Source organism: Pseudomonas sp. MDV22-iso1 (assembly GCF_058145095.1).
In genome coordinates this window covers 275,112-331,923 of sequence record NZ_JBYVMF010000002.1, presented here as the reverse complement: position 1 = coordinate 331,923, position 56,812 = coordinate 275,112, and the positions used below count along the sequence as shown (strand labels likewise).

Annotated in this window: 50 protein-coding genes and 2 pseudogenes (1 of these 52 running past the window's edge); 15 read left to right on the top strand and 37 right to left on the bottom strand. The window is 58.4% G+C overall.

Annotated features, from left to right (window positions below; genetic code table 11):
• From AC3ZVB_RS03870 to AC3ZVB_RS03860, 3 genes are all read right to left on the bottom strand, one after another.
• A protein-coding gene (locus tag AC3ZVB_RS03870; protein ID WP_490145807.1) for a putative 2-aminoethylphosphonate ABC transporter ATP-binding protein crosses the window boundary here: on the bottom strand, positions 1-706 show its 5' portion. It extends 371 nt beyond the left edge of the window; the window shows 706 of its 1,077 coding nt (coding positions 1-706); it begins with the start codon at positions 704-706; its stop codon lies beyond the left edge, outside the window.
• A gap of 244 nt (positions 707-950) precedes the next feature.
• Positions 951-1,814, bottom strand: coding sequence for a LysR family transcriptional regulator (locus AC3ZVB_RS03865; protein WP_490145806.1), 864 nt, complete (start codon positions 1,812-1,814; stop codon positions 951-953).
• 16 nt (positions 1,815-1,830) lie between these two features.
• A complete protein-coding gene (locus AC3ZVB_RS03860; RefSeq protein WP_490145805.1) occupies positions 1,831-4,098 on the bottom strand; it encodes a heavy metal translocating P-type ATPase in 2,268 nt (755 codons plus the stop codon).
• 85 nt (positions 4,099-4,183) lie between these two features.
• Between AC3ZVB_RS03860 and cadR the strand changes: the two genes are divergently transcribed.
• Complete coding sequence (cadR, locus tag AC3ZVB_RS03855; RefSeq protein WP_162438373.1) at positions 4,184-4,633, top strand: Cd(II)/Pb(II)-responsive transcriptional regulator; 450 nt, start codon at positions 4,184-4,186, stop codon at positions 4,631-4,633.
• 126 nt (positions 4,634-4,759) lie between these two features.
• Here cadR and AC3ZVB_RS03850 read toward each other — a convergent pair whose 3' ends face one another.
• The 3 genes from AC3ZVB_RS03850 to AC3ZVB_RS03840 all read right to left on the bottom strand — a co-directional run bounded on the left by AC3ZVB_RS03850 (position 4,760) and on the right by AC3ZVB_RS03840 (position 7,452).
• Complete coding sequence (locus AC3ZVB_RS03850; RefSeq protein ID WP_490145804.1) at positions 4,760-5,731, bottom strand: thymidylate synthase; 972 nt, start codon at positions 5,729-5,731, stop codon at positions 4,760-4,762.
• A gap of 48 nt (positions 5,732-5,779) precedes the next feature.
• Positions 5,780-6,586, bottom strand: a complete 807-nt coding sequence (lgt, locus tag AC3ZVB_RS03845) for a prolipoprotein diacylglyceryl transferase (RefSeq protein WP_162438375.1) — start codon at positions 6,584-6,586, stop codon at positions 5,780-5,782.
• Positions 6,587-6,669: 83 nt separating this feature from the next.
• The gene (locus AC3ZVB_RS03840) at positions 6,670-7,452 is read right to left on the bottom strand and encodes a sulfite exporter TauE/SafE family protein (protein ID WP_162438376.1); all 783 of its coding nucleotides are present in this window, start codon (positions 7,450-7,452) and stop codon (positions 6,670-6,672) included.
• Positions 7,453-7,586: 134 nt separating this feature from the next.
• Here AC3ZVB_RS03840 and AC3ZVB_RS03835 point away from each other — a divergent pair, with 134 nt between their 5' ends.
• Complete coding sequence (locus AC3ZVB_RS03835) at positions 7,587-8,333, top strand: NRDE family protein (protein WP_490145803.1); 747 nt, start codon at positions 7,587-7,589, stop codon at positions 8,331-8,333.
• 133 nt (positions 8,334-8,466) lie between these two features.
• On the opposite strand, the gene ptsP is transcribed toward AC3ZVB_RS03835, so the two are convergent.
• Together ptsP and AC3ZVB_RS03825 are read right to left on the bottom strand one after the other, a co-directional pair.
• A complete protein-coding gene (gene ptsP, locus AC3ZVB_RS03830; RefSeq protein ID WP_162438378.1) occupies positions 8,467-10,746 on the bottom strand; it encodes a phosphoenolpyruvate--protein phosphotransferase in 2,280 nt (759 codons plus the stop codon).
• A 22-nt stretch (positions 10,747-10,768) separates the two neighbouring features.
• A complete protein-coding gene (locus tag AC3ZVB_RS03825) occupies positions 10,769-11,248 on the bottom strand; it encodes an RNA pyrophosphohydrolase (RefSeq protein WP_007945562.1) in 480 nt (159 codons plus the stop codon).
• 143 nt (positions 11,249-11,391) lie between these two features.
• On the opposite strand from AC3ZVB_RS03825, the gene AC3ZVB_RS03820 reads away from it, so the two are divergent.
• Positions 11,392-12,048, top strand: a complete 657-nt coding sequence (locus AC3ZVB_RS03820) for a histidinol-phosphatase (RefSeq protein WP_162438379.1) — start codon at positions 11,392-11,394, stop codon at positions 12,046-12,048.
• A gap of 118 nt (positions 12,049-12,166) precedes the next feature.
• Here AC3ZVB_RS03820 and AC3ZVB_RS03815 read toward each other — a convergent pair whose 3' ends face one another.
• Together AC3ZVB_RS03815 and ilvA are read right to left on the bottom strand one after the other, a co-directional pair.
• Positions 12,167-12,592: a DUF2269 domain-containing protein gene (locus tag AC3ZVB_RS03815; RefSeq protein ID WP_194691001.1), complete on the bottom strand. Its 426-nt coding sequence runs from the start codon at positions 12,590-12,592 to the stop codon at positions 12,167-12,169.
• Positions 12,593-12,631: 39 nt separating this feature from the next.
• Entirely contained in the window at positions 12,632-14,146 is a 1,515-nt protein-coding gene (ilvA, locus tag AC3ZVB_RS03810) for a threonine ammonia-lyase, biosynthetic (RefSeq protein WP_490145802.1), read from the bottom strand.
• A 326-nt stretch (positions 14,147-14,472) separates the two neighbouring features.
• Between ilvA and rpiA the strand changes: the two genes are divergently transcribed.
• On the top strand, positions 14,473-15,147 hold the full coding sequence (gene rpiA, locus AC3ZVB_RS03805; RefSeq protein ID WP_162438382.1) for a ribose-5-phosphate isomerase RpiA: 675 nt from the start codon (positions 14,473-14,475) through the stop codon (positions 15,145-15,147).
• Between the two features lie 211 nt (positions 15,148-15,358).
• On the opposite strand, the gene AC3ZVB_RS03800 is transcribed toward rpiA, so the two are convergent.
• The 4 genes from AC3ZVB_RS03800 to AC3ZVB_RS03785 all read right to left on the bottom strand — a co-directional run bounded on the left by AC3ZVB_RS03800 (position 15,359) and on the right by AC3ZVB_RS03785 (position 19,553).
• Positions 15,359-16,276 (bottom strand): SdiA-regulated domain-containing protein, encoded by a 918-nt coding sequence (locus tag AC3ZVB_RS03800; RefSeq protein WP_490145801.1) that lies wholly within the window; start codon positions 16,274-16,276, stop codon positions 15,359-15,361.
• Between the two features lie 117 nt (positions 16,277-16,393).
• Complete coding sequence (locus AC3ZVB_RS03795; RefSeq protein ID WP_490145800.1) at positions 16,394-17,326, bottom strand: SdiA-regulated domain-containing protein; 933 nt, start codon at positions 17,324-17,326, stop codon at positions 16,394-16,396.
• A gap of 129 nt (positions 17,327-17,455) precedes the next feature.
• On the bottom strand, positions 17,456-18,121 hold the full coding sequence (locus AC3ZVB_RS03790; RefSeq protein ID WP_490145799.1) for a fumarylacetoacetate hydrolase family protein: 666 nt from the start codon (positions 18,119-18,121) through the stop codon (positions 17,456-17,458).
• Positions 18,122-18,158: 37 nt separating this feature from the next.
• Entirely contained in the window at positions 18,159-19,553 is a 1,395-nt protein-coding gene (locus AC3ZVB_RS03785; protein WP_490145798.1) for an FAD-binding oxidoreductase, read from the bottom strand.
• Between the two features lie 363 nt (positions 19,554-19,916).
• Between AC3ZVB_RS03785 and serA the strand changes: the two genes are divergently transcribed.
• Positions 19,917-21,146, top strand: a complete 1,230-nt coding sequence (gene serA, locus AC3ZVB_RS03780; protein ID WP_162438387.1) for a phosphoglycerate dehydrogenase — start codon at positions 19,917-19,919, stop codon at positions 21,144-21,146.
• Between the two features lie 63 nt (positions 21,147-21,209).
• Here serA and AC3ZVB_RS03775 read toward each other — a convergent pair whose 3' ends face one another.
• Entirely contained in the window at positions 21,210-21,635 is a 426-nt protein-coding gene (locus AC3ZVB_RS03775; RefSeq protein ID WP_162438388.1) for a DUF4399 domain-containing protein, read from the bottom strand.
• A gap of 133 nt (positions 21,636-21,768) precedes the next feature.
• Here AC3ZVB_RS03775 and AC3ZVB_RS03770 point away from each other — a divergent pair, with 133 nt between their 5' ends.
• A complete protein-coding gene (locus AC3ZVB_RS03770) occupies positions 21,769-22,356 on the top strand; it encodes a transporter substrate-binding domain-containing protein (RefSeq protein ID WP_194690998.1) in 588 nt (195 codons plus the stop codon).
• A gap of 129 nt (positions 22,357-22,485) precedes the next feature.
• Here AC3ZVB_RS03770 and AC3ZVB_RS03765 read toward each other — a convergent pair whose 3' ends face one another.
• Positions 22,486-22,971: a 2-thiouracil desulfurase family protein gene (locus AC3ZVB_RS03765; protein WP_490145797.1), complete on the bottom strand. Its 486-nt coding sequence runs from the start codon at positions 22,969-22,971 to the stop codon at positions 22,486-22,488.
• Positions 22,972-22,973: 2 nt separating this feature from the next.
• A complete protein-coding gene (locus tag AC3ZVB_RS03760; protein WP_490145796.1) occupies positions 22,974-23,606 on the bottom strand; it encodes a 2OG-Fe(II) oxygenase in 633 nt (210 codons plus the stop codon).
• A 108-nt stretch (positions 23,607-23,714) separates the two neighbouring features.
• On the opposite strand from AC3ZVB_RS03760, the gene AC3ZVB_RS03755 reads away from it, so the two are divergent.
• On the top strand, positions 23,715-24,452 hold the full coding sequence (locus AC3ZVB_RS03755; RefSeq protein WP_162438392.1) for a DUF2059 domain-containing protein: 738 nt from the start codon (positions 23,715-23,717) through the stop codon (positions 24,450-24,452).
• An 11-nt stretch (positions 24,453-24,463) separates the two neighbouring features.
• On the opposite strand, the gene bipL is transcribed toward AC3ZVB_RS03755, so the two are convergent.
• Positions 24,464-25,411, bottom strand: a complete 948-nt coding sequence (bipL, locus tag AC3ZVB_RS03750) for a phospholipase BipL (protein ID WP_490145795.1) — start codon at positions 25,409-25,411, stop codon at positions 24,464-24,466.
• A gap of 96 nt (positions 25,412-25,507) precedes the next feature.
• On the opposite strand from bipL, the gene AC3ZVB_RS03745 reads away from it, so the two are divergent.
• Both AC3ZVB_RS03745 and AC3ZVB_RS03740 read left to right on the top strand, forming a co-directional pair.
• Entirely contained in the window at positions 25,508-26,089 is a 582-nt protein-coding gene (locus tag AC3ZVB_RS03745) for a DUF6436 domain-containing protein (protein WP_162438394.1), read from the top strand.
• Between the two features lie 114 nt (positions 26,090-26,203).
• Positions 26,204-28,615, top strand: a complete 2,412-nt coding sequence (locus AC3ZVB_RS03740) for a penicillin acylase family protein (RefSeq protein WP_490145794.1) — start codon at positions 26,204-26,206, stop codon at positions 28,613-28,615.
• 126 nt (positions 28,616-28,741) lie between these two features.
• Here the strand turns inward: AC3ZVB_RS03740 and AC3ZVB_RS03735 are convergent, their stop codons facing one another.
• Positions 28,742-29,707 carry a GlxA family transcriptional regulator gene (locus AC3ZVB_RS03735; protein ID WP_490145793.1) on the bottom strand — a complete coding sequence of 322 codons (966 nt, stop codon included), beginning with the start codon at positions 29,705-29,707 and terminating at the stop codon, positions 28,742-28,744.
• Positions 29,708-30,028: 321 nt separating this feature from the next.
• Here AC3ZVB_RS03735 and AC3ZVB_RS03730 point away from each other — a divergent pair, with 321 nt between their 5' ends.
• Entirely contained in the window at positions 30,029-30,670 is a 642-nt protein-coding gene (locus AC3ZVB_RS03730) for an HD domain-containing protein (RefSeq protein ID WP_490145792.1), read from the top strand.
• A gap of 125 nt (positions 30,671-30,795) precedes the next feature.
• On the opposite strand, the gene AC3ZVB_RS03725 is transcribed toward AC3ZVB_RS03730, so the two are convergent.
• The 8 genes and pseudogenes from AC3ZVB_RS03725 to AC3ZVB_RS03690 all read right to left on the bottom strand — a co-directional run.
• Entirely contained in the window at positions 30,796-31,686 is an 891-nt protein-coding gene (locus AC3ZVB_RS03725) for an ABC transporter permease subunit (RefSeq protein WP_194690991.1), read from the bottom strand.
• Complete coding sequence (locus tag AC3ZVB_RS03720; protein WP_178114308.1) at positions 31,683-32,564, bottom strand: ABC transporter permease subunit; 882 nt, start codon at positions 32,562-32,564, stop codon at positions 31,683-31,685. Before AC3ZVB_RS03720 ends, AC3ZVB_RS03725 begins: the two co-directional genes overlap by 4 nt.
• A gap of 35 nt (positions 32,565-32,599) precedes the next feature.
• Positions 32,600-33,742: an ABC transporter ATP-binding protein gene (locus AC3ZVB_RS03715; protein WP_162438400.1), complete on the bottom strand. Its 1,143-nt coding sequence runs from the start codon at positions 33,740-33,742 to the stop codon at positions 32,600-32,602.
• A gap of 73 nt (positions 33,743-33,815) precedes the next feature.
• On the bottom strand, positions 33,816-34,913 hold the full coding sequence (locus tag AC3ZVB_RS03710; protein WP_162438401.1) for a polyamine ABC transporter substrate-binding protein: 1,098 nt from the start codon (positions 34,911-34,913) through the stop codon (positions 33,816-33,818).
• A 254-nt stretch (positions 34,914-35,167) separates the two neighbouring features.
• On the bottom strand, positions 35,168-36,265 hold the full coding sequence (locus AC3ZVB_RS03705; RefSeq protein ID WP_490145865.1) for a polyamine ABC transporter substrate-binding protein: 1,098 nt from the start codon (positions 36,263-36,265) through the stop codon (positions 35,168-35,170).
• A 196-nt stretch (positions 36,266-36,461) separates the two neighbouring features.
• A complete protein-coding gene (locus AC3ZVB_RS03700) occupies positions 36,462-37,826 on the bottom strand; it encodes an aspartate aminotransferase family protein (RefSeq protein ID WP_490145791.1) in 1,365 nt (454 codons plus the stop codon).
• A gap of 58 nt (positions 37,827-37,884) precedes the next feature.
• Entirely contained in the window at positions 37,885-39,243 is a 1,359-nt protein-coding gene (locus AC3ZVB_RS03695; RefSeq protein ID WP_162438403.1) for a glutamine synthetase family protein, read from the bottom strand.
• A gap of 127 nt (positions 39,244-39,370) precedes the next feature.
• Positions 39,371-39,643: pseudogene (locus AC3ZVB_RS03690) on the bottom strand (gamma-glutamyl-gamma-aminobutyrate hydrolase family protein); the annotation flags it as partial.
• Positions 39,644-39,921: 278 nt separating this feature from the next.
• Here AC3ZVB_RS03690 and AC3ZVB_RS03685 point away from each other — a divergent pair.
• From AC3ZVB_RS03685 to AC3ZVB_RS03670, 4 genes and pseudogenes are all read left to right on the top strand, one after another.
• Positions 39,922-41,298, top strand: a complete 1,377-nt coding sequence (locus AC3ZVB_RS03685; protein ID WP_010466681.1) for a glutamine synthetase family protein — start codon at positions 39,922-39,924, stop codon at positions 41,296-41,298.
• 577 nt (positions 41,299-41,875) lie between these two features.
• Positions 41,876-43,357, top strand: coding sequence for a hypothetical protein (locus AC3ZVB_RS03680; RefSeq protein ID WP_490145790.1), 1,482 nt, complete (start codon positions 41,876-41,878; stop codon positions 43,355-43,357).
• A gap of 181 nt (positions 43,358-43,538) precedes the next feature.
• Positions 43,539-43,688, top strand: a pseudogene (locus tag AC3ZVB_RS03675) (glutamine synthetase); the annotation flags it as partial.
• Positions 43,689-43,923: 235 nt separating this feature from the next.
• Positions 43,924-44,562 carry a TetR/AcrR family transcriptional regulator gene (locus AC3ZVB_RS03670; protein ID WP_162438404.1) on the top strand — a complete coding sequence of 213 codons (639 nt, stop codon included), beginning with the start codon at positions 43,924-43,926 and terminating at the stop codon, positions 44,560-44,562.
• Positions 44,563-44,712: 150 nt separating this feature from the next.
• On the opposite strand, the gene AC3ZVB_RS03665 is transcribed toward AC3ZVB_RS03670, so the two are convergent.
• The 9 genes from AC3ZVB_RS03665 to AC3ZVB_RS03625 all read right to left on the bottom strand — a co-directional run bounded on the left by AC3ZVB_RS03665 (position 44,713) and on the right by AC3ZVB_RS03625 (position 53,762).
• Complete coding sequence (locus AC3ZVB_RS03665) at positions 44,713-44,928, bottom strand: TOBE domain-containing protein (RefSeq protein WP_003229256.1); 216 nt, start codon at positions 44,926-44,928, stop codon at positions 44,713-44,715.
• Positions 44,929-44,963: 35 nt separating this feature from the next.
• Complete coding sequence (gene ssuB / locus AC3ZVB_RS03660) at positions 44,964-45,770, bottom strand: aliphatic sulfonates ABC transporter ATP-binding protein (RefSeq protein ID WP_490145789.1); 807 nt, start codon at positions 45,768-45,770, stop codon at positions 44,964-44,966.
• Positions 45,767-46,549: an aliphatic sulfonate ABC transporter permease SsuC gene (gene ssuC, locus AC3ZVB_RS03655; protein ID WP_194690984.1), complete on the bottom strand. Its 783-nt coding sequence runs from the start codon at positions 46,547-46,549 to the stop codon at positions 45,767-45,769. The genes ssuB and ssuC overlap by 4 nt, the downstream gene beginning before the upstream one ends.
• 8 nt (positions 46,550-46,557) lie before the next feature.
• Entirely contained in the window at positions 46,558-47,706 is a 1,149-nt protein-coding gene (gene ssuD / locus AC3ZVB_RS03650; protein WP_194690983.1) for an FMNH2-dependent alkanesulfonate monooxygenase, read from the bottom strand.
• A 44-nt stretch (positions 47,707-47,750) separates the two neighbouring features.
• Complete coding sequence (locus tag AC3ZVB_RS03645; RefSeq protein WP_194690982.1) at positions 47,751-48,716, bottom strand: sulfonate ABC transporter substrate-binding protein; 966 nt, start codon at positions 48,714-48,716, stop codon at positions 47,751-47,753.
• A gap of 215 nt (positions 48,717-48,931) precedes the next feature.
• Entirely contained in the window at positions 48,932-49,525 is a 594-nt protein-coding gene (gene ssuE, locus AC3ZVB_RS03640; protein ID WP_490145788.1) for an NADPH-dependent FMN reductase, read from the bottom strand.
• A gap of 351 nt (positions 49,526-49,876) precedes the next feature.
• Positions 49,877-50,515: a peroxiredoxin gene (locus AC3ZVB_RS03635; protein ID WP_162438410.1), complete on the bottom strand. Its 639-nt coding sequence runs from the start codon at positions 50,513-50,515 to the stop codon at positions 49,877-49,879.
• 184 nt (positions 50,516-50,699) lie between these two features.
• Entirely contained in the window at positions 50,700-52,061 is a 1,362-nt protein-coding gene (locus tag AC3ZVB_RS03630; protein ID WP_194690980.1) for an OprD family porin, read from the bottom strand.
• A 372-nt stretch (positions 52,062-52,433) separates the two neighbouring features.
• On the bottom strand, positions 52,434-53,762 hold the full coding sequence (locus AC3ZVB_RS03625; RefSeq protein WP_194690979.1) for an OprD family porin: 1,329 nt from the start codon (positions 53,760-53,762) through the stop codon (positions 52,434-52,436).
• A 351-nt stretch (positions 53,763-54,113) separates the two neighbouring features.
• Here AC3ZVB_RS03625 and tauA point away from each other — a divergent pair, with 351 nt between their 5' ends.
• Entirely contained in the window at positions 54,114-55,103 is a 990-nt protein-coding gene (gene tauA / locus AC3ZVB_RS03620; protein WP_162438413.1) for a taurine ABC transporter substrate-binding protein, read from the top strand.
• Between the two features lie 101 nt (positions 55,104-55,204).
• Here the strand turns inward: tauA and argA are convergent, their stop codons facing one another.
• Positions 55,205-56,503 carry an amino-acid N-acetyltransferase gene (argA, locus tag AC3ZVB_RS03615; protein ID WP_162438414.1) on the bottom strand — a complete coding sequence of 433 codons (1,299 nt, stop codon included), beginning with the start codon at positions 56,501-56,503 and terminating at the stop codon, positions 55,205-55,207.
• Between the last annotated feature and the right edge of the window lie 309 nt (positions 56,504-56,812).

Here is a 56,812-nt window from a genome sequence, read left to right as displayed (position 1 = left end):
CCGGGCGATCGTAGATTTCCTGCGGCGTGGCGTACTGCTCGACCTTGCCGTTGTTCATCACAGCGATGCGATCGGCCATCAGCATGGCCTCGTCCTGATTGTGCGTGACCATCAAGGTGGTGACGCCGAGGTTGCGTTGCAGCTGGCGCAGCTCGGTGCACAGGTGCTCGCGAACCCGGGCGTCGAGGGCCGACATCGGCTCATCCAGCAGCAGCAACGTAGGTGCCGGTGCCAGGGCTCGGGCCAGGGCGACACGTTGCTGTTGGCCGCCGGACAATTGGCCGGGGTATTTTTTCTCACTGCCGAGCAGGCCGACCAGTTCCAGCATCTGACCGACGCGCTTGCGCACTTCGTCGCGACCACTGCCCGCAAGGCCGTAGGCAATGTTCGCTTCGACGGTGAGATTGGGGAACAACGCGTAGGACTGAAACAGAATGCCGTAGTCACGAGCTTGCGGTGCCAGGTGGGACACGTCGCGATCACCGAGGTACAACTCACCGCTGTCCTGTTTTTCAAGGCCGGCGATGCAACGCAGCAAGGTGGTTTTGCCACAGCCCGACGGGCCGAGCAGGCAGACCAATTCACCCGCAGCGACGTCGAGGGAAACGTTATCCAGTGCAGTGAAAGCGCCGAAGCGTTTCTGCACGCCGCGCACTTTCATCGGGGCGCCGGGGTTGGTCAGGGCAGTTGCGATCGCGTTGTTCATGGACAGACCTCATCAAGCAGATGAGGGCCATCCTAGGGATGTAATGCGTCCGTCATGTGGCAGTGAGGCAAAAACGGCTGATAGTGGTATTCAGGGATTTTGGTTGGATGGAACGGGAGATGATTACTAGTGGCGAGGGGATTTATCCTCGTTGGGCAGCGCAGCGGCCCTTAAATCTGCGACTGCTTCGCAGCCGAACGGGGTGGTGCGGCATTCCGATAAATCCCCTCACCACAGGGATCTGCTACGCGGGGGCCATTTCCTGCGCCAACCCCAGAAACGCCGCCGGCAACCGCGCGCCTTTGCGTTCTTTGAGGCAATACAAATACTCGGAAATCTGCGGTGCGTTCTCGATGGTCAACACGCGCAATTGTGGATCATGGGGCACTTCCTGGCGGGCAATGATGCTGATGCCGATGTTGCGCAGTACCGCCTCACGGATTGATTCCCGGCTGCCAATCTCCAGCAACGGTCCGAAGCTCACCCCGGCGCTGGACAGCAGTTCTTCGGTCAATCGCCGAGTGGTCGACCCGGACTCGCGCATCAGCAAGGTGTGCCCGGCCAGCGCACTCAGCGGCACATGGTCATGCACGGCCAGCGGATGATTGCGATGCACCGCCAGCACCAGCGGGTCGCTACCGAGCACCCGGCGAATCAGCCGCGCATCATTGAGCAACTGCGATGACGCTGCGACATCCACCCGATACTCTTCCAGCGCTTCAAGCACCTGCTGGGAGTTGCCGATCTCTACCGACACCTCCACCTGGGGCAAGCGCGCACGGAAGGTTTTCACCAGATCGAGAATGTAATACGGCGCGGTAGCCGCGATGCGCAACGTGCCCTGCACCTGACCGCTGTTGCGCAGGAAGAACTCGATGTCAGCCTCTTGCTGCATGAGCGCCTTGACCATGGGCAGCAGCCGCGCACCTTCCTCGCTGACGCTGAGGCGGCGACCGCCACGGTAAAACAGCTCAACCGAGTATTGGCTTTCCAGATGCCGAATCTGGGTCGTCACCGTTGGCTGACTCAGGCCGAGCTTTTTCGCCGCCAGGGTAATACTGCCCAGACGGGCCACCATGTAAAACGCCTTCAGCTCGGCACTCAGCACACCCTTTCCTCATCGCTTACTTGCGCAACAGGCGCAAACCGTTGAATACCACCAACAGGCTGACGCCCATGTCGGCGAACACCGCCATCCACATGGTGGCGATCCCGGCGAAGGTTACCCCAAGAAAGATCGCTTTGATGACCAATGCCAACGCGATGTTTTGTTTAAGGATGGTCGACGTCTGCCGCGACAGGCTGATGAACGCCGGGATCTTGCGCAGATCGTCGTCCATCAGGGCTACATCAGCGGTTTCAATGGCTGTATCGGTGCCAGCAGCCGCCATGGCAAAACCGATCTCGGCCCGCGCCAGGGCCGGCGCATCGTTGATACCGTCACCTACCATGCCGACTCGATGCCCCTGCGCATAAAGCGCTTCGATAGCTTGCAGTTTGTGGGTCGGCAGCAGATCGCCCTGGGCTTGATCGATGCCCACCTGAGTGGCAATCGCTTGCGCGGTGTGGACGTTATCCCCGGTCAGCATCACGGTTTTGATGCCCAGGTCGTGCAGTTGCTGAATAGCTTCGCGACTGGACTCCTTGACCGTATCCGCTACGGCAAACAACGCCAGTGGCCCGGACTTGTCGAGCAACAGCACCACGGACTTGCCCTGCTTTTCCAGCGCGAACAGCTTCTCTTCCAGTTCGGGCGAGCACAGGCCCAACTCTTCCACCAGGCGATGGTTGCCCAAGTGGTACGTCTGACCGTCGATCTCACCGCGTACACCGCGACCGGCCAACGCTTCGAAGTTATCCACAGTCAGCGCTGCAAATTGTTTATCCACAGCAGCGTTGGCAATCGCCAGCGAGACCGGGTGGTCCGAACGACCGGCCAATGCGGCCGCAATCGCCGGGGCGGTGCGATCGGCAGTGGGATCAAGCGAGAGGTAATCGGTCTGCACCGGCTTGCCGTGGGTGATGGTGCCGGTCTTGTCCAGCGCCAGGTAATCGAGCTTGTAACCGCCCTCGAGGTAAACGCCGCCCTTGACCAGAATGCCTTTGCGCGCCGCCGCCGCAAGGCCGCTGACGATGGTCACCGGTGTAGAAATCACCAGTGCACACGGACAGGCGACGACCAGCAGCACCAATGCCCGGTAGATCCAGTCGAACCACAGCGCCCCCATGAACAGCGGCGGAATGACCGCGACCGCCAGGGCGAAGATGAACACAGCCGGGGTGTAGATTTTGGAGAACTGGTCGACAAACCGCTGGGTCGGCGCCCGCGAGCCCTGGGCCTGTTCGACGGCATGAATGATTCGCGCCAGGGTCGAGTTGTTGGCGGCGGCGGTCACGGCATACTCGAGAGAGCCTGCCTGATTGATCGTGCCGGCAAACACCTTATCGCCGACAGTCTTCTCCACCGGCAGACTTTCGCCGGTGATCGGCGCCTGATCAATGGTAGAGCTGCCGGAAACCACTTCACCGTCCAGCCCGATTCGCTCGCCGGGACGCACCCGTACTCGCGCACCCAGTTCGATGGCTTTGACGTCCTGCTCCATCCAGCTACCGTCCGCCTGTTGCACCGTGGCCTTTTCAGGCGTCATCTGCATCAAGCCGCCGATGGCGTTACGCGCCCGGTCGAGAGATTTGGCCTCGATCAATTCGGCCACGGTAAACAGGAACATCACCATGGCCGCTTCCGGCCACTGGCCGATCAGGATCGCACCCGTTACCGCGATGCTCATCAGCGCGTTGATGTTCAGGTTGAGGTTCTTGAGGGCGATCCAGCCTTTCTTGTAAGTGGTCAGGCCGCCGCTGAGGATCGAAATCAGCGCGATGACCGCCACGACCCAGTCCGGTGCAGCACTAGTGAAGTGGATGACTTCTGCCGCCAGGGCGGCAACGCCGGACAGGGCCAGCGGCCACCAGTGTTTTTTCACGGCGATGGGAGCTGGCGCTTCGGTGCCTTGCTCCAGCGGTTCGGCCACCATGCCCAGCGACTTGATCGCGTCGATGATTGGCGCGGTGCTCGGCAGGTCGTGCGTCACGCCCAACACCCGGTTGATCAGGTTGAATTCCAGCTGCTGGACGCCAGCGAGCTTGCCCAGCTTGTTCTGGATCAGCGTCTGCTCGGTCGGGCAGTCCATTGCGTCGATGCGGAAATTGCTGAGCCGTGCGCCGTCGGTCGGTGTTTCGCTCAATTTGATCAGCGACGGGGGGGCCACTTTCGAGGAGCAGCAGGAATCGCCGTGGCCGCCGTGGCCATGCTTCTGTGCAGACTGCAGCTTGTGGCTGTGATCGTGATCGTGATCAGTCTTGTGTTTGTGGGTGTGAAGGGAATCGCTCATCGGGTCGCGTCCATGAAGGTGCCTGTTGCCAAGTAAAGACCCTGTAGCCACTATAGGGTCAAGCACCCTTTTGGAGATTGCCATCATGAAGATCGGAGAACTGGCCAGACTCACTGACTGCGCCGTAGAGACCATCCGCTACTACGAGCGCGAACACCTGCTGCCAGAGCCGGCCCGCAGCGATGGCAATTATCGCGTTTACACCCAGGCCCACGCCGAGCGACTGACCTTTATCCGCAATTGCCGCACCCTCGACATGACCCTCGAAGAGATCCGCAGCCTGCTCGCCTTGCGCGACAGTCCGCAGGACCAGTGCCAAAGCGTGAATGCGCTGGTCGATGAACACATTCATCACGTCAAGGCGCGGATCGACGGGCTGATGGCGTTACAGGCACAACTGATCGACCTGCGCCAACGCTGTGGCGAGGGGCCGGACAGTGAACAGTGCGGGATTTTGCAGCGGCTGGAAGTGAGTGGCGGAGTTGTGGCCACGGAAGTTGAGCATTCGCATGTGGGCCGCAGTCACGGCCACTGAATACTCCACAGTTCCCAGTGTGGGAGCTAGCCTGCTAGCGATAGCGGTTTTTCAGTCACATCAGTGTTGGATGTACCGGCGCTATCGCTAGCAGGCTAGCTCCCACAGGGGACTGCGTGCAGATTGTCAGACCGCCATCGGCGCGGTCATCGGCGGGTGATGCTCGTAGCCTTCCAGCGAGAAATCACTCGGTTCGATCTGCTCCAGCCACTCCGGCTGATAAACACCCGTTTTGGCGAACTCCGGCACACGATCACTGATGACCAGCTTCGGCATCGGGAACGGCTCGCGCTTGAGCTGTTCGTTCAGCATGTCCAGGTGGTTTTCGTAGACGTGGGCGTCGCCGATGAAATAGGTGAACCAGCGCGGTGTGTAACCGGTCAGGCGACCGATCAGGCTCAGCAGCGCGGCGCCTTCAGTGAGGTTGAACGGCGTGCCAAGGCCCAGGTCGTTCGAGCGGATGTAGAGGGTCAGAGAGATCTCTTTGGTCTCGACATTCGGGTGGAACTGATACAGCAGGTGGCACGGCGGCAGGGCCATTTCATCGAGTTGGGCGACGTTCCAGCCATGGAACAGGATACGACGGCTACCCGGGTCCTTGATGATGGTGTCGACGCACTGGCGAATCTGGTCGATCGCCTTGTACAGCACCACGTAGGCCTGTCCGTCTTCTTCACCTTCGGCGATTTGGCGATAGCCCTGGTTCAGGGTCTGCTCGATAGCGGCCTGGTTGCTGACCGGGATCTGCTTGTACGCTGGCCATTTGCGCCATTGCACGCCGTAGATCTCGCCGAGGTCGTCTTCGCCCTGACGGAACGGGTTAGCCAGCCATTGGGCGTTTTCGTTGGCGTTCTGATCCCAGACCTTGCAGCCCAATGCACGGAATTCGGCGGCGTTGTTCACGCCACGCAGAAAACCGCACATTTCACCGATAGCCGATTTGAACGCCATCTTGCGGGTGGTGATCGCCGGGAAACCTTCCTTCAGGTCGTAACGCAGCATCGCGCCAGGAAAGCTGATGGTGTTCACGCCAGTGCGGTTGGCCTGCTTGGTGCCGTTCTTGATGACGTGGGCGACCAGTTCGAGATATTGCTTCATGAATTACCTGTGTCCTTGAACCCGGAGCCGTCGCCCCGGGGTTCGAATTTATACGGCCGCCGCTGGCGTTGCCGGAGCGCGGTGATACGCCAGCCAGATCAGGAACAACCCGGCGAGGATCATCGGTACGCACAGTACCTGGCCCATGGTCAGCCAGTTCCAGGCCAGATAGCCCAGTTGAGCGTCCGGAACGCGGACGAATTCGACGATGAAACGGAAGATGCCATAGAACAGTGCGAACATGCCGGACACCGCCATGGTCGGCCGAGGCTTGCGCGAGTACAGCCACAAGATCAGGAACAGCGCCACACCTTCGAGCGCGAACTGATACAGCTGCGACGGGTGGCGCGCCAGTTGTGCCGGATCGGTCGGGAAGACCATTGCCCATGGCACGTCGGTTGCCTTGCCCCACAGTTCGGCATTGATGAAGTTGCCGATGCGCCCGGCGCCGAGACCAATCGGCACCATCGGCGCGACGAAGTCCATCAGCTGGAAGAACGACTTGCCGTTCTTTTTACCGAACCACAATGCCGCCAGCATCACGCCGATGAACCCGCCGTGGAACGACATGCCACCCTTCCACACTTCAAAAATCAGTGTCGGATTGGCCAGATAAGCACTCAGATCGTAGAAGAGCACATAGCCCAGACGGCCACCGACGATGACACCCATCGACATCCAGAAGACCATGTCGGAGAGTTTCTCCTTGGTCCAGGTCGGGTCGAACCGGTTCAGGCGACGGGACGCCAGCAGCCAGGCGCCGCCAATGCCGATCAGGTACATCAAGCCGTACCAGTGGATTTTCAGCGGACCGATGGCCAGGGCCACCGGATCGATCTGCGGGTAAGGCAGCATTGCGACTCCTCGTTAGAGTTGAAACGTTCGAAATTCCCGGGCGACGCTGTCACGCCAGGATTAAGCCAGTATTGCGGAATGCGTCAGAGCAGAAAGCTCAAACCGACGCAGAACAGCAAAGCGGCAAACAGTCTTTTCAGCAACTTCGGCGAAAGCTTGTGTGCCAGTCGAGCGCCGACGCGGGCGAAAAACATGCTGGTCAGGGCAATCCCGAGCAGCGCCGGCAAATAAATAAAACCGAGACTATGGGCCGGCAGCAACGGATCGTGCCAGCCCAGAATCATGAAACTTAACGCACTGGCCAACGCAATCGGCAGACCGCATGCAGACGATGTCGCCACCGCCTGCTGCATCGGCACGCTGCGCCAGGTCAAAAACGGCACCGTGAGCGAACCGCCACCAATGCCAAAAATCGCCGAGGCCCAGCCGATGACGCTACCGGCTACGGTCAGACCGACTTTGCCGGGCACCGTTCGGCTGGCCTTGGGTTTGACGTCCAGGGCGAGCTGCACGGCGATGATCAGCGCGAACACGCCAATGATCTTCTGCAGGTTCGGGCCGGAAATCGCTTCGGCCGTCAGCGCGCCGAAACCGGCGCCGATGAGAATACCGAGGGTCATCCACGCAAAGATCGGCCAGCGCACCGCCCCGCGACGGTGATGCTCACGTATCGCATTGACCGAGGTGAAAATAATGGTCGCCAGCGATGTGCCGACGGCGAGATGGGTCAGGATCGACGTATCGAAGCCCTGCAAGGTAAAGCTGAACACCAGCACCGGGACAATAATGATCCCGCCACCGACCCCGAACAGCCCGGCCAGCACACCTGCGCAGGCGCCCAGCGCCAGGTAGAGCAGAAATTCCATGGCCGTTTCCCGCACATCCCGAAAATAGGAGCGGCATGGTAACGGATGGATGCCCTTGGGCTCCACTGTGCAAGGCGATGGATCGACAGACGATGACTGCGTAGAGTGGGCAAAAAACACACAAGGACCACCTTATGTGCCTGATTGTTTTCGCCTGGCGCCCAGGTCACGCCCAGCCGTTGATCGTGGCGGCCAACCGCGACGAATTCTATGCCCGTCCCAGCCTGCCCCTGGCCCAATGGCCGGAATCACCGCACGTGCATGCCGGGCGCGATCTAGAGGCCGGGGGCACCTGGCTTGGCGTCGGTGCCAACGGCCGATTCGCCGCGCTGACGAACATTCGCGATCCTCATCAACCGCCAGCACGCAAATCCCGCGGTGAACTGGTAGCGCGCTTTATCAATGGCGACATGCCAATTGATGACTATTTAACCGACGTTGTAGGACGTTCGGTCGAATATGCCGGGTTTAACCTGCTCGTTGGCAATAATCACGAGCTCTGGCATTTCAACTCGCGGGAAACTGAAGCGGTGATGCTGCAGCCGGGTGTCTACGGGTTGTCGAACGCTGGTTTGGATACGCCCTGGCCCAAGTTGCTGAAGGCGCGGGCGGCGCTGGAGGACGCGCTGAATGATCCGCAGCCAAAGGCATTACTGGCGCTGCTGAACGATTCGCAGACGGCGGCGTTCGCCGAATTGCCGGACACAGGGGTCGGGCTTGCCACCGAAACGTTGCTGTCGAGCGTATTTATTGCCAGCCCGACTTACGGAACGCGGGCAAGTACGGCGTTGATTGTTCAGGCGGACGGGACGCGGGTGATGGTCGAAAGGAGTTTCGGGCCGTACGGCGGGCATCTTGGGGAAGTGGAGGTCAACGTTTAAAGGGGCGTTGTCAGGTCTGGCCTCATCGCGAGCCAGCTCGGCTCCAACAGTTGATCTTCAGTGAACACGCCTTTGTGTACGCCGGAGCACAATTGTAGGAGCCGAGCTGGCTCGCGATGGGGCCATCAGCGTTTCAGAGGGTTTTCGCCGAAGCCGGATTGATCATCTTCGCCAACCCAAGATTTTTCAGCGCCAACTGCAGCGAGCTGTGGATAACTTGCGGGTTGTCGATGGTCATCAACTCGGCCAACAACTCCTTGGCCTTGCTCAGGTTGATCTGACGCAACATCCACTTCACTTTCGGCAAGTTGGTGGCGTTCATCGACAGGCTGTCGAAACCCATCGCCATCAGCAGCACCGCCGCGGCCGGATCACCGGCCATTTCACCGCAGATACTCACCGGCTTGCCTTCGGCATGGGCATCACGGACCACGTTCTGCAATGCCTGAAGCACGGCCGGGTGCAGATAGTCGTACAGGTCGGCGACCCGGGGGTTGTTACGGTCGACGGCCAACAGGTACTGGGTCAGGTCGTTGGAGCCGACCGACAGGAAATCCACTTGCCGCGCCAGTTCCTTGGTCTGATACACCGCTGCCGGGATCTCGATCATCACGCCAATCGGCGGCATCGGCACGTCGGTACCTTCGTCGCGGACCTCACCCCAGGCCCGGTGGATCAGGTGCAGGGCTTCTTCGAGTTCGTGGGTGCCGGAGATCATCGGCAGCAGAATCCGCAAGTTGTTCAGGCCTTCGCTGGCCTTGAGCATTGCACGGGTCTGCACCAGGAAGATTTCCGGGTGGTCGAGGGTGACGCGGATGCCGCGCCAGCCGAGGAACGGGTTGTCTTCCTTGATCGGGAAGTACGACAGCGACTTGTCACCGCCGATGTCCAGGCTGCGCATGGTCACCGGTTGCGGATGGAACGCGGCGAGCTGTTCGCGGTAAATCGCCAACTGCTCTTTTTCGCTCGGGAAGCGCTGGTTGATCATGAACGGCACTTCGGTGCGGTACAGACCGACGCCTTCGGCACCCCGCTTCTGCGCCCGCGCCACGTCCGCCAGCAGGCCGGTGTTGACCCACAGCGGCATGCGGTGGCCATCGAGCGTTACGCACGGCAGGTCGCGCAGGGTGTCGAGGCCCAGAGCCAGTTGTTTCTCTTCTTCGACGACTTCGGCGAACTGCTTGCGCAGCACTTCGCTCGGGTTGGTGTAGACCTCGCCACGTGTGCCGTCGACGATCATCTCGATGCCGTCGACCTTGGCGTACGGCAGGTCGACCAGACCCATCACCGTCGGAATGCCCATGGCCCGGGCGAGGATCGCGACGTGGGAGTTACCTGAACCGAGTACCGAAACCAGACCGACCAGCGTGCCTTCCGGCACCTCGCCGAGCATGGCCGGCGTCAGTTCTTCGCTGACCAGAATGGTCTTTTCCGGGTAGACCAGGTTCTGCTGGCGCTCTTCCTGCAAGTAGGCGAGCAGGCGGCGGCCAAGGTCTTTGACGTCCGAGGCGCGCTCACGCAGGTAGGCGTCGTCCATCAGCTCGAAACGGTTGACGTGTTCGGTGACCACCTGGCGCAGCGCACCCTGGGCCCACTGGCCGGTCTTGATCACGGTGGTGATTTCGCTGCCCAGCGAGGCATCGTCGAGCATCATCAGGTAGACATCGAACAGCGCACGCTCTTCAGGGCGCAGCTGCGTCGCAAGCTTGGCGGACAAGGTGCGCATGTCGGCGCGAACGCCTTCGATGGCGGTCTTGAACAGGCCCAGTTCGGCGTTGATGTCGGTGATGGTCTTGTCTGGCACCACGTCCAGATCCGCCGGAGGCAACATGACCACCGCGGTACCGACCGCCGCACCCGGCGAACCCGGTACGCCGACAAACTTCGCTTCCTGGATACCCTTGCCCTGACGGCCAAGTCCACGGATCGAACCGGTGGCTTCGGCGTGGGCGATAACGCCGGCGAGCTGCGCGCTCATGGTCACGAGGAAGGCTTCTTCACCCTCATCGAACTGACGACGTTCTTTCTGTTGAATGACCAACACGCCGACAACGCGGCGGTGGTGAATGATCGGCGCACCGAGGAACGAGGCGTAACGCTCTTCCCCGGTCTCGGCAAAGTAGCGATAGCGCGGGTGATCCGCTGCATTTTCGAGGTTCAGGGGTTCTTCACGCGTGCCGACCAGGCCAACCAGACCTTCGTTCGGCGCCATGCTGACCTTGCCGATCGAGCGCTTGTTCAAGCCCTCGGTGGCCATCAGCACAAAGCGGTTGCTCTCGGGATCAAGCAGATAGACCGAACAGACCTGGCTGCCCATGGCCTCTTTGACGCGCAACACAATAATCCCCAACGCCGACTTGAGATCCTTGGCGGAGTTAACTTCCTGGACGATCTTGCGCAGCGTATTGAGCATGGCTCGGGGTCGAACTCCGTCGTCAGTCGCGCGTTAAAAGGCGCGGGGCAAGCTCTTTGAGAGCGCGTCGATACACCTCGCGCTTGAATGTCACCACCTGGCCCAACGGATACCAATAACTGACCCAGCGCCAGCCATCGAATTCCGGTTTACCGGTCAAATCCATCCGCACCCGCTGCTCGTTGGAGATCAGGCGCAGGAGAAACCATTTCTGTTTCTGGCCGATGCACAGCGGTTGGCTGTGAGTCCTAACCAGACGTTGCGGCAAACGATAGCGCAACCAGCCCCGGGTGCAGGCGAGAATTTCAACATCTTCGCGCTCCAGGCCCACTTCTTCGTTCAGCTCGCGATACAAGGCGTCTTCCGGCGTCTCCTGGGGGTTGATCCCTCCCTGTGGAAACTGCCAGGCATCTTGATTGATACGGCGAGCCCATAGCACCTGTCCGGCATCATTCGTGAGAATGATCCCGACATTGGGGCGGAAACCATCGGGGTCGATCACGGCAACAACCTCGCAAACGCATGTCGCCGCATTGTTCCACAAAGGTTGTGAAGGCAGCAACGAGCCGGCCTACCTTATGTGCACTCTTGTGAAAAGTCCGTATTCTGGACGCCTTTCTACAGACTTTTCAGCGAGTAACTGCAATGCGGCTGGCTTTATTCGACTTGGACAACACCCTTCTGGGCGGCGACAGCGACCACGCCTGGGGCGATTACCTGTGCGAACGCGGTTTCCTCGATGCCGTTGCCTACAAGGCGCGCAACGATGAGTTTTATCAGGATTACCTGGCGGGCAAGCTGGATAACGACGCCTACCTGAACTTTTGCCTGGAAATCCTCGGCCGCACCGAGATGGCCACGCTGGACCAATGGCATCTCGATTACATGCGCGATTGCATCGAACCCATCGTGCTGCCCCAGGCCATCGAGTTGCTGGCCAAGCACCGCGACGCTGGCGACAAACTGGTGATCATCACCGCGACCAACCGCTTTGTGACCGCACCGATTGCCCAGCGCCTGGGCGTTGAAACCCTGATCGCAACCGAATGCGAAATGGCGGACGGCCGATATACCGGACGCAGCACCGACGTGCCGTGCTTCCGTGACGGCAAGGTGACGAGGCTGAATCGCTGGCTGGAAGAAACCGGCTATTCGCTGGAAGACAGTTACTTCTACAGCGACTCGATGAATGATTTGCCGCTGCTGGAGCAGGTGACGAATCCGATTGCTGTCGACCCGGACCCGAATCTGCGGGCCGAAGCCGAGAAGCGTGGCTGGCCGGTGATTAGTCTGCGCGACTGAAACCATCTGTAGCTGCTGCCGAGGCACGAGGCTGCGTTGGGCTGCGAAGCGGCCCCTATGGGCGCTCCTGCGGACCGCAACGCAGCCTCGTGGCTCGGCAGCTGCTACAGATTTCGCGCTAAACCGGCTTGGCGCCCATCAAACCGGCGATGGCGACGAGACACGTAAAGCTGAACAATGCGAGAGCGAAGGTGAACTTGCCGCCCCCTCCCGGTGCCTTGCGCAGCATGTTCAGTCGCACCAGCAGCCAGAACCACGCCAACGCTGCCACGGTATAAAGCACGCTCGACGCCAGCAGCCACGTCTGCCCCAGGGGCCAGCCCACCAGATGCACCATCCACCAGCCGGTGAACGGCATGCTCAACAGCGCCAGTCCCATCAAGACCCACACGAAAACCCGTGGCCGCTGCAATGTGCGGGCGGGTGCCGTCGCGTCACCGTTACGCCGCGTTTGCCACACCCATATTCCCAGGCCCAGCGCGCAACCCAACAAAATGGCCGTCGCCGCAGTGTGCGCCATCTTCAGGGCGGTTAACGTTTCCATTGTTCGATTTCCTTATGATCTGCCCATCAGCGTAGCCGTTCAGCCCAGAAACAGCAGATAGGCCGGGTTGTCGCTTTCGTCCCAGTACGGGTAACCAATCTCTTCCAGTGCCGCCGGTACCAGATGGCGCTCGTCGTGAGGCACTTGCAGACCTGCGACCACACGCCCATCGGCCGCGCCGTGGTTGCGATAGTGGAACATCGAGATGTTCCAGCGCCCGCCCAGCTTGTTCAGGAAGTTGAACAGCGCGCCCGGACGTTCCGGAAATTCGAAGCGCAGAATCACTTCATCGACGACCTGTGCCGCACGGCCGCCGACCATATGACGGATGTGCAACTTCGCCAGTTCGTTGTCGGTGAGGTCGAGTACCGGAAAACCCTGATCGCTGAGACTGGCGATCAATGCACTGCGCGGGTCGGTGTCCGGATGCGTCTGCACGCCAACGAAGATATGGGCTTCACTGCCGGTGTTGTAGCGGTAGTTGAACTCGGTGATCTGACGTTTGCCGACGGCTTCGCAGAACGCCTTGAAGCTGCCTGGCTTCTCGGGGATGGTCACGGCAATGATCGCTTCACGGCCCTCTCCCAGTTCGGCGCGTTCGGCGACATGACGCAGACGATCGAAATTGACGTTGGCACCGGAGTCGATGGCCACGAAGGTATGACCGGTCACACCGTTCAGCTCGACATACTTCTTGATCCCGGCCACGCCCAACGCACCTGCAGGCTCGGTGATCGAGCGAGTGTCATCGTAGATGTCCTTGATCGCCGCACAGATTTCATCGGTGCTGACGGTGATCACGTCATCGACGTAATCCTTGCAGATCTCGAAGGTGTGCTGACCAATCTGCGCCACCGCGACGCCGTCGGCGAAGATGCCCACGGTCGGCAGAACCACACGCTCACCGGCTGCCATTGCCGCTTGCAGACAGTTGGAATCGTCCGGTTCCACGCCGATGATTTTGATTTCAGGTCGCAGGTACTTCACGTACGCCGCGATCCCGGCGATCAGCCCGCCACCGCCCACTGGAACGAATATCGCGTCCAGACGCCCCGGGTGTTGGCGCAAGATTTCCATGGCCACCGTGCCCTGCCCGGCAATGGTGTGGGGATCGTCATAGGGGTGGATATAGACGTAGCCTTTTTCGTCGACCAGTTTCAGCGAGTAGGCCAGGGCTTCCGGGAACGAATCCCCGTGCAGCACCACTTTGCCGCCTCGCGAGCGCACGCCTTCCACTTTGATTTCCGGGGTGGTCTTGGGCATGACGATCGTCGCTTTCACGCCCAGCACTTTGGCTGCAAGCGCCAGTCCCTGAGCGTGATTGCCCGCAGAAGCCGTCACCACGCCACGAGCGCGTTCTTCGTCGCTCAGTTGGGTCAGCTTGTTGTAGGCGCCGCGAATCTTGAACGAGAACACCGGCTGCAAGTCTTCGCGCTTGAGCCAAATGTTGTTGTCCAGCCGCTCGGAGAGCTGGCGAGCAGTCTGCAATGGGGTTTCTACGGCAACGTCATAAACGCGCGAGGTGAGGATCTTTTTGACGTACTGTTCGAGCATCGGAAAGCATCACTGAGCGGGTTGGGCAGGGCCAAGGAGTCTAACCCGGCTTTCGGGCGGGCGACCACACTAAACAGGTGGTTTTAGGTCGTACAGATCCATTGTAGCGAGGGGATTCATCCCCGCTGGAGTGCGAAGCAACCCCCCGGCATTCCCCCAGACACACCGCATTCTCTGTTTTTACGACGGCTGCGCCGCCGAACGGGGATGAATCCCCTCGCCACAAAAGCAATTCTGCTCCGCCCGCCAATCGGGCAATGACCTGCCACATAGCCAAGCCTATAATGCCGACCTTTCGTTCCCCTCTTCGGCACCTCGGAGCCCGCATGACCCAGGATCAACTCAAACAGGCAGTGGCTCAAGCCGCCGTCGACTTCATCCTCCCGAAACTCGACGACAAAAGCATCGTCGGGGTCGGCACCGGCTCCACCGCGAACTGCTTCATCGACGCCCTGGCGAAACATAAAGGTGCGTTCGACGGCGCGGTTGCCAGCTCCGAAGCCACCGCCGCCCGCCTCAAAGGCCACGGTATTCCCGTGTATGAACTGAACACGGTCAGCGACCTGGAGTTCTACGTCGACGGCGCCGATGAAAGTGACGAGCACCTGAACCTGATCAAGGGTGGCGGCGCGGCGCTGACCCGCGAGAAGATTGTCGCGGCCGTGGCCAAGACCTTCATCTGCATCGCCGACGCCAGCAAACTGGTGCCGGTACTCGGCGAGTTTCCGCTGCCGGTGGAAGTGATCCCGATGGCCCGCAGCCACGTCGCTCGCGAGCTGGTCAAGCTTGGCGGCGACCCGGTTTACCGTGAAGGCGTGCTGACCGACAACGGCAACATCATCCTCGACGTGTTTAACATGCAGATCACCAATCCGGTGGAACTGGAAAAACAGATCAATGCAATTGTTGGCGTGGTCACCAATGGCTTGTTCGCGGCGCGCCCGGCGGACCTGTTGTTGCTGGGGACCAGTGAAGGTGTGAAGACCCTGCGCGCTCAGTAATTCAGACACAGCACAAAACCTGTGGGAGCGAGCTTTTGTGGCGAGGGGATTTAGCGAAACGTCGCACCGCCCCGTTGGGTCGCGAAGCGACCCAACGCTTGCAATCCCATAGCTCCGACACACCACATGCACTGGTTTACGACTGCTGCGCAGCCGAACGGGGATAAATCCCCTCACCACAATGCCGCCCCCTACAGGGGATTTGTGTTGCTCAGGGTTGTATCGGCTTCTTGAACACGTAAAACAGGTTCGGCTCGCTCACCAGGTACATCGTGCCGTCGTCATCCATGGCGATCCCTTCTGCCTGGGGCACCGACTTCTTCAGGCCCTGACGCCCCTTGTTCAGCGACATGGTGCTCAGCGGTCGCCCGTCCACGTCCAGTTCCAGAATCAGCCGCGACTCGTCGGACAATGCCAGCAAGTGACCGCTGCGCTCGTCGTATTGCAGGCTCGACAGGTCTCGCACAAACATCCCCGCATCGCGTTTCGGATTGTTGACCACGTGCACTGCGTAGGACTTTTCCGGATCGTAATGCGGAAAACCCTGCACTTCGTAAATCAGCATCGGGTTACGTTCTTTCGCGACGAACAGCCGTTTGCCCACCGAATCGTAAGCCAGCCCTTCGAAACCCGTGTTGCCACTCATGTGCACGCCAAGGGTGATCTGCTCGGCATCTGCCGCGTCGAGGAAGGTGGTAGTGGGCTCCAGATGAATCTTGATCAACCGTTGCTCGTATTCGTCAGTGATCACATAGGTGTCGGCGCTGATGAATTCCACCGCTTCCGGATCACCAAAACCGACCAGCGCGATGCGCCGGATGATCTGGCCATCCAGCGAGAGCTCGATCAGTTCGGAATTCTTGTTGGTGACGGTAAACAGGCTTTTACGGATGGGATCGAAGGTGAGCGCCGACACATCGTCGTCCAGACCATCGATGACCCGCGCCTCGACCGTCACCTGATAGCGATCCAGACCGATGGAGAGCTCGCTCTCCGGCTGCCAAAGCGTGTGCAGGTTGAACCAGCCGCGCTCGAACAAACGCAGGTATTGGCCGATTGCGACCAGGACGATCAGCGCAATGACTGAGAAGATCAGGATTAGAGGTTTGGGACGGGCCAATCGACGCATTCTGGTGTGCTCGGATTCAAAACAGGCGGATGAAATACCACGCCTGTCTGAACTGAAGCTTAATGGCCACTTGCCCTGTCCCACAACCACACAGAAGCATTCCTACTCGCTCGGTTATCAGCGTTGCTTCTCGAAGCGATAAAACAGGTTGGGCTCGCTCACCATATACAGGTTGCCCGCTTCATCCATGGTCATGCCTTCAGCCCGCGGGATGGTCTTCTTCAGACCATTGAAGCCGCCCAGCAACGTCATGAAACTGACCTGCTCACCCTTCTCGTCCAGTTCCAGCAACAAGTGGGAATCGGCTGACAGCACCAGGGTATGCCCGGTGCGGGGATCGATGGCCAGCGCAGACAGATTGCGGATGTCCAGTTCGTCGCTGTCGAGCTTCTGTTTATCGCCAGCAAGGGTTTGGCCGTTGTCGTTGCTTTTCCAGGTAAACAACGCCGGCGGACGTTCTTCACCCAACAGCATCTGCTGATTGCGCGCATCCCAGACGATGGCTTCGAAGGCTTTGTTCTGATCTTTGGAAGGGCCAAGGTCGAACTTCGGGAAATCGGCAATGTTCAATTCACGGGTTTGCGCATCGACTTTGACGATGGACAGCAAGTGCTCGCGCTCATCGACAATAGCCAGCAGACCATTATCCATCACCGTCAGGCCTTCTGGATTGCTCCAGCCCACCAACGGCATTTTGCGCAACACATCGCCCTGCAACGTCAGTTCGACCAGGAAGGGGTTCTTGCCCATGACCGAGAACAGGGTCTTGGTTTGCGGGTTGTAGGCCAGATCGGATGCCTCGTCCTTTTCCATGCCTGGCAGCAACTTGGCGTCGATCACCGCCTGGTAATCCGGCAGCCAGATACTCTCCTGACGTTCGGTCGGGGTTTCGAAACGCTCCATCACCCACAGCACGCCCCGATCATCCCAGTGCATGGCAACGGCGAGGCCATAGACGACCGCAGCGACCAGCAAAAGCCAGGAGTACCAACGCATGAAAAAGCGCGGGCGGCGGGCAGGTTTTAGCGTGGGCAGCGGTTGGATGGGCATCTAAGGATGATTCCAGGGATTTTGAGAGAGCCCCCTGTAGGAGCTGCCGCAGGCTGCGATCTTTTGATCTTGAAAAAAACAGATCAAAAGATCGCAGCCTGCGGCAGCTCCTACAGAGGCTTGCGGTGGTTAGCGAACGCTGGTACTGAAACTGCTCGCGCCCGGCAATTCGATGACCAGTTCATCACCAACATTCAGCGGACCCACACCCATCGGAGTCCCGGTCAGGATCACATCACCGGCCTGCAGCGAGAAGCAGCCTGCCATGTGCTGAATCATCGGCACGATCGGGTTAAGCATCGCGCTGCTGTTGCCGTCCTGGCGAACTTCACCGTTGATGGTCAGGCGAATGCCGATGTCGGTCAGGTCAGCGAACGTGCTGCCGGACACGAATGGAGCAATCACCGCCGCGCCGTCGAACGATTTGGCGATTTCCCACGGCAGGCCTTTGGATTTCAGTTCGGCCTGCTTGTCACGCAGGGTCAGGTCCAGGGCCGGGGCGAAGCCGGAGATCGCGTCGAGCACTTCTTCACGACTCGGCTTGGTCGACAGCGGCTTGCCGATCAACACAGCAATTTCCGCCTCGTAATGCACTGAACCGCGCTCGGTCGGAATGCTGAAACCGCCTTCCAGCGGGACCACGCAACTGCCCGGCTTGATGAACAACAGCGGCTCGGTAGGAACCGGGTTGTCCAGCTCCTTGGCATGTTCGGCGTAATTGCGTCCGATGCACACGACTTTGCCCAACGGGAAGTGAATACGCGTACCGTCGAGATACTGGTGCTGATAGCTCATGGACCGACTCCTGATTCGTAGCGCTTAAGTTCGAAAGTCAAACAGCAAAGATCTTGCCCGGGTTCATGATGCCATTCGGGTCGAACACTGCCTTGACGGCTTTCATGTACTCGATCTCGACCGGTGAACGGCTGTAGGTCAAGTAATCCCGCTTGGTCATGCCCACGCCGTGCTCGGCGGAAATCGAACCGTTGTACTTCTCGACGGTTTCGAACACCCATTTGTTCACGGTCGCACACTTGGCGAAGAACTCGTCCTTGCTCAGGTTTTCCGGTTTGAGGATGTTCAGGTGCAGGTTGCCGTCGCCGATGTGGCCGAACCAGACGATTTCGAAGTCCGGGTAATGTTCGCCGACGATCGCGTCGATTTCCTTGAGGAACCCCGGGACTTTCGAGACGGTGACCGAAATGTCGTTCTTGTAAGGCGTCCAGTGAGAGATGGTTTCGGAGATGTATTCGCGCAGCTTCCAGAGGTTTTGCAGTTGGGTTTCGCTCTGGCTCATCACGCCGTCCAGCACCCAGCCCTGCTCAACGCAATGCTCGAAGGTTTCCAGGGCGTGGTTGGCCACTTCTTCAGTGGTCGCTTCGAATTCCAGCAGCGCGTAGAACGGGCAATCGGTTTCGAACGGGGCCGGTACATCACCGCGGGCCATGATCTTGGCCAGTGCCTTGTCGGAAAAGAATTCAAAAGCGGTCAGGTCGAGTTTGCCTTGAAACGCGTGCAGAACCGGCATGATCGAATCGAAATCCGCCGTACCGAGCACCATTGCGGTCAGGTTTTTAGGTGCCCGATCGAGGCGCATGGTTGCTTCAACCACAAAACCGAGCGTGCCTTCAGCACCAATAAACAACTGGCGCATGTCGTAACCGGTGGCGTTCTTGATCAGGTCGCGGTTCAGCTCCAGCAGATCGCCCTTGCCCGTGACGACCTTCATGCCGGCCACCCAGTTGCGGGTCATGCCGTAGCGAATCACCTTGATCCCGCCGGCATTGGTGCCGATATTGCCGCCAATCTGGCTCGAACCTGCCGAAGCGAAGTCCACCGGGTAGTACAGGCCGTTCTCTTCGGCAACGTTCTGCAGGTGTTCGGTCACCACGCCTGGCTGGCAAACCGCGGTGCGGTCGGTCAGGTTCACGTCGAGGATCTGGTTCATATAGTCGAACGACACGACCACTTCGCCATTCGCGGCCACTGCCGCAGCGGAAAGCCCGGTACGACCACCGGACGGTACCAGCGCCACCTTGCGCTCATTGGCCCAACGGACAATGGCCTGAACCTGTTCGGTGGTCTTGGGAAACACGATGGCAGTCGGGGCCGGGGCGAAATGCTTGGTCCAATCCTTACCGTAAGCATTCAGGGAGTCGGCATCGGTCAGCACCTTGCCAGGCTCAACCAGGGTCTTCAGCTCATCAATCAGGGCAGGATTGGTCATCGACAGAACTCTCGAACAATTCATGGTCATCCTGAGAACGCTTCACGTCGCAGGAATGAGTGTTTAGCGGGGTGCATATGCTAGCATACCGACCCCGCAGGGTAGTGCCCAACGGCCATTCTGCGGTGACGGCATTGTTGCCGTCCGGGTCAGCATTCTGTGCCCTGTTTTATACGTACGTTCCTCTTTTGACGAGTGGCTGTTGCCGTCAAGCAAGGCGCCGCGACGAGTCATAGCTGGCTATGGCGAGGAGCGGCAACGCAGCATGACGTCAACAGACGCCGTCAAAAAGGAACAGTACGTATAGGACAGGGCACCCTGACTACTTCCTGCCAATTTTCTCCGGGATACAGGTTTACGCAGATGAGCAAGACTTCTCTCGATAAGAGCAAGATCAAGTTCCTTCTTCTCGAAGGCGTCCACCAATCGGCTGTCGACGTTCTCAAGTCGGCGGGCTACACCAGCATCGAGTACCTCACGGGTTCTCTGCCGGAAGCCCAGCTGAAGGAAAAGATCGCTGATGCGCACTTCATCGGCATTCGCTCCCGCACTCAACTGACCGAAGAGATCTTCGATCACGCGAAGAAGCTCGTGGCTGTCGGTTGTTTCTGCATCGGCACCAACCAGGTCGATCTGAACGCAGCTCGCGAACGCGGCATCGCGGTGTTCAACGCCCCGTACTCCAACACCCGTTCCGTTGCCGAGCTGGTGCTGGCCGAAGCGATCCTGTTGCTGCGCGGCATCCCTGAGAAAAACGCTTCCTGCCACCGTGGCGGCTGGATCAAGAGCGCGGCCAACTCCTTCGAAATCCGGGGCAAGAAGCTGGGTATCGTCGGTTACGGATCGATCGGTACTCAACTGTCGGTCCTGGCTGAAGGCCTGGGCATGAAGGTGTACTTCTACGACACCGTGACCAAGCTGCCATTGGGCAACGCAACGCAAGTTGCCAGCCTGACCGAACTGCTGGGCATGTCCGACATCGTCACCTTGCACGTTCCGGAAACCGCTGCGACCCAGTGGATGATCGGCGAGAAGGAAATCCGCGCCATCAAGAAGGGCGGCATCCTGATCAACGCGGCTCGCGGTACCGTGGTCGAGCTCGACGCACTGGCGGACGCGATCAAGGACAAGCACCTGATCGGCGCGGCCATCGACGTATTCCCGGTGGAGCCTCGCTCCAACGACGAAGAGTTCGAAAGCCCGCTGCGTGGCCTGGACAACGTGATCCTGACCCCGCACATCGGTGGTTCCACCGCAGAGGCGCAAGCCAACATCGGTCTGGAAGTCGCTGAGAAACTGGTGAAGTACAGCGACAACGGTACCTCGGTTTCCTCCGTCAACTTCCCGGAAGTGGCCCTGCCGGCTCACCCTGGCAAGCACCGCCTGCTGCACATCCACGAGAACATTCCGGGTGTGATGAGCGAGATCAACAAGGTCTTCGCCGAAAACGGCATCAACATTTCCGGTCAGTTCCTGCAGACCAACGAGAAAGTCGGTTACGTCGTGATCGACGTCGATGCAGACTACTCGGAAATCGCCCAAGAGAAACTGCAGCACATCAACGGCACCATTCGTTGCCGTGTGTTGTTCTGATAGTGACTTGAGTGAAAAAAAAGGGAGCTCCTCGGAGCTCCCTTTTTCATGACCGTGAAACAGTTACTTCACAGTCACGGTGATCTTCTTCGACACGATTGGCGGATCGAACGGCATGTGGCCGCTGTCACCCAGTTCCAGCTGCAAGGTGTGCTTGCCCGGTGCCAGTTTGATCTCGGCCTGGGTTTGCGCCTTGCCGAAGTGCATGTGGTTGGCGTCCAGCGGAATCGGTGCGCCGGCGGCTGGCAGTTTGTCGACGTCGATCAGCAAATGGTGGTGACCGGTGTTTTTGGTAACGTCACCGGCAGGGGCAAGGGACACGTCCTTGACGCCGAACTTGACGGTGAAGGTTTCCGGGACGGTGGCACCGTCTTCGGGAGATACGATAAATACTTCTGCACCCTTGGGGGCCGGAGTCGCAGCCATTGCCATCATCGAAGCACTCAACAACAGGCCGGCGAATGCTGCTCGTGACATAAAGGTTTTCATTCTCTTCTCCAGTTTTTTCGTAAAATCCGTGCAGTCATGACAACTTCATGACCATTTGTTGTCGAAGGCACTCGACAACCATAGCAAAGCGAGCCAAACCAAAGACTCGCGATAATGAATTCAAGGAGTGACCATGCGCTTGTTGCCTGGCCTGATCTGCCTGTTACCTCTTCTGAGCCCGCTGGCTCATGCCGAACTGATTGACGACGTGAACGACCGCGGCGAATTGCGCATTGCCCTTGAGGCTAATACACCGCCCTTCAATTTCAAGGATGACGGCAAACTAACAGGCTTTGAAGTCGAATTGGGTCAGCTGCTGGCGAATGAGCTGGACGTGCGTGCCGATTTCGTCGTCGTCGACTCCAACGATCTGTTGCCCGGCGTCGAGAGCGGCAAGTACGACGTCGCCATCAATCACATAGCAGTGACCCCGGAACTCAAGGATCGTTTCGACTTCAGCGAACCTTACAGTTACGCCAAAGCGGATTTGATCGCGCAGAAAGAAGAAGAGCCGCGCTCGATGCTGCTGGTGCAGACACTGGCGCAGGAGAAGCCCAAAGCAGCTGCGCCGGTGAGCCTGGCGATTCCGTTTCAGAAGGGAAATCCGGCGTTTCATGCCAGCCTGGAGAATGCACTGGCGCGGATCAAGGCCGATGGACGACTGGAGGCGCTGGAGCAGAAGTGGTTGGAGTCGGACACGAGCGTCGCGCCGAAGCCATAATTTCAGACTGATGCGCACCACTGTAGGAGTGAGCCTGCTCGCGATAGCGGTCTGTCATCCAACATCTTTGTTGACTGACATGGCCTCATCGCGGGCAGGCTCGCTCCCACAGTAGTTTTGTGGTGATGGTCAGTCCTGCGCAGTAAGAGCCTGCGCTGCTTGGGCCAGCTCCAGCTCGCTGAAGACCTGAACGCCATGGCGCTTCAGCAACGCGGCCGTCACCCCTTCGCCACTGACCTTCACCCCACTGAACGTCCCGTCATAAGTCAGCAAATTCCCACAGGACGGGCTGTTCGCTTTTAGCACGGCAATACGGATACCGTGCTTTTGCACCAGCTCCAGCGCCTGATAGGCCCCGGACAAAAACTGCGCGCCGACGTCCTCGCCCTCGGTGGTGATAACCGACACTTGTCCATCGAGCACTTGAGCGCCCTGTCCGCCCGGGATTTCCGCCGCCGCCCTCGGGGTCGGCAATCCTCCGGCGACTTCCGGACACAAGGGTACGACCCGACCTTCGTCGATCCATTGTTGAAGCTGATCGAAAGGCCCGCTGGCGCCGCCGTCATAACGAACCCGGTGACCCAGCAGGCAACGGCTTACCAGTATCTTTTGCATGATTAGAAAGGCTCGTTGCCGCGACGTCGGAACCAGCCCGTCAAAGACAGGCGATTTCGGGTGGCGGGCATCACTTCGTGAGGGACTTCACCCGACAGGAACACCACCAGGCATCCGCCGACCGGCACCACATCGTGTTCGGTGCCTCCATTCAGGTACATGCGCAACTGACCGCCGTGCTCTGGCAGCCAGGCGTCATTCAAGTAGACCACCGCCGAGACCATGCGGCGATCATCGTCGCGAAAGCGATCCACGTGCCGGAGGTAGAAAGCACCGGGCGGGTACAGTGCGAAATGGCTTTCGAAGTCTTCCAGCCCCAGGTACAGGCCCCGATTCAACGCTTCGCGCAGGCTGTCCATCAATTGCAAATAGCTGTCGCACGCCAATGCCTGACCGGGCTCGATCCACTGGATATGGTCACCCCTGATGCCCTCGCGAATCTCCGATGTCGGTCCGCGTCCCACGGCTGCCGGGGCCAATTCACCTTCGGCCGCACGTTTATGGCACTCAGCCGCCAGTTCCCGGGTCAGACCCAGAGGCAGGAAAATATTCTGCTGTGACCAACCCTGTGTAGCCAGGTCGTCGACGATACGTAACAGCAGCGGATGATCAGAGGGTATTTGCATGGCGCGCATAGTATTCCTGTGCCTGCAAATCCGACAGAGCCGCGCAGCGGCTTGATACGAATTCTCGACAAGTCCGGATACCACACGGAGAATAGTCGCCTGCTGACAGGAGTCCCTATGCGCCGTTTGCTTTTCTCACTGTTGATGTTCTGCGTAATGCCCGCCTGGGCAGACGGCCACGATCAGCTGTACAAGGTCGCCGGCTGGCCGGAACAACGCGCGCACTTTAACGACGCCCTCTCGGCCGCCCAGCAGCGTTACCAGAACAGCCTGCCACCGGCGGTGTTTCAGGCATTGGTCAACAACAGCAATCAGCGTTTCGCCCCCCAGGCTGTCGATCAGCGCGCAGAGGCACAACTGCGCAAGGTGCTGGCCGATCCCAAGCCCGCGCTAACCTTTTTCCAGTCGCCGCTGGGCAAGAAAATCGTCGCCGCCGAGTTACTCGCGACCCGTCGTGATCAACTGGCAAAAAACGCCAAGGGTTTACCGAAAATCGAGGCCAGCGACAGCCGCTTGCTCATCATCGGCCACCTGGCTCAGGCACTGCCCGCCCGCGAAGCCGGCGCCGAGGTCAGCCTGGCAATTGCCGGTGTCGCGGCCGACAGTCTGAGTTCGATGATTCCGGGTTTGCTCGGTGGCGGTCAGGCTCAAGGCATGTTGAATGGTCAGCGCCAGCGCTTGATGGAACAAATTGGCAGCGACCTGAACAACACGCTGCTCTACGTTTATCGCGACCTGTCGGATAACGAACTGGAAGAGTTCGCCACCTTTGCCGAGTCTGCTGAAGGCAAGGCTTACTATCAGGCGGCGCTGGCGGCGATTCGGGCGGGGTTGGCGGTGGGGCAGAATCCTTAGCATCCAGGACGCTATAGATTTCGCCCCTTGATCCGCTTCGTCAAAAACCCGAAATACTCCGCTCTCAATGCCTGCGTCTCATTCGCCAGGTGATGCCGCGCCTGCGGCAACATCAACACCTGCGGCCGATCGAACTTGGCCTTCAGCACCCCAAGGTTGTGTTCCCAATCCACCGTCATGTCCGCCTGCCCCTGCACAATCAGCGGCCGACGCAAGCTGTTGGGTGCCGCCTCGATACGCTTGATCCAGCGCGCCAACGCACCCACCCAGGCGGTCGGCAGACGTAGCGGTTGCAGCGGATCGGCTTGCAGGAAGGGTAAGAAATCCGGGTCGTTGGAGTTTTCGCTGAAGCGCCGGGCGATGGCTTTAACGAAGGGTCTGAGCAGGTAGTAACTCAATTGCGACCAGCCCCAGGCGCGCGGCCGAACCAGCGGCGACAGCAGGATTACCTGGCCCTGCGCCGGGCTGTCAGCACCCTGATTGAGCACATGATCGATCACGATCGCTCCTCCCGTGCTTTGCCCGCACAGGTGCCACGGCTGCGGCATATCAAGGGACAGCGCCTCCGCGAAAAGCCCTTGCAGCGTGTCCTGGTACTCCGAAAAATCCATGATGCTCGCCCGCTCGCCACTGGACAGGCCATGCCCCGGCAAATCGCAGGCAATCACCGCGAAGCCCTGATCCAGCGCCCACTCGATCACATGCCGATACAGCCCGGTGTGATCGTAGAAACCGTGAAACAGAAACAGCGTCGCCTTCGCCCGTGCTGGCCACCAGAACTGGCTGACCACCTGATACCCATCGACCGCAAAACGGCCCAAGCCACTGCGCAGTTCCCGCCCCGGGAAATCGAGGCCATAAAAACGCTGATAGGCCAGCGCTTCCACCGACAACGGCTGCCCCTCGGCCAATGGCCGCAGGCTGTCGCGCAAATGATCGGGGGCGAAAGTGGCAGACATGAGTAATTCCAGCAGGTGAAACGGACTTTATGGGGCTGCGATATTCATCTGTCGCGGCAAGCATGGCAAGCTAGCCGACCTCTAAGGATGATACCCATGCGCCCGGTCTACCGCACCACACTGTTCGCCAGCTTGCTCGCCCTCGTGTGTGCCGCCGTGTTGTGGGCTGCCTACGACTGGTTTCAGGGGCGCTACCTGCGTGCGTTCAGCGAGCACACCGCCGTGTTCTCCGGCGACCCGCTGCGCCTGCCTGACGACCTCGCCGGTCCCGGCGCCATTCGCCTGGTGCACTTCTGGGACCCGGCCTGCCCCTGCAACGTCGGCAATCAACAGCACCTCACCGAACTGGTGGCTCGCTATGTGCCGCAAGGTGTCGAATTTTACTCGGTGCAAAAGCCCGGCAGTCACGGCCAGTTACCGAGCACATTGAGCAGCCTCAAGACCATCACCGTGCTGCCCGGCTCCGAACAGATCCCCGCCAGCCCGGCCGTGGCGATCTGGGATCGCACCGGCAAGCTGGCGTATTTCGGCCCCTACAGCGAAGGCCTGACGTGCAATTCAAGTAACAGCTTCATCGAACCGATTCTCCAGGCTTTGAACGAAGGCCGCCCGGTGAGTGCCACGCACACACTGGCGGTGGGGTGTTACTGCCCATGGCCGGTCGATACACCGAAGTAGGGACAAACCAGGCAACACGAATCCCTCCTACGGGCGATGGGCCTATTCAGTAAGCCGTGTTAAACAGTGACGCCAGGGAATAGCTGCCACTAATAACAAGAACAAGGAACCACCATGAAACGTCTCCTGACTGCCCTCGTCCTGCTCATAGTCGTGCTTGCCGCGGGCGCTGGCTGGTACGTCTACAGCAAGCAGCCGACACGCCAGGGCATGGTTGAACTGCAACACCTGCAGGGTTCAGTCACCGTGCGTTACGACGAGCGCGGCATCCCGCACATCCGCGCTGAAAATGAAAAAGACCTCTACCGCGCGCTCGGCTATGTGCATGCACAGGACCGTCTGTTCCAGATGGAAATCCTGCGCCGACTCGCCCGTGGCGAACTGGCTGAGGTGCTCGGCCCGAAACTGCTCGATACCGACAAGCTGATGCGCAGCCTGCGTATTCGCGAACGCGCCGAAACCTACCTCGCCAACCTGGATAAACAGTCACCGGCGTTCATTGCCATGCAGGCCTATCTGGACGGAATCAACCAGTATCAGGACACCCATGCGAAACCTGCAGAGTTCGACGTGCTGGGCATTCAAAAGCGTCCGTTCACAGCCCAGGACACCATCAGCATCGCCGGCTATATGGCGTACAGCTTTGCCGTCGCGTTTCGCACCGAGCCGTTGCTGACCTACGTGCGCGATCAACTCGGGCCCAATTACCTGAACGTCTTCGACCTCGACTGGCAGCCCAAAGGCGTGCTGGCGAACAGTCACGGTGGCGCGGCGCCGGCCCTTGGCAGCGCGGACTGGAAAGACCTCAATACCCTCGCCCGCTTGAGCGAACAAGCACTGGCCGATAACGGTTTGCCTCAGTTCGAGGGCAGTAACGCCTGGGTCGTGGCCGGCAACCGCACCAAAAGCGGCAAGCCGTTACTGGCAGGTGATCCGCACATCCGCTTCTCCGCGCCGTCGGTGTGGTACGAGGCGCAACTCTCGGCGCCCGGTTTCGACCTCTACGGTCACTATCAGGCCTTGATGCCATTTGCCTCGCTGGGGATGAACCGCGATTTCGGCTGGAGCATCACCATGTTCCAGAACGATGACATGGACCTGATCGCCGAGAAGGTCAATCCGGGCAATCCCAATCAGGTCTGGTATCGCGGCAAATGGGTCGACATGGTGACCAGCGAACAACAGATCGCCGTGAAGGGTCAGGCGCCGGTTACCTTGGTGCTGCGCCAGTCGCCCCACGGTCCGATCGTCAACGATGCCCTAGGCACCAGCGTCGGCAAAACCCCGATTGCCATGTGGTGGGGATTCCTGGAAAGCCAGAACCCGATTCTCGAAGGCTTCTACCAGCTAAACCGCGCCGACACCCTGGCCAAGGCACGCAGTGCCGCTGCCAAGATCCAGGCACCGGGCCTGAACGTTGTGTGGGCCAATGCCAAGGGCGACATCGGTTGGTGGGCAGCGGCGCAACTGCCCAAGCGACCTGCCGGCGTCAACGGAAATTTCATTCTCGACGGCAGCACCGCCGAGTCGGACAAGGATGGTTTTTACCCGTTCAGCGCCAACCCGCAGGAAGAAAACCCGGCGCGCGGCTACATCGTCTCCGCCAACTTCCAGCCCGTATCACCGACCGGCATGGAGATTCCCGGCTACTACAACCTGCCCGACCGTGGGCAGCAGCTCAATCGCCAGCTCAGCGACAAAGCCATCAAGTGGGATCTGGACACCAGCCAGAAGCTGCAGCTGGGCACCACCACCGGCTACGGTCCGCGACTGTTGGCGCCGTTGCTGCCGGTGTTGCGTGAAGTCGTGAGTAGTCCCGCCGAACTCAAGTTGGTGGAGCAACTGGCGCAGTGGAAAGGCGATTACCCGCTCGACTCCACCAGTGCCACGCTGTTCAACCAGTTCCTGTTCAACCTCGCTGACGCGGCGATGCACGACGAGCTGGGAGATGCTTTCTTCGAAACTCTGCTCTCGACTCGGGTGATCGATGCCGCACTGCCGCGCCTGGCCGCGACTGCCGACTCGCCGTGGTGGGACAACCGCACCACCCTCGGCAAGGAAACCCGCGCCGACACGGTCAAGACGGCGTGGCAGGCGAGCCTTGCTCACCTCAACACAACCCTCGGCACGGATGTCACGCAATGGCAGTGGGGCAAGGCGCACACGCTGACTCACGTGCATCCGCTGGGGCAGCAGAAACCACTGGACCGGATCTTCAATGTCGGCCCGTTCGCAGCACCGGGCAGCCATGAAGTACCGAACAATCTTTCCGCCAAGATCGGGCCGGCGCCGTGGCCGGTCACTTATGGTCCCTCGACCCGCCGGCTGATCGACTTCGCCGACCCGGCCCACAGCCTGACCATCAACCCGGTCGGCCAGAGCGGCGTGCCGTTCGATGGTCATTATGAGGATCAGGCTGAGGCGTACATCGAAGGGCTCTACTTCCAGGCTTATCTCAGTGATGAGGAAGTGACGGCGAATACGCGCAGTACGCTGAAGCTGTTGCCGGCGCGGGGTGCCCAGTAAAATCTTCGGACTGGACTGGCCCCATCGCTAGCAGGCTAGCTCCCACAATGGAACTGCGCGCACCGAACCAAATGTGGGGGCTAGCCTGCTAGCGATGGGGCCCATAAGAACAACACACATTCCGGATCAAACCATCGCCGCAAAATTCAACCTGAACTGCTGCGGCGTTACCCCAAGCCGACGATTGAACACACTGCGCATGTGTTGTGCATCGCGGAAACCGCACTGATACGCCACTGTCTTGAGTGGCGAAGCGGTGCTTTCGAGCATCACCCGTGCTGCATCCACCCTCGCCCGCTCGACAAACTCCGCCGGGGTGATTTTTGCTTCCTTGGCAAACACCCGGGAAAAGTTGCGGGCGCTCATGTTGACGGCATTGGCCAGGTCGGCGAGGGTCAGATCGCCATTGAGATTTGCCAGAACGTAAAGCTGAACCAATGCCACCGCCGACGTCGGTTCAGCGTGCGGGGTCAGGAACGGACTGAATTGCGATTGCCCGCCCGAGCGTTGCGTGAACACCACCAGTCGCTTCGCCACGCTCAACGCGATTTCCGGGCCGTGATCCTGGGCCAGCAGATACAGCGACAAATCGATCCCTGCCGTGACCCCTGCCGACGTAAAGAGCTCGGCGTCCTGCACGTAAAGACGATCGGCGTCCACTTGTGTCGACGGATACAACGCAGCCAATGCCGCCGCATCGCCCCAATGCGTCGTCACGGTCCGCCTCTCCAGCAACCCTGCCCGGGCGAGCATGAAGGCGCCGTTGCAGATCGAACCAAAGCGTTTCGCCCGCGCGCAGGCGTCACGCAGCCAGGCATCGAAAGTCGGGCTGAAATTCATGAAGGGCAACTGCGGCCCACCGGCCACCAGCAACAGGTCGTAAGCTTCCAGCGCCTCGCTGAAATGGCGATGCGCATTGAGCGACAAGCCATTGGAACAAGGCATCATCCCGCGCTCGACGCCGATGACATCCAGCCGATAGTGATCCTGCGGAGGCAGGAAGCGATTGGCCTCGGAAAACACATCCATGGGGCCGGTAACGTCCAGGGACTGAACGCCGGCGAATACCACGATGGCGACGGTTTTACTCATGACGGGAAACGCCCTCGAAGGCCCTGACTGCACTTAATACCTGTAGCAGCTGCCGAGGCACGAGGCTGCGTTGCGTGTCCGCAGGACCGCCTTCGGGGCCGCTACGCAGCCCAACGCAGCCTCGTGCCTCGGCAGCTGCTACAGGGATGTGTGCGTGATCTGGCTTCCACGTTAGCCAATCCCGGCCTGACAAGCGAGGTTGGCGCGATATGCATGCTCATTGGCAAGGATCGCAGCCATGCATCGATTGTCCGCTCAGGGTGGCGGGAACAGACTTGTTCCATCAGCGCCGCCACGGCGTTCCCCACGAGGAAAGCACCCATGAGCAGCATCATCGCCGGTATCAAAATCCCCGACAGCGCATTGGCCAGGGCCACTACCGAGTACATCCGCGACGTCGAATCCGACTTGCTGTACCACCACTCCCGCCGGGTGTTTTTATTTGGCGCCCTGAGCGGTGAACGCAAGCAGCTTGAATACAATCCCGAGCTGCTTTACGTCGGCGCGATGTTCCATGATCTGGGGTTGGTGGAAGGTCATCGCACTGACGATGAACGCTTTGAAGTCGACAGCGCCAACGCCGCCAAGGCATTCCTGAAACCTTACGGTCTTTCGGATGACGATATCGAACAAGTGTGGCTGTCGATTGCCCTGCACACCACACCGGGCGTGCCGCAACACTTGCGGCCCAACGTGGCGCTGGTCACTGCCGGGGTCGAGATGGATGTGCTGGGTATCGACTACGCGGCGTTTTCCAACGGGCAGCGAGAGGCAGTGGTGCATGCGCATCCACGGGGTGACGGGTTCAAGGAGTGCATCCTGTGCGCCTTCGCCAACGGCTTCAAACACAAACCGGACACGACGTTCGGCACCGTGAACGCGGACGTGCTGGTGGACAGTGAGCCGGGCTTCAAGCCGATGAACTTTGTCGAGATTATTCGCAAGTCGCCTTGGGTTTCCTGAACATAAAAATCAAAAGATCGCAGCCTGCGGCAGCTCCTACAGTTCGGTGGTACATCCGCGAAATGGCGGGGTACTTTCCTTTGTAGGAGCTGCCGCAGGCTGCGATCTTTTGATCTAAAGCGCTATCAAACCGCTTCCGGTGCCTGCGCGCGACGCACGTCCGGTTGCTTCCACGAATCTGCAGCACTTTCTTCGATCGCTTGCTGAATCGCCTTCTTGCGCGACTCTTCGGCACGGCGGCTGAAGAACCAGACCAGGAACGTCACCAGCGACACCGCCAGCAGAATAAGGCTGGCCACGGCGTTGATCTCAGGCTTCACGCCCAGACGCACCGCCGAGAACACTTCCATCGGCAAGGTCGTCGAGCCCGGGCCGGACACGAAGCTCGCCAACACCAGGTCATCCAGCGACAACGCGAAGGACATCATGCCGCCCGCCGCCAGCGAAGGCGCGATCATAGGGATGGTGATCAGGAAGAACACCTTCCATGGCCGCGCCCCCAGGTCCATGGCTGCCTCTTCGATGGACAGGTCCAGCTCACGCAAGCGCGCCGACACCACGACCGCCACGTACGCCGCACAGAACGTCGTGTGGGCAATCCAGATGGTGACGATGCCGCGTTCCTGCGGCCAGCCGATCATCTGCGCCATCGCCACGAACAGCAGCAACAGCGACAGACCGGTGATCACCTCAGGCATTACCAGCGGCGCGGTGACCAGGCCACCGAACAGCGTGCGACCCTTGAAGTGGGTGATACGGGTCAGCACGAAAGCTGCCAGTGTACCCAGCGCGACTGCCGCAATCGCCGTATAGCAGGCGATTTCCAGCGAGCGCACCACCGAGCCCATCAGTTGGGTGTTATCCATCAGGCCGACGTACCACTTGATCGACCAGCCGCCCCACACCGTTACCAGTTTGGAAGCGTTGAACGAGTAGATCACCAGGATCAGCATCGGCGCGTAGATGAACAGCAGACCCACTACCAACATGAAGCTTGAGAAACGGAAGCGCTTCATTCTTTGCCCTCCATTTCTTTGGCCTGGCTACGGTTGAACAGAATGATCGGCACAATCAGGATCGCCAGCATCACCACCGCCAGGGCAGACGCCACCGGCCAGTCACGGTTATTGAAGAACTCTTGCCAGAGCACTTTACCGATCATCAGGGTTTCCGGACCGCCCAGCAGTTCCGGGATCACGAACTCGCCCACGACGGGAATGAACACCAGCATGCAGCCAGCAACAATGCCGTTCTTGGACAGGGGAATGGTGATTTTCCAGAAGCTGTTGAAGGTGCTCGAACCGAGGTCGGACGCGGCTTCCAGCAGGCTGTTGTCGTGCTTCACCAGGTTGGCGTAGAGCGGCAGGATCATGAACGGCAGATAGGAATACACCACGCCGATATACACCGCGAGGTTGGTATTGAGGATCTGAAGCGGTTCATTGATCCAGCCCATGGTCATCAGGAAACCGTTGAGCAGACCGTTGTTGCTGAGGATGCCCATCCACGCATACACGCGAATCAGGATCGCGGTCCAGGTCGGCATCATGATCAGCAGCACCAGCACCGTTTGCATTTCTTTGCGGGCACTGGCGATGGCATAGGCCATTGGATAACCGATCAGCAGGCAGAGGACGGTGCTGATCAGCGCCATCTTCAACGAGCCCAGGTACGCGGCGATGTACAACTCGTCGTCGCCGAGCATCGCGTAGTTGCCCAGGTTGAGCAGCACCTGCAGCTTCTGGTCAACGAAGTTGTAGATCTCGGTGTACGGCGGGATGGCCACGTCGGCTTCGGCGAAGCTGATCTTCAGAACGATGAAGAACGGCAGCATGAAGAACAGGAACAGCCAAATGAACGGAACCCCGATGACCAACTGGCGGCCACCGGGAATTATTCGATTGAGGCGGCGTTTGAATTTGCGCATGTTCATGAGCGAAGCACCACGCCGCTGTCGTCTTCCCAGTACACGTAGACCTGATCACCCCAGGTCGGACGCTGGCCACGGCGTTCAGCATTCGCCACGAAGGACTGCACCAGCTTGCCGCTTGGCAATTCGACGTAGAACACCGAGTGACCGCCGAGGTAGGCGATGTCGTGGACCTTGCCGCTGGACCAGTTGTATTCGCAGGTCGGCATGTCTGCAGTAACCAGCAGTTTTTCCGGACGGATTGCGTAGGTGACCGACTTGTCCTGCACCGAGGTGCTGATGCCGTGGCCGACGTAGATTTTCCGGTCCAGGTCCTTGCAGGTAATGATCGCGTGACCTTCTGCGTCGTCGATCACTTCGCCTTCGAAGATGTTGACGTTGCCGATGAATTCGCAGACCAGGCGGCTGGTCGGGGTTTCATAGATGTCGATCGGGCTGCCGATCTGGGCGATCCAGCCCAGGTGCATGATCGCGATACGCTCGGCCATGGTCATGGCCTCTTCCTGGTCGTGGGTCACCATGACGCAGGTTACGCCGACGCGCTCGATGATCTCGACCAGCTCCAGCTGCATTTGCGAACGCAGTTTCTTGTCCAGGGCACCCATCGGTTCGTCGAGCAGCAACAGCTTCGGTCGCTTGGCCAGGGAACGTGCGAGCGCCACACGCTGACGCTGACCGCCGGACAATTGGTGCGGCTTGCGCTTGGCGTACTGGCTCATCTGTACCAGCTTGAGCATTTCAGCCACGCGAGCATCGACTTCAGCGGCGGGAATCTTGTCCTGCTTGAGGCCGAAGGCGATGTTCTGCGCCACGGTCATGTGCGGGAACAAGGCGTAGGACTGGAACATCATGTTGATCGGCCGCTCGTAAGGCGGCATGTCGGTGATGTCTACGCCATCGAGGAAAATGCGCCCCTCCGTAGGCCGCTCGAAACCCGCGAGCATGCGCAGTAACGTGGATTTGCCCGATCCCGAACCGCCGAGCAAGGCGAAAATCTCGCCTTTCTTGATCTCCAGGGACACATCGTCCACGGCAATCGTCTCGTCGAACTTCTTCGTGACCCGGTCGATTTTGACCAACACCTGTTTAGGTGTCTGGTCGCCCTCGAGGGCTTTCTTATAGGCGCCGGAGGCAACTGCCATTTACGAAACTCCCAGAAAAAAAGAGTGCAGTTCGCTCAAGGTGAGCCAACCTTGGATAGTTTGAGCCTTGAAGCTATTTACCCGACTTGACCTTGGTCCAGCTGCGGGTCATCAAACGTTGAATGTTTGGTGGTAACTCGATGGACACATAGGTCTTGTCGAGGACGGCTTGCGGTGGATAAACCGCTTCGTCGGTGCGAATGGATTGCTCCATCAGCTTGTCCGACCCCGGATTAGGGTTGGCGTAGCCGACGTAATCACTGACCTGGGCGATCACCTCAGGTTTCAGCAGATAGTTGATGAATGCGTGAGCTTCCTTGACGTTGGACGAGTCCTTTGGAATCGCCAGCATGTCGAACCACAGCGCGCCACCTTCCTTCGGAATCGAGTAGGCGATGTTCACGCCTTTCTTCGCTTCGTCGGCGCGGTTCTTGGCCTGGAACATGTCGCCGGAGAAACCGATCGCGATGCAGATGTCGCCGTTGGCGAGGTCCCCAATGTATTTGGAAGAATGGAAGTACGTGACGTACGGCCGCACAGCCAGCAACTTGGCTTCAGCCTTTTTGTAATCTTCGGGATTAGTGCTGTTGGCGTTCAGACCCATGTAGTTGAGGACCGTCGGCATCATTTCATCGGCGGAATCCAGGAAGGCTACACCGCAGCTTTGCAGCTTCTTGATGTTCTCCGGTTCGAACAGCACACCCCACGAATCGATCTTGTCGACGCCCAGCACTGCCTTGATCTTGTCTACGTTGTAACCGATGCCGTTAGTGCCCCACAGGTACGGCACGGCATACAGGTTGCCCGGATCGTTCTGTTCCAGGCGCTTGAGCAGCACCGGGTCGAGGTTCGAATAATTGGGCAGTTGGGACTTGTCGAGCTTCTGGAAAGCGCCGGCCTTGATCTGCTTGCCGAGGAAGTGGTTGGACGGCACAACGACGTCGTAACCGGTACGCCCGGCCAGCAATTTGCCTTCCAGGGTTTCGTTGGAATCGAAGACGTCATACACCGGTTTGATGCCGGTTTCTTTCTGGAAGTCCGCCAGGGTGGTCTGACCGATATAGTCCGACCAGTTATAAATATGCACCGTACCGGCAGCCTGGACACTGACAGCGAGTGTCAGTCCGGCACCAACCAGCAGGGCATTGCGCAACAAAGAAAAAATAGGCAAGTGGAGGTCCTCTAAAATTAGTTGGGCCCAAGTTGCCCCGTGTTACATGACAGCATTAGCAGCCCTGCAACAAAACCGGCGCGCAACTTACCCTCGAAAAACCGTTCCAGCAAAACTTTTATGCAGGCCCTTGTAGGAGCAGCCGGTCGACGCTCGATTGCTCGCGATAGTCGTCAACGATAACGCGTGGTGCCTGACACCCCGCGGCGTTACGAATTTTTTCGCGAGCAAGCTCGCTCCTACAGGGTTATTACTTATTTACCCGATTTGATCTTGGTCCAGCTGCGGGTCAGGATCCGCTGCGTGGCGGCCGGCAAGTCGGCAATCGCGTACAACTTGGCCAGAACATCCGCTGGCGGATAAACGCCCGGGTCGCTGGTGATGTCTTTATCAACCAACGGTGTTGCCGCGGAGTTACCGTTCGGGAAGCGTACGGCGTTAGTGATTTCAGCCATGATTTCCGGCTTCATCAGGAAGGTCATGAACTTGTAGGCACCTTCGACGTTCTCGGCATCTTTAGGGATGGCGACCATGTCATAGAAGCTGCCGGCACCTTCTTTCGGAATGTTGTAGCTGACTTTCACCTTGTCACCGGCTTCAGCTGCGCGGGACTTGGCCTGGTAGATGTCACCCGAGTAACCGATGGCTACGCAGATGTTGCCGTTGGCCAGGTCAGAGATGTACTTGGACGAGTGGAAGTAGCCAATCGAAGGACGGACTTTAAGGAACAGTGCTTCGGCTTCAGCCAATTGCTTCTTGTCCTGGCTGTCGGTCGGATAGCCCAGGTAGTGCAGCGCCACCGGAATCATCTCGGTTGGCGAATCGAGGACGCTGATCCCGCACGCTTTCAACTTCGCAGCGTTTTCCGGTTTGAAAATCAGGTCCCAGGAATTTGTAGGTGCATCAGCCCCCAGTGCAGCCTTGACCTTCTCGGCGTTGAAACCGATACCGATCGAACCCCACATGTACGGGAACGCGTGTTCGTTGCCCGGGTCACTGACCGATACCGCTTTGAGCAGATCCGGGTTCAGGTTTTTCCACAGAGGCAGTTTGGATTTGTCGAGTTTCTGATAGACGCCGGCCTTGATTTGCTTGGCCAGGAAGTTGTTCGACGGTACAACGATGTCGTAGCCGGACTTGCCTGCCAGCAACTTGGCTTCAAGGGTTTCGTTACTGTCGAATACGTCGTAGACCACCTTGATCCCCGACTCGGCCTCGAACTTCTTGACGGTATCCGGTGCGATGTAATCGGACCAGTTGTACACGTGCAGAACCTTGTCGTCCGCCTGAACTGCGCCTGCCATCACGCCCATCAGGGACATGGCGAGGAGGGTCTTGCCAGCTATCTTCATACCTAATGCCTTCATGGGTAATGCTCCAATTATTCTTTTTAACCACGTTCTTGTTAACCAAGAGCCAGCGGCCTTTCCTGGGCAACTAAAACAACGGGTAGTCTGGCAAGATACAAGGCAGGCTTTCAAGGAAAGACCCATCCTTTGTTTGCTCTGAGCGAAATGCGAATTTCACACCCCGCTCAGAGCCTAGCACTTAGGCTTGCAACGCACTCAGGGTCAGGTCCAGACACTTGCGAGCCTTGGTCACCAGCTCATCGATTTCCGCCTTGGTGATGACCAGCGGCGGAGCAATGATCATGGTGTCGCCCACGGCGCGCATGATCAGGCCATTTTCAAAACAGAATGTCCGGCAAATCATGCCGACGCCACGGCCTTCGTAACGCTTGCGAGTGGCCTTGTCCTGAACCAGTTCGATTGCCCCCAACAGCCCTACACCGCGCACTTCACCCACCAACGGGTGATCGCTCAATTCCCGTAGGCGACTCTGCAAGTAAGGTGCCGTTTCTTCGTGAACGCGGTCGATAATTTTTTCGTCGCGCATGATGCGGATGTTTTCCAGCGCCACCGCAGCGGCCACCGGGTGACCGGAATAGGTGAAACCGTGGTTGAAATCGCCACCCTCGTTGAGCACCGCGACCACGTCGTCGCGCACGATCAGGCCACCCATCGGGATATAGCCCGACGTCAGGCCTTTGGCGATGGTCATCATGTCCGGTTTGAGGTCGTAGAAATCGGAACCGAACCACTCACCCGTGCGGCCGAAACCACAGATCACTTCGTCCGCCACGAACAGGATGTCGTACTTGGCGAGGATTTCCTTGATGCGCGGCCAGTAGGTGTCTGGCGGAATGATCACGCCACCGGCACCCTGGATCGGCTCGGCAATAAAGGCACCGACGTTATCAACGCCGATTTCCAGAATCTTTTCTTCCAGCTGATTGGCGGCCCATACACCAAACTCTTCCGGCGTCATGTCCCCGCCTTCAGCAAACCAGTAAGGCTGGGCGATGTGGACAATGCCCGGGATCGGCAAGTCGCCTTGTTCGTGCATATAGGTCATGCCACCCAGGCTCGCGCCGGCCACGGTGGAACCGTGATAACCGTTCTTGCGGCTGATGATGACTTTCTTTTGCGGCTGCCCCTTGATCGCCCAGTAGTGACGAACCATACGCAGCATGGTGTCGTTACCTTCGGACCCGGAACCGGTGAAGAACACGTGATTCATGCCTTCAGGCGCGATGTCGGCGATGGCCTTGGCCAGCTCCAGCACAGGCGGGTGAGCGGTCTGGAAAAACAGGTTGTAGTAAGGCAGTTCACGCATTTGCTTGCTGGCGGCATCGGCCAGTTCATCGCGACCGTAACCGATGGCTACACACCACAGGCCGGCCATGCCGTCGAGGATCTTGTTGCCTTCACTGTCCCAGAGGTAAACGCCCTTCGCGCTGGTGATGATGCGCGGGCCTTTCTCTTTCAGTTGCTTGAAGTCACTGAACGGGGCCAGGTGGTGGTCGTTGCTCAGCGCTTGCCACTCACGGGTTTGCGGATTGTTATTGGTCATGCGAATTCTCCTAAGTTTGCAGTGAAGGCGCGACTATTTCCTGTCGCGCCGCAGCGCATCAGACGGCGAAGAGCAGGAATTCCCGTTCCCACGAACTGATCACGCGCTTGAAGTTTTCATGCTCGGCCCGCTTGACCGCGACGTAGCCAGTGATGAATTTTTTGCCCAGGTACTTCTCGACAGTCGCGCTGTTTTCCATGCGTTCCAGCGCGTCTTCGATGGTCAGCGGCAGGCGCAAGTTGCGGCGTTCATAGCCACGTCCTACCACTGGCGCACTCGGGTTCAGCCCCTCGACCATGCCGATATAACCGCAGAGCAGGCTCGCGGCGATCGCCAGGTACGGGTTGGCGTCAGCGCCCGGCAGGCGGTTCTCCACCCGACGGTTCTGCGGACCGGCATCCGGAACCCGCAGGCCCACGGTACGGTTCTCTTCGCCCCACTCCACGTTCACCGGTGCCGAAGTGTCCGGCAGGAAGCGGCGGAACGAGTTGACGTTCGGCGCGAACAGCGGCAACAACTCGGGAATCAGCTTCTGCAAGCCACCGATGTGGTGCAGGAACAACTGGCTCATGGTCCCGTCTTCATTGGAGAAGACGTTCTTGCCGGTCTCGATGTCGATGATGCTCTGGTGCAAGTGCATCGCACTGCCTGGCTCGCCGGTCATGGGCTTGGCCATGAAAGTCGCGGCCACGTCATGCTTGAGCGCGGCTTCGCGCATGGTGCGTTTGAACACCAGAATCTGGTCAGCCAGAGACAGGGCATCACCGTGACGGAAGTTGATTTCCATCTGCGCCGTGCCGTCCTCGTGGATCAGCGTGTCGAGGTCCAGCTCCTGCAGTTCGCACCAGTCGTAGACATCTTCGAACAGCGGATCGAATTCGTTGGCGGCTTCAATAGAGAACGACTGACGGCCGATTTCCGGGCGACCTGAACGCCCGATAGGCGGTTGCAACGGGTAGTCCGGGTCGTCACTGCGCTTGGTCAGGTAGAACTCCATCTCCGGCGCCACAATCGGCTGCCAGCCTCTGTCGGAATAGAGTTTGAGGACCTTCTTGAGCACGTTGCGCGGCGACAGCTCGATCGGATTGCCTTGCTTGTCATAGGTGTCGTGGATCACCTGGGCGGTCGGCTCGACGGCCCAAGGCACCAGGAACACCGCGTTCTGATCGGGGCGGCAGATCATGTCGATGTCCGCCGGGTCGAGCAGTTCGTAATAGATGTCGTCTTCGACATAGTCACCGGTCACGGTCTGCAATAGAACGCTCTCGGGCAGTCGCATGCCTTTTTCAGCAATGAACTTGTTGGTCGGCGAAATCTTGCCCCGGGTGATCCCGGTCAAGTCGGCGATCATGCATTCGACTTCTGTGATCTTGTGGTCTTTCAACCAATCGGTGAGCTGGTCGAGGTTGTTACTCATAAATGCCTCTAGGCTTTGAGTTTCCTGACTCTTGTAAGTCAGGCGATGTTTGACGCATCGGCGTCGCGTTGAAATGTGTGTCTGCGACAGGCTATCGTGCTTTTCCGTATCGCGCGGCAAATACCAGGCGTGCAGAATTGCAAGCGGTGCCCTGCATGAAAGCCGGGCCGCTATTGTGAATCGGATCTATATTGAATGAAGTAACCGTAATGGGGGTGCCATCAAGGCTGTCCAGAATATCGGACGGGAACAGCCGGTTCGTCATGGACGCAAGAATCATCGGCAGACCTGAAGCCGCTGAGGCTACGGCGCGGACGTTAATATCGCCACTGATGTGATAAGCATGCAGACCGATATGCGCAGAGCAGTCGGTGACGCCGATTAACGGCAGGCGAGACATGAAGCACCCCGGTATTATTGCTGTTATGGGTTTGATTCGAGCTTAGCCTTGTTCATTTTTTTACACAACACCCCCGTAAAAAATACAACACGGCCCGCTCAAGCCCGCGGACACAAAGACGTCCAAAGGCCAAAAAACGCCCCAAAGTGCCTCAAAAATGCCTTTCGAGCGCTTTTTTAGGGCAAAAAAGGCCTCGCTTGACTTCGGCATGCCGTTCGGGTTGACTGAAACCCGAAGAGATCAATGATTGATATTTTTAACAACAAAGGTGTTGCATCATGTCGGTACCCCCGCGTGCCGTTCAGCTTAACGAAGCGAACGCGTTCCTTAAGGAACATCCTGAGGTTCTGTACGTTGACCTTCTGATTGCAGATATGAATGGTGTGGTGCGCGGCAAGCGCATTGAACGCACCAGTCTCCACAAGGTTTACGAGAAAGGCATCAACCTGCCGGCCTCTCTATTTGCTCTGGATATCAATGGCTCGACGGTGGAAAGCACCGGTCTGGGTCTGGACATCGGCGATGCTGACCGAATCTGCTATCCAATCCCTGACACCCTGTGCAACGAGCCTTGGCAGAAGCGCCCTACCGCGCAACTGTTAATGACCATGCACGAACTCGAAGGTGAACCTTTCTTCGCGGATCCCCGTGAAGTCCTGCGCCAGGTTGTTACCAAGTTTGACGAGATGGGTCTGACGATCTGTGCCGCATTCGAGCTTGAGTTCTACCTGATCGACCAGGAAAACGTTAACGGTCGCCCACAGCCTCCTCGTTCGCCGATCTCCGGCAAACGTCCGCACTCGACACAGGTCTACCTGATCGACGACCTCGACGAATACGTCGACTGCCTCCAGGACATTCTGGAAGGTGCGAAAGAGCAAGGCATCCCTGCCGACGCCATCGTCAAGGAAAGTGCTCCGGCGCAGTTCGAAGTGAACCTGCACCACGTGGCTGACCCGATCAAAGCGTGCGATTACGCTGTATTGCTCAAGCGCCTGATCAAGAACATCGCCTACGACCATGAGATGGATACCACGTTCATGGCCAAGCCTTATCCAGGCCAGGCGGGCAATGGTCTGCACGTCCACATCTCGATTCTTGATAAAGATGGCAAGAATATTTTTGCCAGCGAGGATCCCGAGCAGAACGCCGCACTGCGTCACGCGATCGGCGGTGTGCTCGAGACCCTGCCGGCGCAGATGGCTTTCCTCTGCCCGAACGTCAACTCCTACCGTCGTTTCGGCGCACAGTTCTACGTGCCGAACTCGCCGTGCTGGGGCCTGGACAACCGTACCGTAGCGATTCGCGTACCGACCGGCTCTTCCGATGCCGTACGTATCGAACACCGCGTTGCGGGCGCCGATGCCAATCCGTATCTGTTGATGGCTTCGGTTCTGGCAGGCGTGCATCACGGCCTGACCAACAAGATCGAGCCGGGCGCGCCCGTAGAAGGCAACTCCTACGAGCAGAACGAGCAAAGCCTGCCGAACAACCTGCGTGATGCCCTGCGCGAGCTGGACGACAGCGAAGTCATGGCCAAGTACATCGATCCGAAATACATCGATATCTTCGTGGCCTGTAAGGAAAGTGAGCTGGAGGAGTTCGAACACTCCATCTCCGACCTTGAATACAACTGGTACCTGCATACCGTTTAAGTGGTTGCAGCAAACAAAACGCCGCCGGCCTCACAGCCTGCGGCGTTTTTTTATGCGGTTTGTTCTGCCGGCCGAGACAGACAAGACCCGGCCATGGCGACGCCTTTGCGGTAAAACCGCTCGCTGAACACAGACAGCGAATGGCCGCCCAGATGATGGTCAAGATCATCGAGGCGGTACAGAACTTCGGATATTTACTCTAGACCGCCGAGGCCGAGGCTGGCGCTGCCGACCAACGGTTGTTGCGACAGGCCCTGCTGAAGAAGTGGGGCAGCAAGTTAACCCTCTCGATGAGCGGAATTTGAAAAACCAGTTATCGCGTTGATGTCACACTCAAAAGCTGGTGCGGCGAGTGTCACTGGGTGTGGCCGGTACTCTTGTGGAGTGCACGAATGGTTATTTGATGTTAGTGATTATGAACAATTCTACGGCTATTTCTGCTGTTCAGGGCTTCGGTGTCGAATTGAGCAGCATGCTGCTAGCAGCGCGCGACACTTGATCGACGCAGCAGACGGTTACTTAAATATTGTGAAGTAACTCGGTGAATTTCCACATGTAAAAGGTTAAAGGAGCAAGCATGCCAATCGCAGCCAACTCACCAGCACTGCAAAGTTGCAAATACCACATTGTTGACGAGACAAATAGACCCCCTTCAAGAACTGCGTCTTCACTCAATGACGCCCGCAACACGCCAACTGAGTTCGAATTGCAGCCGATGGGAACATCTCGGACAAGAGACATTCAAAATGTGGATGAGCCGAGAATCAACAGCACCGCTGAATCCTCGATTAAGAGCAGGCTTATAACGTGCGCCAAAGCGACTGGCATCGTGGCAGGGATAGGAATGCTTCTGGGCATCCCGATTGCGATCCGACATTTATCTGGCTCAGGGACAACCAGCCCTGGAGCTATACGCGAGAACAATCTCGCTCAATTTCCGAGGGCTGAACCGCTGATCGGTCATGATGATTGGGTGGGTCCAGTATTAAATTTAAAGAATTGGCTTGGTCAAGAAATTAATGTAGGTGCTGCATCGAACATCACTCGAGAGTCTATTAATGAATTTTTTATCCAACTTGCAGTAGATGACATAGACGGGCATGAGGTGGCCCGTGACAGCGAGATACAAATAAAATTTCCAGAGATATTCAATGCTCTCGAGCAAGGTCGTAAAGACGCAGTTTCCTATTTGAAAAGCTTTCGGGATGAGTGCGTAGAAAATTGTGACATCCCCTTGCCGCCAGTGAGCGAAGGCGGATCGGGAGAATACCTGAAAGCTTTCACCGGATGGATGCTTGAACAAACAACCAATTTAACGTCCTCGGAACGCGGTCTTGCAACCGACACCGTATACACTAACCTACTCTCTGAAATGAATGTCAATCAGGCTGACTTTGAAAGTAGAGATTCGTATATCGGCAATCTGACATTAATAGATTTCTTGATTGAACTGGCAGAAAATCCATGCCATGCAAATAGTTTTTCTCGACAATGCATCCAATACGTACTAATGGAGCAAAGCGAGGCAGGATTAGACAAGGACAAGGCTGCAAATCGCCCAACAACTTACGCAATAAATCCGTCCCCTCTGCCTGCTTTGATAGAAAGCCCACAAGTACCATTAGTATTTACTACCCACTTGACAAACCTGATCCGCTATCCGCTTCTATTGACACACATGATAGTTCACGAACTAATACACTCTGCCGGATTCGGTGATCCACTTTACACCGGTGTAGACAGTAACATCCTTAACTCTAATAACACCGCACTTGAAGATCAGATTAGGATTTACGACAAAACCTATTATGAATTCAGGCAAAACATTGCCACCCACCTTGATAATGTTCCGACGCCATTTGAGTTCGCTTTGGAGGAGTTCTTCGACATACATATAGGGGGCCAAAACATGAACTACTATGAGAAAATGAGTAAACTCAAGACAGAGCTACTGAACGATGATGTTTTGTGGAAGAGCTTTGAAAATGAGGCAACTGACCTTATAACTATGCGTATTGTAACTGAAAGTAGGCGAAACGGGACTTCCCCGGTCGCGTGAGGCCAGCCGAAGGCGTTTTGCGACGAAGGTGGGTCACTGTGTTTTTTGGTTAAGTTCAAGTTTGCAAAGACTTACCGGAACCGATAGAACCACGATGACCCACCCTGCTATCACACTGAGCGAGCTACTTGAGAGAAGCGCTGACGTCGATTTATTCAGGCAAATGATTAAGTTTGCCAATATCCAAACTGGCGCGCCGGTGGAAGGCAACAGCTACGAGCAGAACGAGCAAAGCCTGCCGAACAACCTGCGTGATGCCCTGCGCGAGCTGGAGGAGTTCGAACACTCCATCTCCGACCTTGAGTACAACTGGTACCTGCATACCGTTTAAGTGGTTGCAGCAAACAAGAACGCCGCCGGCCTCACAGCCAGCGGCGTTTTTTTTATGGCCCTGTGGCGAGGGGATTTATCCCCGTTCGGCTGCGAAGCAGTCGCAAAACCTCATTACGTAATACAGACTTCGGGGCCGCTTCGCGACCCAACGGGGATAAATCCCCTCGCCACAGGGGATATGGAACATCTGCCCGCTCTGCGTACAATGCCCGCTGCCCCGCAGGAGGACTTCAATGACGCGCCCCGCCACCATCCGCAAACCCCGCGCACGCAGCCAGGCGCGGATCGATTCGATCCTCGACGCCGCACGTACGCTGCTGGCCGCCGAGGGCGTGGCCAGCTTGTCAATTTACAGCGTTGCCGATCGCGCAGAAATCCCGCCCTCTTCCGTGTACCACTTCTTCGCCAGCGTCCCGGCCCTGCTCGAAGCGTTGACCGCGGACGTTCACGCCGCCTTCCGAGCCTGCCTGCAGGAGCCCATCGACCACCAGGCCCTCAACGGCTGGCGGGACCTGTCACGGCTGGTGGAACAACGCATGCTCGCGATCTACGACGAAGACGCCGCCGCGCGCCAGTTGATCCTCGCGCAACACGGATTGACCGAAGTCACCCAGGCTGACCGTCAGCACGACATCGAACTCGGCGACCTGATGCACAAGCTGTTCGACCATCACTTCGAGCTGCCGAAGTTGCCCACCGATGTCGATGTGTTTGCACTGGCGATGGAGCTGGGGGATCGGGTGTATGCCCGCTCGGTGCAGCAGCATGGGCAGATCACCCCGCGCATGGCTGAGGAAGGGATGCGGGTGTTCGATGCGTATCTGGGGCTGTATTTGCCGCCGTATCTGCACAAGCGCGCTGTACTTGCCTGAAATTCATCCGCCTCACTGACCCCATCGCGAGCAGGCTCACTCCTACATTTGATCTCAGGCGAACACAACATTTGTGTTCGACAAAATCCCCTGTAGGAGTGAGCCTGCTCGCGATGGCCGCGCTGCCGATCTCACTGACTGCCGACACCCTTACAACTTGGCGATCGACACCTCGGTGGATTTAACGAACGCGATCACTTCGCTGCCGACCACCAGCTCCAGCTCTTTCACGGAGCGCGTGGTGATCACCGACGTGACAATGCCTGACGCTGTCTGCACGTCGATTTCCGACAGCACGTCACCCAGCACGATTTCCTTGATCGAGCCTTTGAACTGGTTACGAACGTTGATGGCCTTAATAGTCATGATGTTGATTCCTGTCAGTTGAGGTGAAATGTGAGTTATTGCGCCCAGCGCAGTTGCGTGGGCAATGGTGAAACGGGTTCCGGTTCCGGCGGTTCGCCGGGCAGTGCCAGCACACGATTGAGGACTTCGGTTTCCAGCGCCGCCAGCCGATGGGAGCCGCGGGCGCGAGGGCGCGGCAGTTCCACATGCAGGTCGAGGCCGACTTCACCGTCTTCGATCAGGATCACCCGATCGGCAATCGCCACCGCTTCACTGACGTCATGGGTGACGAGCAGCACAGTGAATCCATGCTTCTGCCAGAGCCGCTCGATCAGTTGCTGCATTTCAATTCGCGTCAGCGCATCCAGTGCGCCCAAGGGCTCGTCCAGCAACAGCAAACGCGGTTGATGGATCAGCGCACGGGCCAGCGCCACACGTTGCTTCTGTCCACCGGACAGGGCCGCCGGCCACTCATTGGCGCGGTCCGCCAGGCCCACCGACTCCAGGGCTTCCAGTGCCTGTGGCCGCCAGTTGCCTGTCAGCCCGAGGCCGACGTTATCGATCACCTTCCTCCATGGCAGCAGACGCGCTTCCTGGAACATCAATCGGGTGTCTTCCCGTGCATCGCTCAGCGGTGCGGAGCCTGCCAGCAGCTCACCACCGGTAGGCTTGTCGAGACCGGCGAGCAGTCGCAGCAAGGTGCTTTTACCGCAGCCGCTGCGACCGACCACGGCCACAAACTGACCTGCCGGTATGTGCAGGTCGATCTCGCGCAATACTTGCCGCGAACCGAAGGTTTTCTGCAGCTTACGCACCGCCAGCGGAATACCGCGCAGCAGGCGTGGTGGTTGTTGAGCAGTCATGCGGCGCCTCCTTTATGGACCTGATAGGCCGGGTGCCAGCGCAGCCAGACACGTTCAAGTCCACGGGCCGCGAGGTCAGCGAGCTTGCCAAGCACCGCGTACAACAGAATCGCCAGCACCACCACGTCAGTCTGCAAGAATTCCCGGGCATTCATGGCCAGGTAGCCAATACCGGAGCTGGCGGAAATGGTTTCTGCCACGATCAACGTCAACCACATGAAGCCCAGGGCGAAGCGCACGCCGACCAGAATCGAAGGCAATGCGCCCGGCAGGATCACCTGGCGGAACAGGCTGAAACCCGACAAGCCATAACTGCGCGCCATCTCCACCAGCGCCGGGTCGACATTGCGGATACCGTGATAGGTGTTGAGGTAGATCGGGAACAACGTGCCCAATGCCACCAGGAAAATCTTCGCCGACTCGTCAATGCCGAACCACAGGATCACCAGCGGAATCAGCGCCAGGTGTGGCACGTTGCGGATCATCTGCACCGAACTGTCGAGCAGGCGCTCACCCCATTTCGACAGGCCGGTGATGAAACCCAGCACCAGGCCGATGCTGCCGCCGATGGTGAAGCCCAGCGCCGCACGCCAGCCGCTGATCGCCAGATGCGTCCAGATTTCGCCACTGCGAACCAGGCTCACGCCGGCTTCGATGACGGCAATGGGCGCCGGCAGAATCCGCGTCGATAACCAGCCCGCCGACACCGACAACTGCCATACCGCCAGCAGCAACACCGGCAACGCCCAGGGCGCCAGGTTGTGGATAATTTTCTTCATGGCGCGCCTCAGCTCTGGGACGCGGCTTTAGGGAGGATATCGTTGGCCACCATCTCGCCAAACGGGCTGACGTAGTTGGCACCCTGAGGCGCCTGCGGACGCTCGATGTCCAGATGCGGGAATAACAATTCCGCGACCCGGTAGGATTCTTCCAGGTGTGGATAACCGGAAAAGATGAACGTATCGATGCCCAGGTCCGCGTATTCCTTCACGCGAGCGGCCACGGTCGGACCATCACCGACCAGCGCCGTGCCGGCCCCGCCACGCACCAGGCCAACACCGGCCCAGAGGTTGGGGCTGACTTCCAGGTTGTCGCGACTGCCGCCGTGCAGGGCGGCCATGCGCTGCTGGCCGACCGAATCAAAACGCGAGAGCGAAGCCTGAGCGCGGGCAATGGTTTCGTCATCCAGGTGTGAGATCAGGCGGTCAGCTGCTTGCCAGGCTTGGGCATTGGTTTCACGAACAATCACATGCAGACGAATGCCGAAGCGCACGGTCCGACCGAGCCTGGCGGCTTTGGCGCGCACCTGTTCGATCTTCTCGGCAACGGCGGCCGGTGGCTCGCCCCAGGTCAGCACCATTTCGACCTGTTCTGCGGCGAGGTCTTGTGCCGCTTCCGACGAGCCACCGAAGTACAGCGGCGGACGCGGTTGCTGGATCGGCGGATAGAGCAATTTGGCGCCTTTCACGCTGATGTGCTGACCGTCGTAATCGACGGTTTCGCCTTCCAGCACTCGACGCCAGATACGGGTGAATTCCACCGAAGCCTGATAACGCTCTTCATGGCTGAGGAACAGACCATCGCCGGCCAATTCTTCCGGATCGCCGCCAGTCACCAGGTTGAACAGCGCACGACCGCCGGACAGGCGATCCAGCGTGGCAGCCTGTCGCGCCGCAACCGTCGGGGAAATGATCCCGGGGCGCAGGGCGACGAGGAATTTCAGACGCTGGGTCACCGGAATCAGCGACGCGGCCACCAGCCACGAATCTTCGCAGGAGCGACCGGTAGGAATCAGCACCCCGCCGAAGCCCAGCCGGTCCGCCGCTTGCGCGACTTGTTGCAGATAACCGTGGTCGACGGCGCGAGCGCCTTCGGCGGTGCCAAGGTAATGGCCGTCGCCGTGAGTAGGCAGGAACCAGAAGATATTGAGGCTCATGGAGTGGTCTCCTTGGGGAATCGGCTTAAGTTTCTGTGCGTGGGTTACTGGGCTTTGGCAACGGCCGCCGGTGGCGTCCAGATCACGTCTTTGATGCTCAACGGCTTGGGAATCAGCTTGAGCTGATAGAAGCTGTCGGCGATTTTCTGTTGAGCCGCGACCACTTCCGGGGTCAGGAACAAGGCGCCGTAGCCCTGGCGTTTCACCGAGGTCAGGGTGATGTCTGCCGGCAAGCCGAGCAGTGGCGAAACCTGTTTGGTCACGTCTTCAGGATTGGCTTTGGACCACTCGCCGACGGCGCGCACTTCTTCGACGAGGGTCTTGATCACCTCAGGATTTTTCTGTGCATAAGGCTTGGTCGCGAGGTAGAACTGATGGTTGTCGACGATGCCTTGACCATCACGCAGGGTGCGCGCTTGCAGTTGCTGTTCAGCAGCGGCCTGGTACGGGTCCCAGATCACCCAGGCATCGACACTGCCACGCTCGAACGCAGCGCGGGCGTCGGCAGGCGGCAGGAATACGGTCTGGATGTCGGTGTATTTGAGGCCGGCGTCTTCCAGTGCACGAACCAGCAGGTAGTGGACGTTGGAGCCTTTGTTCAGGACGACTTTCTTACCCTTGAGGTCCTGCACCGATTTGATCGGCGAATCTTTCGGCACCAGGATCGCTTCACTGTGAGGCGCTGGTGGTTCATAGGCGACGTAGAGCAGATCAGCACCGGCAGCCTGGGCGAAAACCGGCGGGGTTTCGCCCGTCACGCCGAAGTCGATGGAGCCGACATTCAGCCCTTCAAGCAGCTGCGGGCCGCCGGGAAATTCAGTCCATTGCACGTCCACACCTTGGGCCGCGAGGCGTTTTTCAAGCGTGCCTTTGGCTTTGAGCAGCACCAGGGTGCCGTACTTCTGATAACCGATGCGAAGCGTCTCGGCCTGTGCTTGAGTAATGGCGCCGAAGGTAACAGCCGCAGCAAACAGAGCGACCAGACCACGACGCAAAATGACAGTGCGCATAGCGCTCTCCTTTTTGCAGTTGGGTTTTGGCTGCACCTGCTTAACCGTTAGCGGCTGAGTAAGGTGAGTTTTTTGTCTGAAAAGTGCCTGCGCTCGATCATGCTGCGTTAAAAGTCAGCTCGGAATGCTCATTGACTAACGTCAACTCCGCGTCCTCGCTAACTTTTGCCTTGCCTGATCGTCGCTCGGCGACTTTTCAAACTAAAAAAAAAGTTTTAAATGCTCCAGCGAGCACTCAACAAACGTTCATTCAGCAAGTTCGGATCAATGGGCTTCGGGCGTCGCGCCATGGCGCTGAAAAACAGTTCCAGCGACTCATTCAGGCGCTGTTCCAGTTCCGGTGCCAGCTGCGCCTGAGCGCTGCCTTCGCCGTAAGCGATCTGGCTGTCTTCGGCGAAAATTCCGTGGAGCATTTCCTGGGCTTTCAACGCGGAAAGCACCGGCTTGAGCGCGTAGTCCACCGCCAGCATGTGAGCGATGCTGCCGCCCGTGGCCATCGGCAACACCACTTTATGGGCCAGGGCGCGTTCGGGCAGCAGATCCAATACGGTCTTCAACGCGCCGGAAAACGATGCCTTGTAGACCGGTGTGGCGATCAACAGGCCGTCGGCGTTTTCAATCTGTTGCAGCAGGTCGATCACCTTCGGGCTGTCGAAGCGTGCGTGCAGCAAATCTTCGGCCGGGAAGTCCCGTACCTGGTAACTCACCACTTCCACACCCTGCTCCTGCAACCAACGTTGAGAGCGGTTCAGCAGCACCCCGGAACGGGAGCGTTGGCTCGGACTGCCACCGAGTGAGACGACCAGCATTCGGATGATTCCTTGAGCGTTATTGGCGATTCACAGTGTGCGATCTCGCTTTGATGGGGTGACCTTAACAGGCGATTGTTATATCTATAAATCATATTTATTCATTTGGTTATGCTATTAAGAGATATACAAAAACACGAAAGCCAGACGAAAAAAAAGGCCGTCGAAACGGCCCGAAATCCCCTGCTTGATGGATGCTGTTCAATCCTGGTGCTGTGGCGTCTGGTAGATCGCCTTCGCGGGCAAGCCCGCTCCCACAGAGGTGTGTGGATTGCCAAATATCTGTGATTCACCCCAATCCACTGTGGGAGCGGGCTTGCCCGCGATGCCGATCAGCAGCGCTGCAGATATTTACCTGTTCGGTTGCGGCGTCAGTCGCAGGTACGGCTTCACCGCGCGATAGCCCTTGGGAAAGCGTTTCCTGATCTCATCTTCGTCCTTGAGCGACGGCACGATCACCACTTCATCACCGTCCTGCCAGTTGGCCGGGGTCGCCACTTTGTAGTTATCGGTGAGTTGCAGCGAGTCGATGACCCGCAGGATTTCATGGAAGTTGCGACCGGTGCTCGCCGGGTAGGTGATGGTCAGTCGCACTTTTTTGTTCGGGTCGATCACGAACAGCGAGCGCACGGTCAGTGTGTCGTTGGCATTCGGATGGATCAGGTCGTAAAGGTCCGACACCTTGCGGTCCGCGTCGGCAAGAATCGGGAAGTTCACGAGGGTATTTTGGGTCTCGTTGATGTCCTCGATCCATTTGTGGTGTGAGTCCACAGGGTCCACTGACAGCGCGATGGCCTTGACGCCGCGCTGGGCGAATTCGTCTTTCAACTTGGCGGTGAAGCCCAGCTCGGTCGTGCACACCGGGGTGAAGTCCGCCGGATGGGAGAACAGCACGCCCCAACTATCACCCAGCCATTCGTGGAAGCGAATGGTGCCGGCGCTGGAATCCTGTTCGAAATCGGGGGCGATGTCGCCAAGTCTGAGGCTCATGGTGCTGCTCCTGGTGAGTGCTTGATGAGCCCAACTGTGCCTGCGTTTTTTATCTATTAAAAAGAATAAATATCGATTTGTTTAGATCTTAAAAGCATATTAATTCCCGTTTGAAAAACGCAAAAAGCCCCGCCCGGCGTCATGCCGGGCAGGGCTTTTTATTCGTCAGGAAACGCGAGCGCTATTACAGCAGCGGGATCGAGTAGCTGACGATCAAGCGGTTTTCATCCTGGTCGCGTTGACCCGGGATGTCGTTGCGCCAGCTGGCGTTTTTCCACATCAGGCCGAGGTTTTTCAGCGGACCTTCTGGCACTACGTAAGCCAGGGTCAGGTCGCGTTCCCACTCGGAACGACCCGAACCGTTTTCAGCGCCGTTACTACCCACGGTGTCGATGTTGTCGCCACGCAGGTAAACGATGCCGGCAGTTGCGCCTGGCAGGCCAACCTTGGCGAAGTCATACGAGTAGCGTGCTTGCCAGGTTTTCTCACCGGCACGGCCAAACTTCTGGATCTGCGAGTCGGTGATGGTGTAGTTCGACGAACCGTCACCCTGGTTCAGCCAAGGGAAGTCGCTGCTGCCGTTGCTGACCTGGTAACCGCCGCCGAATGTATGGCCGGCAACGGTGTACAGGAACAGGCCACTGTACAGGTTGTTGTCGACTTTACCGCGACCGCTGGCGGAGCCGGTGTAGTTACCGCTGCTGTAGTAAGCAGGGGTATTACCATTGGCACCATCATCAGAGCTGTTGAAGTAACGGAAATCCGACTTCAGAACGCCCGGGCCGATTGCCCAGTTGTGAACCAGACCCAGGAAGTGCTGCTTGTAGAAGTCTTCCAGGTTGCCGTAGTAGTACTGGGCAGTCAGGTCTTTGGTGATTTTGTAGTCACCACCGGCGTAGATGAACTTGTTGCTGTCGCGACCGCTGATGGTCGGGCTGTTCGCGCCGCCAATCGACAGCTGCTCATTGTTGCTCGAGTTACGACCCTTCACCGCTTCGATTTGACCGCCAACCAGCGTCAGGTCTTTGATCTCGGCGGAAGTGAGCTGACCGCCCTGCCAGGTTTGTGGCAACAGACGCCCGTCGTTGGTCGCGATCACCGGGTTCTTCGGCTGCAAGGTACCCAGCTTCAGTTCGGTCTGGGAAATCTTGGCTTTGGCAGTCAGGCCCAGGCTGGAGAAGTTATCAACCGCTTCGCCGTTGGACTTGCTTGGAAACACGGTGCCGCCATAAGAGGTAGCCGTCGCGCCGTTGGTACCACCACCGGAATCCAGCTTGATACCCAGCAGGCCGATAGCGTCGAGACCGAAACCAACAGTACCTTGGGTGTAGCCGGAGATGAAGCGCAGGTCAAAGCCTTGGCCCCACTCTTCGTTCTTGCTCTGGACGCCCGCAGCAGTTCTGGCAGCAGAATCACGGTTATCCGTGTTGATGTAGAAGTTACGCAGCCCCAAGGTGGCCTTGCTGTCTTCGATGAAACCAGCGGCGCCTGCGTGCTGCGCCACAACCCCTACGGCCACGGCCAGGGCCAAGGTCGACTTGTTCATTGTTTCGCTCCTCTCGTTCTAATTTTTTCGGTCCAGAATCGAATGCTCTGAATCCTGAAGTGCACGGTGACCGCAAACCGCAAAAACACAGGTCAACGCTCTGATGCGTCTAACTCGGGCGTTCGCCCAAGGAAAATGGGCCCGCATGGTAAACGGATAATAATTTATTTCATTCTTTTTCATGCCATTTCGGAATTAAAGCATGGCATTTAATAGCGTCAGGACACCCTCTATCGGCCCCGGAGGGATGCACTTTAGGGGTTTGCACTAAAAGCTAAAAAGAATAATAAATTTCATAACAAGATCAAATTGGAATAATAAAAAAAAGCCGAAAAAAACCCCGCCGCGAGGCAGGGCTTTTCCCGTATTCGATTACAGGAAGCTATATGTGTAGTTGAAGATCAGACGAGTCTGGTCTTGTGCGGAAATATTGGTATCGCCGCGGTAGGTCCCGTGACGCAGGGTAGTACCAAATCCTTTGAGTGCGCCAGTCTGGATCACATAATCCACCCGCAGGTCACGTTCCCACTCGGTCTGGTCTTTGCCAACGCCGTTGGTGGCCTTGATGTCCTCACCACGCAGATAAGCCGCCGAGGCCTTCAGGCCTGGAACACCCAGGGAAGCGAAGTCAAAGGTGTACTGGCCGAATGTCGTGTTCTCGCCTGCACGCACGAAGCCGTTGATCATAGCGTCGGTGAACGAGTAGAAGCTGGCACCGCCGGCGCCTTCGTTGCGACCGTTGCCGTCGACTACGTTGCCCTGGTTCAGGTAGACGAAACCACCGTCATCGCTGACACGCTGATGACCCAGCAAGAAAGCGTTCGGACCCAGGGTATAGGTGAACATGGCACTCCAGGTCTGGTTATCCACCTCGCCCGGGTTCTTCGCGTAACCGCCGTTATTGTTGAAGCGGTAACCCGCATCACCGTTCTTGCCGTCGGAGCTGCTGTCGAAATAACGCAGGTCAGTCTTGAACGACTGGTTGGCGCTGATTGGGTAGACGTGTACCAGACCCAGGAAGTGCTGCTTGTAGTAGTCTTCCAGATTCGCGTAGTAGTACTGCAGCATCAGGTCTTTGGTGACCTTCCAGTCCGCACCGCCGTACTGGAATTTGTTGCTTTCTTCTGTACCACCAGCCACCGCCAGGCCAGTGGTATTCGACGACGCGCGACCCGCCGCATGCTCAAGCTGGCCGACGTTGAACGTGACGTTGTCGATTTCCTTCGAGGTGATGGTGCCGCCTTCGAAGGTCTGTGGCAGCAGACGACTGTCGTTCGCGATCAGTACCGGCATGTTCGGTTGCAGGGCGCCACCGAGGTGGGCCTCGGTTTTCGAGATGCGTGCCTTGACGTTACCGGCTACGCGACTCCACGGATCGGATGCCGAACCGTCAGTGTCACTGGGGAAGAATGAGTTGTTATCCGGGTGATGGCCGCGACCACCGTCCAGATGGATGCCCACCAACGCCTGAGCGTCAAAGCCGAAGCCGACCGAGCCTTGAGTGAAACCCGACTGGTAATCGAATTTGAAGCCCTGAGCAGTTTCACGTTGGTCGTTGGCAGTGCCTTCGCGGGTGTCAGCGTTGTAATACATGGTGCGAGAACTGACGGAAGCCTTGCTGTCCTCAATGAAACCGGCGGCGCCTGCCTGCTGCGCCATTACCCCTACGGCCACGGCCAGGGCCAAGGTGGACTTGTTCATTTTTTAAGCTCCTCTCGTTTCTAATTGTTGTATTCCTGGCCCTGGGTCAATTGCCCGAGATCCTAGGATTTGCGATTAGCGCCAGACCGTGACCTGCAAGTCAATCGTAACCGTATGTGACTACGACCATGGTCTAATCCCCGTAAATCCGGTGTCTGCTAATTGATGCGTCGTGCATAAATCCAACAGGAAGCATCTGATGGTTTTTTATATCTTTTAGGAATTGAGCGCAGTGCGCGCGGCTCAGTGAAAGCAAGCCTATAAGCTAATTCCTAAATGATATTTATTGGCTGTTTTTTAGATCGATTAGATTTAACGGAAATCCGTATTTCCTCTCATCGAAGACCGGCCATGACCATCAAGCGCGCACTATCCAATCGAATTGTTACAGTTTGTGTATCGACGCTGTTTTCTTTCAGCGCCTTGGCTGCGGACCTCACGGTCGGCTACCAGACCGGTATCGACCCAAGCAAAGTGCCTCAGGCGGATGGCGTTTATGAGAAGACCATCGGCCAGAAAATCGACTGGCGTCGTTTCAACAGCGGCCCTGAAGTCGTCACCGCCATTGCGTCCGGTGACGTGCAGATCGGCAACCTCGGCTCCAGTCCGCTGGCGGCCGCTGCTTCGCGCAACCTGCCGATCGTGGCGTTCATTGTTTCTGCCCAGATCAATGCGGCTGAGGCGTTGGTCGTACGCAACGGCAGCGGCATCAACAAACCGGAAGATTTGATCGGCAAGACCATCGCCACGCCATTCGTATCCACTTCCCACTACAGCTTGCTCGGCGCGTTGAAACACTGGGGTCTGAACACATCGCAGGTCAAAGTGGTGAACCTGCAACCCGCGGAAATCGCCGCCGCCTGGAAACGGGGTGACATCGACGGCGCGTTCGTCTGGTCGCCGGCCTTGGGTGAAATCCGCAAGACCGGCAAGACGTTGACGGATGCGGCACAGGTCGGCCAATGGGGCGCGCCGACCTTCGAAGTGTGGGTTGCACGCAAGGACTACGCGGAGAAGCATCCTGACGTCATCGCGAAATTCGCCAAGGTCACCCTGGACTCATTCGCTGATTATGCCGCGCACAAAGACAGCTGGACGGCTGACTCGGTGCCTGTACAAAAAATCGCCAAACTGACCGGTGCCAATGCCGCCGACGTTCCGGAGTTGCTGGCCGGCTCGGCGTTCCCGGACGCCAAGGCTCAACAAACCACTGCGCTGCTGGATGGCGGCACAGCCAAGGCAATTGGCGAGACGGCGAAGTTTTTGAAGGAACAAGGAAAGGTTGAAACGGTACTGCCGGACTATTCAGCGTATGTCAGCTCGAAATACGTCCAGGAGTAAACGCAATCCCCTGTAGGAGCTGCCGCAGGCTGCGATCTTTTGATCTTTAAAGACAAATCAAGAGATCGCAGCCTGCGGCAGCTCCAACGGGGGCGTCATCGTCAGAGGGTTTTTTCGAAGATCTTCGAATTACGCTGATAGTTGTACAGCGACGCCCGCGCCGATGGCAGGCGCTCTACGCTGCTCGGCACAAAGCCCCGTTCACGGAACCAGTGAGCGGTCCGGGTCGTGAGAACGAACAAGGTTTTCAGTCCCTGGTCCCGGGCACGGGTTTCGATGCGCTCCAGCAGTTCATCACCGCGACCGCCATGACGGTACTCCGGGTTCACCGCCAGACACGCCAACTCTCCCGCATCCGAATCGGCAATCTGATACAGCGCCGCGCACGCGATGATCATGCCTTCGCGCTCGACCACGCTGAATTGCTCGATCTCGCGCTCCAGCACCTCGCGGGAACGACGCACCAGAATCCCCTGCTCTTCCAGCGGACTGATCAGGTCCAGCAAACCGCCAACGTCTTCAATCGCCGCTTCGCGCACGATCTCGAATTGCTCCTGGGCCACCAGCGTACCGCCGCCGTCCCGGGTAAACAGTTCGGTCAGCAGCGCACCGTCTTCGGCGTAGCTGACGATATGACTGCGCGCCACGCCGCCACGGCAAGCCTCGGCGGCGGCATCGAGCAACTCAGCCTGATAGTTGCTGCCCAGACGCTGCAGATGCGCCGGCACTTGTTGTGGACGCAATTCACGCACCAGACGGCCGTTTTCATCGATCAAGCCCAGATCGGCGCCGAACAGCAGCAGCTTGTCTGCGGCCAGCTCAATAGCCGCGCGCGTCGCGACGTCTTCGCAAGCGAGGTTGAAAATCTCGCCAGTCGGCGAGTAGCCCAGCGGCGACAGCAGCACGATGGAGCGCTCGTCCAGCAGACGATTGATGCCTTTGCGGTCGACCCGGCGCACTTCGCCGGTGTGGTGGTAGTCCACGCCTTCCAGTACACCGATCGGCCGTGCCGTGACGAGATTCCCGCTGGCGACCCGCAGACGTGAACCCTGCATCGGCGATGAGGCCATGTCCATGGACAACCGCGCCTCGATGGCGATGCGCAATTGACCAACGGCATCGATCACACACTCAAGGGTCGCGGCATCGGTGATGCGCATCCCATGGTGGTAGTGCGGCGTCAGGCCACGCGCGGCAAGGCGGGTTTCGATCTGTGGGCGGGAACCGTGGACCAGCACCAATCGCACGCCCAGGCTGTGTAACAGCACCAGGTCGTGGACGATGTTGCCGAAGTTGGGGTGTTCAACGCCATCGCCGGGCAGCATGACGACAAAGGTGCAATCGCGGTGGGCATTGATGTAAGGCGAAGCGTGACGGAGCCAATTAACGTATTCGGGCATGAACCTGGGCCTGTAATAAATAGCAGCCAAAAAATGGGCGAAACTGAAAACGCACAGCGGGCTGGTGGTTATCGTCGGAACAGGCTTGGCGACACGCGCGCTCTCCTCATGAATACGGGTTTGATGACCGGCAATTTATAAGGCGAACCCTGTAGGAGCTGCCGCAGGCTGCGATCTTTTGATCCTGATCTTAAAAACAAGATCAAAAGATCGCAGCCTGCGGCAGCTCCTACATGGATTCGCATTTCAAGCCACAGGCACCGTGGTTTTGGCCGGTGTCAGGCAGTAATGTTCAATCAGTTGACGTAA

Coding starts and splice junctions, on each gene's coding strand:
- AC3ZVB_RS03860 (WP_490145805.1), bottom strand. CDS start 4,098: ATGAGCGATTCCCTTCACACCCACAAACACAAGACTGATCACGATCAC.
- cadR (WP_162438373.1), top strand. CDS start 4,184: ATGAAGATCGGAGAACTGGCCAGACTCACTGACTGCGCCGTAGAGACC.
- AC3ZVB_RS03850 (WP_490145804.1), bottom strand. CDS start 5,731: ATGAAGCAATATCTCGAACTGGTCGCCCACGTCATCAAGAACGGCACC.
- lgt (WP_162438375.1), bottom strand. CDS start 6,586: ATGCTGCCTTACCCGCAGATCGATCCGGTGGCCCTGGCCATCGGTCCG.
- AC3ZVB_RS03840 (WP_162438376.1), bottom strand. CDS start 7,452: ATGGAATTTCTGCTCTACCTGGCGCTGGGCGCCTGCGCAGGTGTGCTG.
- AC3ZVB_RS03835 (WP_490145803.1), top strand. CDS start 7,587: ATGTGCCTGATTGTTTTCGCCTGGCGCCCAGGTCACGCCCAGCCGTTG.
- ptsP (WP_162438378.1), bottom strand. CDS start 10,746: ATGCTCAATACGCTGCGCAAGATCGTCCAGGAAGTTAACTCCGCCAAG.
- AC3ZVB_RS03820 (WP_162438379.1), top strand. CDS start 11,392: ATGCGGCTGGCTTTATTCGACTTGGACAACACCCTTCTGGGCGGCGAC.
- AC3ZVB_RS03815 (WP_194691001.1), bottom strand. CDS start 12,592: ATGGAAACGTTAACCGCCCTGAAGATGGCGCACACTGCGGCGACGGCC.
- ilvA (WP_490145802.1), bottom strand. CDS start 14,146: ATGCTCGAACAGTACGTCAAAAAGATCCTCACCTCGCGCGTTTATGAC.
- rpiA (WP_162438382.1), top strand. CDS start 14,473: ATGACCCAGGATCAACTCAAACAGGCAGTGGCTCAAGCCGCCGTCGAC.
- AC3ZVB_RS03800 (WP_490145801.1), bottom strand. CDS start 16,276: ATGCGTCGATTGGCCCGTCCCAAACCTCTAATCCTGATCTTCTCAGTC.
- AC3ZVB_RS03795 (WP_490145800.1), bottom strand. CDS start 17,326: ATGCCCATCCAACCGCTGCCCACGCTAAAACCTGCCCGCCGCCCGCGC.
- AC3ZVB_RS03790 (WP_490145799.1), bottom strand. CDS start 18,121: ATGAGCTATCAGCACCAGTATCTCGACGGTACGCGTATTCACTTCCCG.
- AC3ZVB_RS03785 (WP_490145798.1), bottom strand. CDS start 19,553: ATGACCAATCCTGCCCTGATTGATGAGCTGAAGACCCTGGTTGAGCCT.
- serA (WP_162438387.1), top strand. CDS start 19,917: ATGAGCAAGACTTCTCTCGATAAGAGCAAGATCAAGTTCCTTCTTCTC.
- AC3ZVB_RS03775 (WP_162438388.1), bottom strand. CDS start 21,635: ATGAAAACCTTTATGTCACGAGCAGCATTCGCCGGCCTGTTGTTGAGT.
- AC3ZVB_RS03770 (WP_194690998.1), top strand. CDS start 21,769: ATGCGCTTGTTGCCTGGCCTGATCTGCCTGTTACCTCTTCTGAGCCCG.
- AC3ZVB_RS03765 (WP_490145797.1), bottom strand. CDS start 22,971: ATGCAAAAGATACTGGTAAGCCGTTGCCTGCTGGGTCACCGGGTTCGT.
- AC3ZVB_RS03760 (WP_490145796.1), bottom strand. CDS start 23,606: ATGCGCGCCATGCAAATACCCTCTGATCATCCGCTGCTGTTACGTATC.
- AC3ZVB_RS03755 (WP_162438392.1), top strand. CDS start 23,715: ATGCGCCGTTTGCTTTTCTCACTGTTGATGTTCTGCGTAATGCCCGCC.
- bipL (WP_490145795.1), bottom strand. CDS start 25,411: ATGTCTGCCACTTTCGCCCCCGATCATTTGCGCGACAGCCTGCGGCCA.
- AC3ZVB_RS03745 (WP_162438394.1), top strand. CDS start 25,508: ATGCGCCCGGTCTACCGCACCACACTGTTCGCCAGCTTGCTCGCCCTC.
- AC3ZVB_RS03740 (WP_490145794.1), top strand. CDS start 26,204: ATGAAACGTCTCCTGACTGCCCTCGTCCTGCTCATAGTCGTGCTTGCC.
- AC3ZVB_RS03735 (WP_490145793.1), bottom strand. CDS start 29,707: ATGAGTAAAACCGTCGCCATCGTGGTATTCGCCGGCGTTCAGTCCCTG.
- AC3ZVB_RS03730 (WP_490145792.1), top strand. CDS start 30,029: ATGAGCAGCATCATCGCCGGTATCAAAATCCCCGACAGCGCATTGGCC.
- AC3ZVB_RS03725 (WP_194690991.1), bottom strand. CDS start 31,686: ATGAAGCGCTTCCGTTTCTCAAGCTTCATGTTGGTAGTGGGTCTGCTG.
- AC3ZVB_RS03715 (WP_162438400.1), bottom strand. CDS start 33,742: ATGGCAGTTGCCTCCGGCGCCTATAAGAAAGCCCTCGAGGGCGACCAG.
- AC3ZVB_RS03705 (WP_490145865.1), bottom strand. CDS start 36,265: ATGAAGATAGCTGGCAAGACCCTCCTCGCCATGTCCCTGATGGGCGTG.
- AC3ZVB_RS03700 (WP_490145791.1), bottom strand. CDS start 37,826: ATGACCAATAACAATCCGCAAACCCGTGAGTGGCAAGCGCTGAGCAAC.
- AC3ZVB_RS03695 (WP_162438403.1), bottom strand. CDS start 39,243: ATGAGTAACAACCTCGACCAGCTCACCGATTGGTTGAAAGACCACAAG.
- AC3ZVB_RS03685 (WP_010466681.1), top strand. CDS start 39,922: ATGTCGGTACCCCCGCGTGCCGTTCAGCTTAACGAAGCGAACGCGTTC.
- AC3ZVB_RS03680 (WP_490145790.1), top strand. CDS start 41,876: ATGCCAATCGCAGCCAACTCACCAGCACTGCAAAGTTGCAAATACCAC.
- AC3ZVB_RS03670 (WP_162438404.1), top strand. CDS start 43,924: ATGACGCGCCCCGCCACCATCCGCAAACCCCGCGCACGCAGCCAGGCG.
- AC3ZVB_RS03665 (WP_003229256.1), bottom strand. CDS start 44,928: ATGACTATTAAGGCCATCAACGTTCGTAACCAGTTCAAAGGCTCGATC.
- ssuB (WP_490145789.1), bottom strand. CDS start 45,770: ATGACTGCTCAACAACCACCACGCCTGCTGCGCGGTATTCCGCTGGCG.
- ssuC (WP_194690984.1), bottom strand. CDS start 46,549: ATGAAGAAAATTATCCACAACCTGGCGCCCTGGGCGTTGCCGGTGTTG.
- ssuD (WP_194690983.1), bottom strand. CDS start 47,706: ATGAGCCTCAATATCTTCTGGTTCCTGCCTACTCACGGCGACGGCCAT.
- AC3ZVB_RS03645 (WP_194690982.1), bottom strand. CDS start 48,716: ATGCGCACTGTCATTTTGCGTCGTGGTCTGGTCGCTCTGTTTGCTGCG.
- ssuE (WP_490145788.1), bottom strand. CDS start 49,525: ATGCTGGTCGTCTCACTCGGTGGCAGTCCGAGCCAACGCTCCCGTTCC.
- AC3ZVB_RS03635 (WP_162438410.1), bottom strand. CDS start 50,515: ATGAGCCTCAGACTTGGCGACATCGCCCCCGATTTCGAACAGGATTCC.
- AC3ZVB_RS03630 (WP_194690980.1), bottom strand. CDS start 52,061: ATGAACAAGTCGACCTTGGCCCTGGCCGTGGCCGTAGGGGTTGTGGCG.
- AC3ZVB_RS03625 (WP_194690979.1), bottom strand. CDS start 53,762: ATGAACAAGTCCACCTTGGCCCTGGCCGTGGCCGTAGGGGTAATGGCG.
- tauA (WP_162438413.1), top strand. CDS start 54,114: ATGACCATCAAGCGCGCACTATCCAATCGAATTGTTACAGTTTGTGTA.
- argA (WP_162438414.1), bottom strand. CDS start 56,503: ATGCCCGAATACGTTAATTGGCTCCGTCACGCTTCGCCTTACATCAAT.